Genomic DNA, 54,354 nt, shown 5'->3' with positions numbered 1-54,354 from the left:
CCCAGTTGATGGTCCTGCTGAAGTCGGTCATGAACCAGGCCGCGGGCGCCAGGAGGAGCCCCGTCACGGTCATGTAGAAGAAGATGCTCTCGGCGCGCATGGACTTGTTGCCGTGGGAGATGACGAAACCCTGGAAGCCCCAGGCCAGGAACACCAGCAGGGCCGGGCCCACCCACAGGAGGCCCGGGCCGGCCTTGGCTCCGGGAGGGGCGTAGGCCAGCAGGATGCCGGCTGCCAGGGCCAGGGCGATGCCGGCCCACCCCCGCGCCGAAGCCCGCTCCCGCGAGATGACCAGGGCCAGGATGATGGTGACCAGGGGCGAGAGGGCGATGAAGGGGAAGACGAGGTAGGCGGGCGCGATGCGCAGGACCTTGAAGAGCACCAGCTGCCCGCCGGCGCCCAGGAAGCCCGCGAGGCATCCGTAGACCACGGACCTGCGGTCCGTCTCCACCCGCCACCCCACCCGGGCCAGGGCCACCAGGCAGGGCGGGATCATGGTGACGGCCCACACGATGTAGCCGAGGGTCTCGGGGAAGCCCGCGGCCGCCGGCGTATCGATGAGCGCGCCCCACAGGCCCCAGGCGAGGACGGTGACGAGGGTGTACAGGAACCAGGTCTGCTTCAGCATGGGGATCCTTGGAGTTGGCAGGCGGCGGCATAGTGCCCCAGCACGCGGCGAACGGCATGGATGGCCACGGCCCTGCCGGTGGGCGGGAGGAGCCCTTCCCGCACGGCGTCGTATTCCAGGGGGCGGTACTGGCTGAGCAGTTCCAGCGGGAGCGGACCCTCGGTGAGCTCGAAGAGGCGCGCCACCTCGGCGACCACGTCCGGGTCGGCCCAGTAGTACCGGGAACGGTCGCTCAGGCTGAACCTGCGGGCGAAGGCCAGTTCGCCTTCCTTCCCATGGTAGTGGTTCTTCCAGTGGATGGGGTTGCCGAGCATGACGGCCTCCAGGACCTCGGCGAGGCGGGGCCGGGGGCGCGCGGGGTTGAAGGCGTGCAGCTCATGGGCGATGGCCTCCAGGGAGAAGAGGGCCTCCCGGTAGGCGTAGGTCAGCCAGGGGCCCACCTTCAGGATGGCGAAGCGGTCCTCCACCAGCTGGCGCAGGGCCTCGGGGGTCTGGTAGTCGGTGGAGTGGGCCTCGTACATCCAGGGCGCCCGGGAGGCGAGGGCGGCCGCCAGGGGTCGGGCGGCCTCGCGGCGGTAGGGGTGGATCTCGGCCTGGCCGAATTCGACGCCGGGCTGCACCACCAGGGCGATCACGCGCTCCCAGGCGCCGTCCAGGCCGAGCCGGAGGAAGGCGGCCCGGGTGATGTCGAGGGTGGCCGCCACGTCCCCGGGGGCGGTAGGGCGCAGGCCGGGGTCGCCGTCCTGGGTGCCGCCGGGGGGCGGCACCTCGGTGCCGATGACGTAGACCGGCGCGGGCCCCGGGTGGCGTTGGCGGGCCTCCTCGGCCCGGAGGCAGAGGGCCGCGGCGCGTTCTGCCACGACCGGCCCGGGGAGGACCGCGGGGTCGCCGGCGCAGGCCATGCTGGCGTCCAGGTGGATCTTCTGGAAACCGGCGGCCACGTAGGCTTCCACCAGGTCGCCCGCCTTGGCCATGGCGCTCCGGGCGTCCTCCCCGCGCCAGGGATTGGGGCCCAGGTGGTCGCCGCCCAGGATGATGCGCCGGGGGTCGAAGCCGGCCTCGGCGGCGAGGGCGTGGACGAAGGCGACGAAGGCGCCGGGGGTCATGCCGGTGTAGCCGCCGAACTGATCCACCTGGTTGCAGGTGGCCTCGATGAGCGTGGGGGTCCCGTCCGCCGCGGCCTGGTCCAGGGCGGCGCGCAGGACCAGAGGGTGGGCCGAGCACACCGCGTAGATCCCGCGCACCCGGCCTTCGCGGCGGTCCTTCTGGAGGGTGAGGAGGTCAGGCATGGCCGTCCTCGTCCATGAGCATCCTCAGCTTGGAGGCGATCAGGTCCTTCACGTCGCGGATGGCGGGGGGGAAGATGGCGCGGATGTCGATGCCGCTGGAGGCCAGGAGCTCGCGCTTGATGCCGCGCACGAAGGCGTCCTTGGTCTCGGTGGCCACGTTGACCTTGCAGATCCCCCGGGCCACCGCGGCGCGGATGGAGGCCTCCCCCACGCCGGAACCGCCGTGGAGCACCAGCGGGACGCCCGTGAGGCGGTGGATGCTGGCCAGGCGCTCCAGGTCCAGGCGGGGCTCGGCCTTGTAGAAGCCGTGGGCGGTGCCGATGGAGACGGCAAGGGCGTCCACGCCGGTGGCCTCCACGAACAGCGCGGCCTGGCCGGGGTCGGTGAGGCCGGCGGGGTCGGCCTCCTGGCCGAGCTTGGCCACGAACCCCAGCTCGGCCTCCACGTTCGCCCCGGTGGCCCGGGCCAGGGCCACGGCCTGGCGGGTCACGGCGATGTTGCGGTCCAGGTCCTGCTCGCTGGCGTCGATCATCACCGAGTCGAAACCGGCCTGGAGGCAGTCCGCGACCAGGTCCAGGCTGAGGGCGTGGTCCAGGTGGATCCACCCCTCGACGCCGTGCTGGCGCAGGCCGGCGCGGCCCATGGCCAGGGCCACGGCCAGGCCCAGGTAGTCGATCGAGCCGCGGGTCATCTGCAGGATGATGGGCTGGCCCAGATCCGCGGCGGCCTCCAGGACCCCGCGGAGGGTCTCGGCGTTGTAGTAGTTGGCGGCCAGGAGGGCCCCCTTGCGGTCCCTCATCTCCAGGAGCTTCTCGCGCAGGCTAGGCATGGAAGCGCTCCCGGGCAACGGCGAGGACCGCGGGCAGGTCCGTGAAGGCTCCGGTGCCCCCGGCGGCGGTGGTGTTGACGGCGCCCATGAGGCAGCCGTGGCGCAGGCAGGCCTCGCAGGTGTCCCCGGCGATGAAGCGGGAGACGTACCCGGCGTCGAAGCTGTCCCCGGCGCCGATGGCGTCCACCACCCGGCTGTTGAGGAAGGAGGGCTGGAAGCGGATGGCATGTCCCTGGGCGGCGGTGGCCCCGGCGGCGCCCTGCTTGGCCACCACCGTGTGCGCGTGGGGCCGGAGGGCCTCCAGGGCCTCGGGGATCGTGGCCTTCCGGGTGAGGTTGAGGAGTTCCTGCTCGTTGGGGAGGAAGACGTCCACATGGGGCAGGATGGCGGCCAGGTCCAGGTCCCAGCGCTCCGCGGGGTCCCACTGGGGATCGAAGGAGGTGGTGAGGCCGCAGGCCTTGGCCCGGCGGAACAGGGCCGGGATCTCCTGGAACAGTCCGGGCTGGAGGAAGGCCGAGGCGAAGTGCAGGTGCCGGGCCGAGCCCAGGCGCTCCTCGGTGACGTCGGCCAGGGTGAGCTGGGCCATGGCCCCCATGTAGGTGGCCATGGCGCGGTCCTCGCCGCGGTTGAGGACGACCGTGGCGCCCGTGGCGTGGGCCGGGGTGCGAAGGACCAGGGCGGTGTCCACGCCCCTGGCGCGCAGGCGCTCCACCACCAGGTCGCCGAACAGGTCCTCGCCCACCCGGCCCAGGAAGGCGACCTTGGTGCCCAGGGTGCTGAGGTTGCTGGCGAAGATGGCGGAGGAGCTGCCCAGGGTGAGGGTCATGGCCTCGGCCAGGACCTCCTTGCCGAGTTCCGGCAGGCCGGCGAGACCGTCGAGGATCAGGTCCACGTTCAGTTCGCCGACCACGAGTACGTCAGTGGTTCTCGTCATCCTCGCTGCCTTTCGCTGGCTGGGTAGATCGTAACGCCGCGTACCACGCGGGAGATGCTTCCGGTGGGGGAGGGGCTGTCGGGACGCAGGCCCAGGGCGATGGCCTTGTGGACCCCCAGGATCTGGGCCGTCAGGACCGCGCAGATGGCGCGCTCCTCGTCGTCCATGGAGCCGTCCAGGGGGATGGCGGCTTCCCGGTCCGAGGGGTCCCGGAGGCCGTCGCCTACGCCAAGGTGGAACAGCCCCTGCGCGCCGCCGTGGATCTCATCGACCAGGTCCGCCTCGTAGGCCCGGTGGCCGGGGCGTCCCGAGAACAGGAAGACGAGGAGGGTCTCTCCGTTGATGGCGGCCTTGGGGCCGTGGCGGAGTCCCAGGAAGGATTCGTAGGCGCAGATCACCGCGCCGTTGCTGAGCTCCTGGAGCTTGAGGTGGCACTCCCGCGCGGCGGCCTTCAGGGCGCCCGAACCCAGGAAGATGGCCCGGGTGAAGGGCAGGGCCCCCAGCCGGCGGAACAGGTCGCCCTGGGTGGCCAGGAGGTGCTCGGCCGCTTTCGCGAGGCACTCCACCCGCGCACCGGCGGCCTCCAGGCCCTCCAGGTCCGCCAGCAGCAGCCCGGCCAGGGCCATGCCGGTGAAGCTCCCGGTCATGGCCAGGCCCTGGTCGTCGGCCTCCGGCGGCAGGACGAACACCTCCCGGGGGCCGCGGGTGGCGTGGTTCGCCAGGGCGCCCTGGGGGTTGCAGGTGACGACGAGGTGCCGGACGTCCTCCAGGCGGGCTTCGGCGCAGTCCAGCGCGGCCACGCTTTCGGGGCTGCTGCCGGAACGGGCGAAGGAGATGAGCAGGGTGGGCACGTTCCGGGGGAAGGCCTCCTCGGGGTTGGTGACGATGTCGGTGGTGGGCACCGCCCGCACGGCGCGCCCGGTGCGCAGGGCGTAGCGGCCCTGGAGCAGCTCGCCGATGTAGGCGGAGGAGCCGGCCCCGGTGAGGACGATCTCCCGGTCCGGGCCCAGGGCCCCGGGGTCGAGGAAGGTGGAGAGGCGGTGCTTCTCCCCGCGGAGCCGGGTCCAGATCCTGCGCCAAAGCGCAGGCTGGCCGAGGATCTCGGGAAGGGTGTGGAGGCCGCCCAGGGTGGCCCGGGCCTCCTCGTCGAATTGGGAAAAGACTGCGCTCATGCAGTGAGGCTCCAAGGAAATCCGGATCAGAACCGGTAGGTGGCCATGAGGCTGACGTACGCCGGACGGCTGGGATTGGTGGTCGCGAGGTCGATGTCCGCATTGGACCGCCACTCGGTGAAGGTGTAGAGCACGGTGGCGGACCAGTTCCTCGTGAGGTCGTAGTCGAGGCCCAGGCGCCAGCCGGCCTTCAGGTGGTTGTCGGCGGGGTAGAGGGAGGGATCCCCGCCCCGCTGGGTGCCCTTCCACACGTGGACCGAGGGGCCGGTGCGGATCGCGAGGGGGACACCCTCCCAGGGGCGGTAGACCAGATCGACGCCCACCCGGGTGCCGCTCAGTTCGAAGGTGGGCCGGTCGGGCGTGCCGTCCCGGCTGGGCATGTGGGCGTAGCCGGCGTATACCAGGAGGTCCGGCCCGAAGGACGGGATGCCGAACTGGACGCCGGCCTCGGCGGTGTAGCCGCCGGTGGTCTTCCCCGTGAGGTCGACGGTGCTGCCCTGGTTGACGACGGGGCCGCCGGAAAGCAGGAACCGGGTGTCCGCGGCCCGGGCCGGAGCGCCGAGGGACAGGACGAGAGCGCAGGTGAGCAGTGCGTGGGTGGCAGTCATGGAATCTCCGCTCAGAACCGGATGCCGGTGTCGAAGGTGATGGACCTGCCGGCGACCCTGCCGGTGCCCACGTCCGAGACGTCGTCGGCCGCGCGCCACCCGTTGCTGGCGTACTGCGGGGGCTGGCCCGCGGTGTCCACCAGGCCGGTGCCCGCCAGGGTATAGGGGCCGCGGCGCTTGGCGTTGAAGACGTTCCCGATGGTCACGTCCACGAAGCCCTTCACGGTCCTCCACAGGCCGATCTCGAGGTTGTACTTCAGGCTGAGGGTGGTCAGGTCCGTGTTGGTCATGCGGCTGCCGTCGGACGTGAGGAGAATGGAATTGGGCAGTCCGCCGGTGTTCTGGACGTTGGCGTCGTTGTAGCCCGCCAGGGTCGGCGCGGGGATGTTGACGGTGGTCCAGCGGCCTTCGGGCCTGCCGCTGGTGTACGAGCCCTGCAGGGTGACGTTGGATTTCACCTTGCCCTGGCTGAGGTTGAAGGAAAGGTACAGGTTGAAGATGTGCTCCGGGGAACGGAGGGTCATGGGGTTGTACTGATCCCGTGCGTACATCGAACCGTAGTAGTCCCGGAAGTTCGCGATCTGGCTCGTGGTGCGGTCGGGATTGTCGATGTTGTAGCGGGTGTTGGCCATCATCCGGGCGAAGGTGTAGTTGCCGTAGATGGTGAGGCGGCCGGTGACGGGCGTCATCCATTCCAGTTCGAGGCTCTTGTAGGTGCGCCTGGAATCCGGATCATTGCGAAGGACCCGCTTGAAGTTGGCGGAGCCGGATTCGTCGGTGTAGACCTCGCCCGGGAACCAGTCGAAGAGATTGGACCAGGTCTTGTAGATGGCCGTGGCGCGCCAGTAGCCGCCGTTGGCGTAGGCCCGGCGGAAGCCCGCCGTGAGCTCGTGGGAGACCGGGTTCTTCCAGTTGGGGTCGATGGTGAAGGTGTCGCCGGCGTAGGTGCGGGTGAGGGCGGTGTAGTTGCCCGGATCCTGGAGCTGGGCCAGGTTCACGTAGTAGGGCGCGCTCGACCCCTGGCTCCAGTAGGAGACCGTCTGGTTCCCGTAGCGGCCGTGGGCCGCGGGCAGGAACAGCGAGCCCGGGGAACTGGCCTGGAACTCGCCGTACGAGACGTTGATCAGCCGCGCCTGGTCGCCGCCGAGGTCGAACTTGTACTCGAACCGGGGGTTGAGGCGCCCGTAGGAGACGAAGGTGCCCACCTCGTCGCTCGCCTTGAACCGGTCGTAGCGGAGGCCGGCCATGATGCTGTGGTGGCTGTTGATGGTCCAGAGGTCGTTGAGGTAGATGGACGTGGTCTGCTTGCGCATGTCCCCGCCCTCGGAGCCGGTGCGGCTCACCCGCAGCGGGATCAGGCCCAGGCCGCCGGGGAAGTGGGTGTCGGAGCCGGGGGCGCCCAGGCCGGGGTTGACCAGCCCGTCGTTGAGGACGGGGGTGGCGCCGTAGGTGGGATCCAGGTCGCGCAGGGTGGCGGTGGCGGCGTTGTAGACCAGGAACTGGCCGGTGGCAGGGTCCTGGCCCGGGACGATGTACTGGTCCTTGGCCGCGCCCACCTGGATGCCCCACTTGAACCGTTCGAGGTCCACGCCCACGTCCACCAGGTGCCTGGAGCCGCCACGGGAGAATTCCCGGGAGAAGTTCACCAGGAGGGAGTCGTTCAGGATCGTGTCGCCCCGGTCCGCATTGTAGCCGTTGATGTTGTAGGCGGTTCCCCCGGAGGCGTAGCCGTCCAGGAGGCTGGTGACGGGGTTGAGGCCGTCGGCGTCGTGGGCTCCGGGGATGAAGGTGGTCCAGATGGAGGCCTTGCCGGGGCTGTAGGGGTGGGGCCAGGTGCGGTAGGTGTGGCCCACCCGGGCCTCCAGCACGCCCGCCTCGCCCAGGACGCCCTTGTAGCCCAGGTTCCAGAGGTGATGGTGGTAGTCGTCGGTGGAGGCCCCCACCGTGTCGATGCGGCCGAAGCGGGGGATGCCCCAGTAGGCGTTGCTGTCGTTCTGGGTGTAGTTCCACTCCAGGCTGTGGTTCTCGGTGATCTGGGCGAAGACGACGAACTGGTGGAACTTCGAGACGTCCTGCATGGTGTCCAGGCCGCCCAGGCCGTACGTGTTGGCGGGCACCACCCCCTGGCCGGGCACGAAGGTGTAGGTGGCCTGGCTGGGCAGGCCGTTGAGGGAGGTGTTGCCCACGAGCCCGTTGTAGGAGTGGTTGGGGGTCTGCTGGGTGCCGTAGGCGAAGGTGATGTGGTCCTTCCAGATGGGGCCCCGCACGGAGATCTCGTAGGTGCGGTTGGAGAAGTCGTCGCTGGGCGGAACCGGATCGCCGGGGCTGCCGTTGCGCCGGGCGTAGGAAGGCCCGTTGTCCTGCCAGTAGTTCTTGTGGTACTTGGCCCGCAGGCTCCCGGTGAAGGTGTTGCTGCCCCGGGTCGTGACGATGGAGACCAGGCCGCCGTCGGTGTTGCCGTACCGTGCGTTGAGCGGGGACTGGATGACGGACATGCTCTCGATCATGTCCATGAGCGTGGTGAGCTCGTTGAGGTAGCCGCCGCCCTCCTCCGTGATGTTCAGGCCGTTCTGGATCACCTTGGTGCTGTGCTGGATGCCGCCGCGGATGGAGAGGGCGTCGTCGCCGTAGCCTCCCACGTTGGGGTCCAGGGTGCCGGTGATTCCGGGGGACAGCTGGATGACGGCGTCCATGTTGAAGCCGGCGAGTTCGTTCAGGCTGTCCATGGAGAAGGTGGAAGAGGTCACGGTGGTGGTCTTGTCCACCTGGGAGGCCTGGTCCACCACCTCCACCGTGGCGCCCTGGGTCACCATGGGGGTGAGGATGACGTCCTGGCGCGCGGTCTGGCCGGGCACCACCTGGAACTGGCCCTTGATGGTGATGTAGCCGGAGGCGGTGACGGTGATGGCGTACTTGCCGTTGGGCAGGAGGCCGACGCGGTACTGGCCGGTCTCGCTGGACGTGACGGTGCGGTCGCCCAGGAGGCTCGGGGAGCTCAGGCGCACCAGGGCGCCGGGGATGGGCTTGCCGGCCCGGGTCATGATCTGTCCGGACGCGATGCCGGTGGTCTCCTGGCCGAACAGCTGGCTCGCGGCCAGGATCATGGCGATCGGCGTGAACAATCTTCGCTGCAGCATGGATGGATCTCCTATTCGCGGGCGTCAGATCCTGAAGGCGAGGGACAGTTCGAAGACGAACCCGCGGCGGGTGCTCTCTTCGAGGACGGGGGCCTTGCCGGTATAGGTGAAAGGCTTGTAGTCGAAGTGGTTCATGCCGATGTTCCGGATGGCCAGTTCGAGCCGGGCATCCCGGGTCAGGGCCGCGCCGACGCCCGCGTGCAGGCCCAGGGCCGCCCGGGTCTTCTCCCGGACCATGGCCCAGCCCTCGTAGTAGTCCCTCACCGGGCCCGCGGGGTCGGCGGGATCCACCGGCACGTTTCCGGGCACGGAAGCGCCCTGGGCGTCCACGGGGATGAGGGTGCCGGTCAGTTCGGCGGAGACCTTGTAGAAGTCCAGGCTGGCGCCGGCGAACCAGTACATGGAGCCCGCCCCGAGCTGGTCGGTGTACGAGGCGCGAAGGCTGAACCCCTGTGCGCGCTCCTTGCGGAAATCGATGGAATTGCCCGCGCTCAGCGCCAGCGGGCTGCCGTTGTACGAGGTGGTGGGGTTCTGGGGGTCGTAGTAGACGGGGCCGCTGCCGGGCATGGCGTCCCTGGGCTGGCCGGGCAGGACGTCGAACCCGAGTTCCACGGTGAGGGCCCGGGTGGCCCCCAGGGGAAAGCGCCCGGCAACGGCGAACCCGATGGCCTTGTTGTCGGCGTGGTCCCGCCGGAAGTCCCCGGCCGTGAGGCCGGCGCGCACCTTGAAGTCGAAGGCCGGGGCGGGATCCGCGGCCAGCAGGGGCAGGAGAGTCCCGCAGGCCAAAGCGGCGAATGCCCTGGGGACGAGATGGTTGGACAGCATGGTGGGCCCTCCGGGGTGGTGCGGCAGATGGTGGCTGGTCACGTGGTTTCGTGTCTCAATGCTGCATTGAATTTGATTGGTCTTGATTGAATTTAAGCAAAAACGATCAAAATGCAACAACAAAGTTTTTCGTTTCATGCTATTTTGAAGGATGCGACAGGAAGAACGCCTCGGCCTGATTCTGGACCGGCTTGCCAAGCACGGCACCCTGGGGGTCACGGACCTGGCCCAGGAACTGGGCGTGTCCACCGCCTCGGTGCGCCGGGATCTGGAAATGCTGGAAGAGCAGCATCTGCTTTCCCGGACCCACGGTGGCGCGGTGGCCAACAGCCTGGTCTACGAACTGCCCCTGCGGTACCGGGGCGGCCGGCAGAAGGAGGAGAAGCGCCGCATCGCCGCCGCGACCCTGGGCATGCTCGGGGAAGGCACCCTCTCCATCGGGCTCACCGGCGGCACCACCACCACGGAGGTGGCCCGGGTCCTGGCCACCCGCACGGGCCTGACCATCGTCACCAACGCCCTCAACATCGCTTCCGACCTGGCCCTGCGCCCCAACATCAAGCTCATCGTCACGGGGGGCACGGCCCGGAGCGAGTCCTACGAACTGGTGGGACCCCTGGCCGAAGCCAGCCTGGAGGGCATCCATCTCGACCTGGCCATCGTGGGCGTCGACGGCATCAGCGTCCGGGGCGGGCTCACCACCCACCACGACGTGGAGGCCCACACCAACCGCGCCCTCATCGAACATGCCCGGCGCACCCTGGTGGTGGCGGACGGTTCGAAGGTGGGACGCATGGCCTTCGCGCGGATCTGCCCGGTGGCCCAGGTCAGCGAGCTGATCACCGATGCCAGCGCCGATCCGGCCGAACTCCAGAACCTGCGGGAAGCCGGCGTGAAGGTGTCGATCGCCTAGAAAGGGAAGGCGCCCCCGTCATTCACCGATGATCTTGATCAACACCCGCTTGTCCCTGCGGCCGTCGAACTCCCCGTAGAAGATCTGCTCCCACGGCCCGAAATCCAGGCGGCCCTTCGTTATGGCGACGACCACCTCGCGGCCCATGATCTGGCGCTTGTGGTGGGCGTCGCCGTTGTCCTCGCCCGAGCGGTTGTGCAGGTAGCCGCCCCGGGCGGGGTCGCTGCCTTCGTTGAAGGGGGCGAGCTTCTCCAGCCAGCGCTTGTAGTCCTCGTGCAGGCCCGGCTCGTCGTCGTTGATGAAGACGCTGGCGGTGATGTGCATGGCGTTGACCAGGCAGAAGCCCTCCTGGACGCCGCTGTCGTCCACGGCCTCCTCCACGTCGGGGGTGATGTTCACGAAGCCCATGCGCTCGGGCTGGTGGAGGGTCAGGGTCACGCGATGGGATTTCATGGGGTGCCTCCTCCCTACAGTAGACTGGTACCTTCCTTTTTTGGAGTCGCCCCATGCTCACCATCGCCGGCCGCACCTTCCAGAACCGCCTCATCCTGGGGACCGGCAAGTACAAGGATTTCGCCACCATGAAGGCCTGCTACGAGGCCGGAGCGGTGGAGATGGTGACCCTGGCGGTGCGGCGCTTCGACCTGTCCGCCAAGGGGGACGACAACATCCTGAACTGGATCCCCAAGGGCATGGCCCTCCTGCCCAACACCGCGGGCTGCTACACCCGGGAGGACGCCCTGCGGGTGTGCCGCCTGGCCCGGGAGGCCCTGGAGACGGACTGGGTGAAGCTCGAGGTCATCGGGGACCCCCTCAGCCTCTACCCCGACGGGGAGGAGACGCTGCGCGCCGCCGAGATCCTCGTGAAGGAGGGGTTCGTGGTGCTGCCCTACATCAACGCGGACCCCATCCTGGCGAAAAAGCTCTGCGAGGCCGGCTGCGCGGCGGTGATGCCCCTGGGATCGGCCATCGGCTCGGGGCTTGGGGTGCAGAATCCCTACGTGCTCCAGATCCTCCGGGACGTGGTGGGGGGGTTCGGCCTGCCGCTCGTCGTGGACGCGGGGGTGGGCACGGCCAGCGACGCGGCGGTGGCCATGGAGCTGGGGGCGGACGCGGTGCTCATGAACACCGCCGTGGCCGAGGCCGCGGACCCCGTGAAGATGGCCCGGGCCATGGACTACGCCGTGAAGGCGGGGCGCCTGGCCTTCGAGGCCGGCCGCATGCCTCGTCGCTTGTACGCCAGCGCCTCCAGCCCGGTGGGAGGGGTGGTGGGGAAAAGCTGAGGCGCCGGGTTATCCTGGGAGGGCAAGGGAGCCCGTACATGCCTCGATTCTCAAGACGATCCGGCCGCGAAGTCCTGGAGGGCCACCCGCGCCTCCCGGACTGGATCGTCCAGGAGAAGGTCAAGCTCTCGGATCTCCACGCCATGAAGGCCGGGATGCGGGAATACGCCCTGCACACGGTGTGCGAGGAGGCCCGCTGCCCCAACCGGAACCACTGCTTCACGCACGGCACCGCCACCTTCCTGCTCATGGGCGACACCTGCACCCGGGCCTGCGGGTTCTGCTCCATCCAGAGCGGCAAGCCCCTGCCCCTGGACCCGCGGGAGCCGGAGGAGACGGCCCTCCGCGTGGCCTCCCTGGGCCTGAAGTTCGCCGTGCTCACGTCGGTGAACCGGGATGACCTTCCCGACGGGGGCGCCGCCCACTTCGCGAGCACCATCCGCGCCATCCGGCGCCTGAACCCGGGCGTGGGGGTGGAGGTGCTCACCCCGGACTTCCTGGGGGATCTGGACGCCGTGGCCGAGGTGGTGGCCGCGGGCCCGGCCGTGTTCAACCACAACACGGAGACGGTGCCCAGCCTCTATGCCGAGGTCCGGCCCGCGGGGCGCTTCCAGCGCTCCCTGGACGTCCTGGCCCATGCCAAGCGCCTGGGCACGGCGCTCTTCGGGGACGAGTTCCGCACCAAGTCGGGGCTGATGCTGGGGCTGGGGGAGACCGAGGAAGAGCTGCTGGAGGTCTTCGGAAAGCTCGTGGAGGCGGGCGTGGACATCCTCACCCTCGGGCAGTACCTGCGGCCCACGCGCCACCAGCTGCCGGTGAGGAGCTACGTGCATCCGGACGCTTTCGCCGAGCTGGGACGCAAGGCCAAGGCGCTGGGGTTCCGCACGGTCTACGCGGGGCCGCTGGTGCGGTCCAGCTTCAACGCCCACGAGGTGAGCGGCCTGGAAGGGATCTCCATCGCATGACCACGGACGCCGCCCATCCCTGGGACGCCCCGGCCCCCGAGGCCGCGGGACGGCCCTCCGCCTTCGGGCTGCTGCCGGAGGACCTGGAAGGGGCCCCCGGGCGCGCCGAGCACGTCTTCAACCGGCTGCAGCGGCCCTGGACCTACCGGCCCGAGGGCCTCTTCCTCAACCGGGAGGCGCGGGAGTGGATCGCGGCCTCGTTTGACACGTCGCTGCCCGAGATCGTGGAACGCCACCCGAGCGAGGACGGCGCCACCAAGGTCGTCCTCCGCCTGAGGGACGGGGAGCGCATCGAGGCGGTCCACATGCCCCGGGACGTGCGCAACCCCCGGGTGACGCTCTGCATCAGCAGCCAGGTGGGGTGCGCCATGGGCTGCACCTTCTGCGCCACCGGCGCCATGGGGATCCGGCGCAACCTCTCCGCGGGCGAGATCGTGGGGCAGGTGCTGAGCCTCATCCGCACCCTGGGCCCCGCCCAGCCCCACGCCATCACCCTGGTGTTCATGGGCATGGGCGAGCCCCTGCACAACCTGGACAACGTCCACCGGGCCATCCGGATCCTCAACCATCCCTGGGGCCTGAACATCTCCACCCGGCGCATCACGGTGTCCACGTCCGGGCTCGTGCCCGCCATCGAGCGGCTTTCCGGCCTGCGCCCCCGCCCGTGGCTGGCCCTGAGCCTCAACGCCACCACGGACGAGGCGCGGAGCCGGGTCATGCCCGTCAACCGCGTGTGGGGCCTGGAGCGCCTGCGGGAGGCCCTGGGCGCCTGGGGGCTGGCCCCCGGCGAGAAGTTCCTCCTGGAATACGTCCTGCTGGCCGGGGAGAACGACACCGTGGAGGACGCGGACCGGCTCGCGGACTGGCTGGGTGAGCTGCGTCATGGGCACAACATCAACCTGATCCGCATGAACGAGCATGCGGCTTCCACGTTCCAGCAGCCGGAGGAGGAACGCCTCCAGGCCTTTCTGGACCGGTTGAAGGCCCGGGGATGCTTCGTGACGGTGCGGAAGAGCCGGGGCAGGGACGTGCAGGGTGCCTGCGGCCAGCTCCTCAAATAAGGTTTTGCCCCCAGGTTCGAAATAATTAAATATTAATAACAGAGTGTGACCGCTGTCCATTGGAGAACTGAATCAATCGTGATAGCGTTCATCTCGTTCTCCCTTGAGGTCCCGAATGAATCAGCCGGATGATGTTTCACAAAACTGGGTTCCCCCTGCGGAAACCTGGGCGCCGCAGGGGCAGCCACCCACGGTGGATCCGTATTATGAAGACCCTTATAATCCCGACCCCTATACCAAGATGTAGATGAAGATCCTCCTCGCCTCCCGCAATGCGGGAAAGCTCCGCGAATTCGGGGAACTCCTCCAGGGCGTCGAGTTCCTGGCGTGGCCCGCGGATGCGCCGGACATTCCCGAGGAAGGGGCGTTCTTCCAGGACAACGCCCTGCAGAAGGCCACCTTCGCCAGGGACTGGTGGCGGCGCCACGGCACAAGCCCGGTCGATGGCGTGCTTTCGGACGATTCGGGCCTCTGCGTGGACGCCCTGTGGGGTGGCCCCGGCGTGCTGAGCGCCCGGTTCGCCCCCGGGCTGGCGCAGGACGCCAAGAACCGGCGCCTCCTGGCGCTCATGCCCCCCGGCGCGGCGCGGTCGGCCCGGTTCGTCTGCGTGCTGGCTTGGGCGCCCATGGACGGCGACCCCGTCACATTCGGCGGTTCCGTGGAAGGGCATCTCGCCCCCGAACCCCGGGGTATCCAGGGCTTCGGCTACGATCCGCTCTTCGTTCCGGAGGGGTACGGCCAGACCTTCGGGGAGCTCAGCTCCGCCGTCAAGCAGACGCTCAGCCACCGTTCCCGGGCGAGCCGGGCCTTCCTTGAGGCCGTGCGTTAGGCTTCCTCGTCGCCCCAGATCTTCTTTTCCCGCAGGTTCACGGCGGCCTGATAGGCGGCCAGGATGGCGTTGCGCACGCGCTGGTAGCCCTGCTCGGTGACCTTGGAATTGAAGGTCATGGTGGAGATGACGTAGTAGCCCTCGCCGTTGGGCAGGGGCTGGGGGGCCGAGATCTGGATCTGGGGGGGGAGCACCGCCGAGGAGCTGTCCTCCCGGAGCCGGACGGCCAACCGATCGGACCAGGCCTGGAGGCGCGGGGTGATGGCCAGGCCCTCCTCCACGCCCGCCACCAGGACGCGGCCATAGAGGGTGAAGGAGAGGCGCAGCTGCGGCAGGTCGATGGCGCTGTTGAGGTAGCCCGCCATGGAAGCCAGCTGCTGGAGGTCCTTCTGGATCGCCAGGAGCTTGGGACTCGCCTGGGGGAGGGGTTTGGTGGCCATGCACCCATTATGCACCTTGAATTCGTCCCGGCCTCCTGCGAACCTTGTCCCCTACAGCGTGTGCTGGATGTTCGGGAAGCAGGTTTGAATCCTGCGCTGCCCCGCAACGGTATGCACCCCGGGCCGAGCGCCATGGACCGGGAGACCCTGCTGGAGCCACTGGGGCGTATCCCCGGGAAGGATCCAGGGGCATCGCAAGATGCCTGTCGCGTGCGAGCCCGGAGACCGGTCCTGCATTAACCCAACCGTCGTGGGGACGGGGAGGGACTTTGCCCATCCGGCGAGGCCTTCATCGTTCCCCGGCCTCATGCGCGGAGCATGCAATGGGCAATTCAAGAATCCTTTTCCCGCTGGTCGTGGGGGCCAGCCTGTGGGCCGGAGGCCCGGTGGTGGAACCGCCGCCGCCCCGGTCCGAGGCCTCGGCCACGGTCACGGTCACCGCGGAGGCCACGCCGGTGGAGCTGGTGCGGACCCCCAACCCCGTCCTGGTGGTCGACAGGGCCGCCATCGAGGCGAGGGGCGCGGACAATCTGGGCGACCTGCTGAGGCTGCTCCTGCCGGGCCAGGTGTTCTCCTCGGGCGGGGTGGGCACCGCGGCCACCCTGAACCTGGGCGGGGGCCGGGCCCAGGACACGGTGGTGATGCTGGACGGCATCCGCCTTTCGGACGCCACGGGCTTCGGGGGGGTGAACCTCTCGATGGTCTCCCTGGCGGGCATCGAGCGCATCGAAGTGCAGCAGGGGCCCTGCTCCACCCGCTTCGGCTCGGACGCCCAGGCCGGGGTGGTGGCGCTGTACTCGGCGGGCCACGCGCGGGAGGGCTTCAGCGGCCAGCTGCGGGCCGGGGCCGGGAGCCAGGCCATCCGCCAGGGCCTCTTCGCGCCAGCCTACGGGTGGACCTCGGGCTGGGTGCGGGCCTCGGTCAGCGCGCAGCAGGAGGACGGGGCCACCCCGGCGGACAACCCCTTCCGCTCCTCGGGCGTATTTTTCGGCGGGGGCCAGCAGCTGGGGGCCGACACCCTGCTCACCGCGAGCTACCGGAACGCCTTCGCGGGCGTGCCCATTCCCATCTCCTACGCGGACTATGGTTCCGGCAACCGGGACGCGTCCCAATACGTCCCCTCCCGGCAGGACTTCAGCCGCACCGAGGTGCTCAGCGCGACGCTGCGCTCCACCCTGTCCCCGGCGATCCTGGGGGAGCTGACCCTGGGGCAGGCGCTGCAGACCCGGCTGGAGCCCAACTACACGGACGGCGCGGCCACGGAGCGGTACACGAGCCGGCGCGACCAGGCCAACGGGGCCCTCACCTGGCGCGTGGCCCGGACCTCCACCCTCCAGGCGGGCTTCGACGCCTACCAGGAGACGGCCCGGTTCGCGGGCACCCTGGACCCGGCCACGGGCAGGCATCTGGCGGTCTTCCTCGAGGACCAGACGGAGTTCGCCGACGCCCTGCGGGTGGTGGCCACGGTCCGCGGCCAGAGCGACCGGCTGACCTTCCCCGGCGCGGCGGAAACCCGGGTTTCCCGGGCCACCTGGAAGCTCGGGGTCAACTGGCTCCTGGGCGGCGGACTGCGGGCCTACGCCTCGGCGGGCACCGCCTTCGCCAATCCCCTGCTCTTCCAGGCCATCTACAACGCCCAGTACCAGGGCCAGGCCCTGGACAACGAGCGCAGCTTCACCTCCCAGGCCGGCCTCACGTACGAGAAGGGCCCCTGGACGGCGGGGCTGGAGCTCTCCCGCACCCTCTACGGGAACCTGGTCTATTTCGACGCCAACGGGGGGCAGTTCATTCCCGCGTCCTGGGGCGGCTACTACTCGGGCATCTACCGCAACGGTTCCGACCTGCGGCTCCAGTCGGCCCAGGCCACGGCGGGCTACCGCACCGCGTCGTGGAGCCTCCAGGGCTTCTACCGGAACCAGGAGTTCCGGGACGAGCGCGCCGACCCCGCCATGCGCTTCTCCTCGGGCGCGGTGATCCGGAAGCCGTTCCAGTCCCTGGGACTCAACGGCCACCGCACCTTCGGGGACCTGAGGCTGGAGGGATGGTGGTCCTGGATCGGTCCCCGCTACGACTACGGCCTGCCCACGGCCTTCAAGGAGCACTTCAACGACCTGGGCCTCAAGGCGGCCCTGCCCCTGGGGCCGGGGGTGGTCCTCTCCCTGCGGGCCGACCACCTCCTGCAGCCCCGCACCACCGTGGCGCAGTGGCTGGCCCGGGAGCGGGACTTCCAGAACGACGCCTCGCAGATCTTCGGATTCCCGGCCCAGCCCCCGACGGTGACCCTCGAGATGCGCTACCGTTTCTAGAAACCTTCCCCTTTACTGGACACACTCCTGCACATGCGCCGCTTCCTGTCCGCCCTCCTCCTCCCCGCCCTCCTCTGGGCGGGGGGGCCCGTGCGGGTCGTGAGCCAGACCGTGGGCACCGACGAACTCCTGGTGGCCCTGGCGGCGCCGGGCCAGATCGCGGCCCTGAGCCACCTGGCCCGGGACCCGGACTTCACCCCGGATGTGCGCGCCAACGCGAAGTACCCCTGCCTGCGCACCGGCACCGCCGAGGACGTGCTCCACTTCCGCCCCGGCCTGGTGCTGGCGGCCGCGTGGACGGCGCCCGAGACCCTGACCATCCTGCGCCGGGCCAAGGTGGACCTGGTGGTCGTGGACCGCTTCGAGACGCTGGAGGATCTCTACGACTCCGCGCGGAAGATCGGGGCCGCCCTGGACCGGCGCGAACGCGCCGAGGAGCTCATCGGGCAGTGGAAGGCCCGGGTGGCGGACCTGGACCGCAGGCTGAAGGGCGTCAAGCCGGTGCGGGTCCTGTCCGTGGGCCTCTATCCGTTCACGGCCGGCGCGGGCACCACCTTTCAGGACCTGTGCGACCACGCGGGGGCCCTGAACGTCGCGGCGGAACAGGGCCTCCGTGGCCACCAGCCCACCCCGGGCGAGAAGGTGCTGAGGTGGAAGGTGGACGTCCTGGTCACCGACAAGGGCGAGCGCATGGCCGAGCGTCTCAAGGCGACGGCCCCCTACAAATACCTTGATGCGCTGCGCCGCGGGAACCTGGTCGAGGTGCCGGGGCCCCTCATGTCGGCCACCAGCCAGGCCCGCATCGACGCCTACGAGTTCCTGGCGCGGGCCCTGCACCCGGAGCGTTTCCGGTGAGGCGCCGTGCCGGCACCATCCTCGCGCTGGTCCTGCTGCTGGCGGTGGTGGCGTCGCTCGGACTGGGCGACTCCAATCTCGGGCCCATGGCGCTCCTGCGTGCCCTGGTGGGCCGGGGGGACGCCCTCGACCGGACCATCCTCTGGGACCTGCGGCTCCCGCGGACCCTCGTGGGCGTCGCCGTGGGGGCCGGGCTCGCGGCCTCGGGCGTGACCATGCAGGCCTTCTTCCGGAACCCCCTGGCCTCTCCGGGCCTCCTGGGCGTGAGCGCGGGCGGTGCCCTGGGGGCCGTGGCGGTGCTGGCCCTGGGCTGGCAGGCCAGCTTCCTCACCGTGCCCCTGGCGGCCATCGCCGGGGCCTTCCTGGCCACCGGCGCGGTCCTGGTGCTGGCCCGCCGCGGCGCGAGCCCCGAGCACCTGCTGCTTTCGGGCGTGGCCCTCAACGCCTTCTTCGGGGCGGGCACCAGCTTCCTCCTGGCGCTGTCGGCCGGCAAGTTCGAGGTGAGCGGGCAGATCCTCTTCTGGCTCATGGGCGGCATCGAGAACCGCACCTGGGAGCACGTGGCCATCGGGCTGCCGGGAGTCCTGCTGTGCTGCGCCCTTCTGCTGCCGCTGGGCCGGCCCATGAATCTCCTGAGCCTGGGCGAGCCCTCGGCCCAGAGCCTGGGCGTGGACGTGCGGCGCCTGCGCTGGCAGCTCATCGCGCTTTCCACCGTCCTCACGGCCCTGGCCACCGCCGTGGGGGGCGTGGTGGGCTTCGTGGGCCTGCTGGTTCCCCACCTCCTGCGCCTGGCCTTCGGGCCCGACCACCGGAGGCTCCTGCCCCTGTCCATGCTGGGTGGCGCCGCCCTGGTGCTCCTGTGCGACCTGCCCACCCGCTTCGTGCCGGGGGGCCTGCGCCTGGGCGCCATGACGGCCCTCATCGGCGGGCCCTTCCTCCTCTGGATGCTCCGGAGGAACCCGTGCTGAAGCCCGTGCTGGAGGCCGAAGGCCTCACCCTGGGGACGCGGCTGAGGGACCTGTCCGTGGGCCTGGCTCCGGGCCGCATGGTGGCTGTTGTGGGGCCCAACGGCGCGGGCAAGTCCACCCTGCTCCAGGTGCTGGCGGGCCTCCTCCAGGCCCGCGGGCGGATCCGGTGGCAGGGGCGGGACCTGGCCCGCATCCCCTTCCTGGAACGGGGGCGGACGCTGAGCTGGCTGGGCCAGGAGAGCCACGCGGACTTCGCGTTCCCCGTGCGGGAGGTGGTGGCCCAGGGGCGCCACGCGTGGGGTGACGACGGCCACGGGGTGGAGGCGGCCCTGGACGCCCTGGACATCCGGCACCTGGAGACGCGCCCCATCACCGAGCTGAGCGGGGGGGAGAGGCGGCGGGTCTTCCTGGCCCGCGCCATGGCCACGGGCGCACCTCTGCAGCTGTGGGACGAACCCGCGGCGAACCTGGACGTGCGCCACGCGCTGGAGGTGCTCCGGCTCGGCCGGGACCTGGCCACCGCCGGCTCGACCCTCCTGGTGAGCCTCCACGACCTGCGCACCGCCTTCCGCTTCGACGACGTGATGGTGCTGGACCAGGGCCGGATGGTGGGCTTCGGGCCCCCCGAGGCCATCCTCACCCCGGAACTCATCGGCTCCGTCTTCCGCGTGAAGGCGTCGCCCGCCCAGGGGCTGGCCCTGGAACTGCCCTGACAAGGATCCCCATGCGCCTCCCGACCCTGCCCGCCCTCGACCCGGCCTTTCGCGAGGCCGTCGGGCGCCACGTGGACGACCTCACCAAGCCCCTCGGGGCCCTGGGCCGCCTCGAGGGGCTGGGCACGCAGCTGGCGTGGATCGCGGGGACGCTGCGCCCGGCCGATCCCGAGGCCTACATCCTCACCTTCGGCGGCGACCACGGCATCGCGCGCCACCAGGTCTCGGCCTATCCGCAGGAAGTGACGGTCCAGATGATGGCCAACATCGCCGGAGGGGGCGCGGCCATCTCGGCGCTCTGCCGGGCCAACCGCATCCACCACCGGGTCATCGACGCGGGGGTTGCCTCCCCCTGCCCTTTTCCCGGCGTGGCCCAGCGGAACATCCTGAGGGGCACCCGGGACCCCCTGGCGGGGCCGGCCATGACGCGGGCCGAGGCGGAGGCCGCGCTCCGGGCCGGCCTGGACGAGGTGGCGCTCCTGCCTGACCACCCCTTCGCCCTCCTGGGCGTGGGCGAGATGGGCATCGCCAACAGCTCGGTGGCCGCGCTCCTGGTGTGCGCCTTCACGGGCCTGGATCCGGCCGAGGCGGTGGGGCCCGGCACCGGGGTCGCCGGCGCGGCCCTGGGGAGGAAGCTGGAGGTGATCCGCGGCGTCCTGGCGCGGCACCGCCCGGACCCCTCGGACCCGCTGGGCGTGCTCGCGGACGTGGGCGGCGCCGAGTTCGGCGCCATGGCGGGGGCGATGCTCGGCGCGGCCGCGCGGGGCTGGGCGGTGATCGTGGACGGCTACATCGCCGGCGCCGCGGCCCTGGTGGCGCTCGCCCTGGAACCGCGCCTGGGGAACTTCCTGGTGTGGAGCCACCGCAGCGCCGAACCCGGGTCCCGGCACCTGCTGGAGCACCTGGGCAAGGAGCCCGTGCTGGACCTGGACCTGCGCCTGGGCGAAGGCACCGGAGCCGCGCTGGCCGTGCCCATCCTGCGCTCGGCCTGCGCGGTGCTGCGCGAGATGGCCACCTTCGGCAGCGCGGGCGTGAGCCGCGCATGACCGCTAGCCTGGTGGCGGCGATCCGCTTCCTGACCCGGGTCCCGGTGCCGGGCCGGGCCACCCGGGTCGAGGACATCGCGCGCGGCGTAGGCTGGTTTCCCCTCGTGGGGGCGCTGGTGGGGGCCGCGACGGCCGGCGTGTTCGTGCTGGGACTGCGGGTCTGGCCGGCTCCGCTCGCGGCTGCCGTGGCGGTGGGCTTCGGGCTGATGCTCACCGGGGGGTTCCACGAGGACGGGGCGACGGACGCCATGGACGGCCTGGGCGGAGGGTGGACCCGGGAGCGCGTGCTGGAGATCATGAAGGACAGCCGCATCGGGGCCTACGGCGCGATGGCCCTGTGGGTGCTGCTGGCGGTGCGCTGGAGCGCGCTGGTGGCCCTGGACCGGCGGGCCCTCTGGGCCCTTCCCCTCGCCATGGCGTGGGGGCGGTGGTCGATCAGCGTGCTCATGGGGCTCCTGCCGCCGGTGGCGCCAGGGCTCGCGAAGGAGGTGGGGGGCGAAGGGAGGTGGGGGCCCTTCCTGGGCGCCACGGCGCTCCTGCTCCTGGCCAACGGCCTCTGCCGGAACTGCCCGGGCCTGGGCAGGGCGGCCCTGGCCGCCCTGGGCGCCCTGGGGCTCTGGGCCCTCTACCTCAAGCGCCGTCTGGGGGGCCAGAGCGGGGACCTGCTGGGCGCCGGCAACCAGCTGGTGGAGGGGGCGGTGCTGCTGGCGCTGGTGGCGAGATGATGCCCCTCTACCTGCTCCGCCATGGGCCCACGGAGGCCGCGGCGAAGGGGGCGCCCCTGGGGCGCCTGGACCTGCCCGTGACCCCGGAGGGGCGGGCCCAGTGGCCCCGGGTGAAGGAGGAACTGCTCGGCCTGGGCATCCAGCGCGTCCTCACCTCGGACCTGGGCCGGGCCCGGGACCACGCCCTGGACCTGGGCCTGCCCAGCCTCGTGCTGCCGGGCCTCTCGGAGCAGTCCTTCGGAGCCTGGGAGGGCCTTCCGTGGGACCAGGTACCCGAAGCGGAGGCCTTCTTCCAGGACCCGGTGCGGGGCGTGCCCCCGGGCGGCGAGAGTTTCCTGGCCTGCTCGGGCCGGGCCCTCCTGGCGCTCCAGGGGGCCCTGGACGGGGACGGGGCGACCCTGGTGCTGGCCCACGGGGGCCCCTTGCGGGCCATCCTGGCCCACTACATCGGCCTGCCCGCGACCCGCGCCCTGGACCTGTCGTGGCAGCCCTACGGCCTCACGCGGGTGGACGCGTATGCCGCCGGCCGCGGGGTGCTGCGCTTCCACAACCGGCCCGCGGGCTGACCATGGGACGGATCCTCTTCCTCACCGGGCCCGTGCGCAGCGGGAAGAGTTCCTGGGCGGTGGAGCGGGCCGCGGCCTGGGGCGGGGACACCGTCTTCGTGGCCACCTACCGCCCCGAACCCGGCGACGGGGAGATGGCTGCGCGGGTGGCGCGCCACCGCGCTGAGCGCCCCGGCTGGCGCACCCTGGAGGCGCCTCGGAACGTCGCCGCCGCCCTGGAGAGCCTCGATCCTCCGCCTTCGGGCGTGGTGCTGGACTGCCTCACGCTCTGGCTGGGGGACCGCATGGAGGCCTCCGACGAGGCGATCCTCCAGGCCTGGAACGGGGAGCTGGAGGCCTTCGCGCGCCTGCCCTGGCCCGTCATCGTCGTGGGCAACGAGGTGGGGTGGTGTCCCGTACCCGCCGATCCCGCGCTGCGGCGCTTCCGGGACCTGGCCGGTTGGCTGGGGCAGGCCACGGCGAAGGCGGCGGACGAGGCCTGGCTCTTCGTGGCGGGGTGCCCGGTGCGGCTCAAATGAACGGGGCCTACCGCTGCAGAAGGTGCTTCGCCAGCGGGTTGCGGTGGTCCCATCCGGCGATCTCCAGCACGGGGATCTCGGGCTCCTCGAGGGGCCAGCCGATGCAGAGGTAGCCGACCCAGCCCCAGGTGGCGGGCAGGTCCATGACCGTCCGCAGGCGGTCCGGTTCCAGGATGCTCACCCAGCCCACGCCCACGCCCTTGGCCCGGGCGGTGAGCCAGAGGTTCTGGATGGCGCAGACGGCGGAGTCCCGCAGGGTCTCGGGCTGGGTCTGGCGGCCCAGGCCGTGGCCGGAGTCGGGGTCCGTCTCCACGCACACCAGGAGGTGGATGGGGGCCTCCTTGAGGCCGGCCAGCTTGAGGCTGCGGTAGAGGCGGGCCCGTTCGGAGTCGTAGAGGGCCGAGGCCGCGTCGTTGGCGCGCTGGAACTCGGCGATGACGGCCTCGCGCCGGGCGGGGTCGTCCACGCGCACGAAGCGCCAGGGCTGGGAGAGGCCTACGGAAGGCGCGTGGTGGGCGGCCTCCAGCAGCTCGGTGAAGAGGTCCTCGGGCACGGGGTCCGGGCGGAAGCGGCGCACGTCCCGCCGCAGGCGGAACAGCTCCTGGAGCTGGAACTGGAAGTGGGGGGGGAATGCCGGCATGGTCGGGCTGTCCTCAGCAGCTCAGGCCAGTGTAGATCAATCCAGGGTGATGTCCCCGTTCACGGTCTTGAGCTGGAGGACCTGGGCCCCGTCTCCGAAGGAGGCTTCGAAGCTGCGCCGGGACACGTGCACGTCCTTGGCGCCCTCGCTCCTGATCCGCAGGTCGCCGTTGACGGTGGTGGCCTTGAGGCGGCCCGTGAGGCCCTGGGCGGAAAGCCTGATGCCGCCGTTGACGGTCTTGGCGCTGACCGGGCCGGAAAGGCCCCGGCCCCGGATGCCGCCGTTGACGGTCTCCGCCTTGAGGGAGCCCTTGAGGCCCTCGAGGCTGATCTCGCCGTTCACGGTCCGGCACTCGGCCGCGCCGGTGACGTCCTTGAGTTCCACCAGGCCGTTGACCGTCTCCAGGGAGGCGAGGGCGGAACGGGGCACCTTGAGGTCCATGTCGCAGACCGGGCCGTTGCGGGACTCCTTCGGGTGCTCGCCCCGGATCTCCAGGCCGCCGCCCTTGGGCTCAAGGACGACCTTGACCTGCTCCTTCCCGCTGGCCGGGGTGAACGCGCCGGTGAATTCCACCTCGGCGCGGTCCCAGACGGCGACCCGGATGTGGCCGTTGACGTTGCGGACCTTCAGGGGCGCGCCCGGGGCCAGGGGGACGGTGCGCGTCTCCGTGGCCTTGACGCCGGGGGCGGGCTGGACGATCACGGTCTGGGCCGCCAGCGGGGCGATGAGGATGAAGGCTGCGACAGGGGCAAGGCGAAGCATGGTTCCCTCCGTTCGGTGAGGATACGGAGGGAACCGGGCCGGGTTTAACCCACGGGGCGGATGACCGTCAGCCAGGGGATGCCCAGGCCGAGGGTGACCGCGATGAAGAGCAGGCCGAAGAACAGTCCCAGGCCCCAGAATGCCTTGGTGGAGATGTAGCCGCTGGCGTAGTACACGGGGCCGGGGCCCGTGGCGTAGGGGGTGATCACGCCCATGATGCCCAGGGAGAAGCAGAGCAGGAGCGCGAAGGCCTTGGCGTGCATGCCGGGGATGGCCAGGCCGGAGGCCAGGACCACGGGCAGCACCGCGGCGGTGTGGGCCGTGAGGCTGGCGAAGAGGTAGTGCACGAAGAAGAAGAAGGCCACCAGGGCGCCCATCACCAGGATCGGGGAGAAGCCCGCCAGGTGCGCGGCGACGGCCTTGGCCACCCAGGTGACGAAGCCCACCTTGTTCAGGCCGTCGGCCATGGTCACGAGGGTCGCGAACCACACCAGGACGTTCCAGGCGGCCTTGTTGGCCAGGATGTCGTCCCAGGAAACGATCGCCAGCACGATCATGGCCGAGATGACGAAGAACACGACCGCGGTGGCGTCGATGAAATTGGAGCCCAGCAGCGGCAGGCGGATGTCCTTGTTGGAGCCGACGATCCACAGGAAGACCGCGAGGACCACCAGGAAGGCCATGGCGCCCTCGGAGAACTTGAACGCGCCCATCTTCTTGAGCTCACCGGCGGCCCACGCCGGGGTCTCCTCGGACACCTTCACTTCGGGGGGGTAGATGAAATAGGTGAGCACGGGAACCAGGATCAGGAGCAGGACGCCCATGGGGAGGAAGCCCATGAACCAGTTCATCCAGGTGACGTCGATCTTGCCCACGGAACGCAGAATGGAAAGGGCGGCCACGTTGGGCGCCAGGGACGTGAGGAACAGGGAACTGGTCACGCAGGTGGAGGCGAAAGCGGTCCACATGATGTAGGAGCCGATCTTGCGGGCCGTGGGGCCGGGCTCGGAGCCGTACAGGGCGGGGATGTTGCTGATGACGGGGAAGATGGTTCCGCCGCTGCGGGCGGTGTTGGAGGGGGTTCCGGGTGCGAGCGCCAGGTCCGCCAGCATGATGGCGTAGCCCAGGCCCAGGGTCCGGCGCCCGAGGAGCTTGACCAGGAGGAGCGCGATGCGTCGTCCCAGGCCGCTCTTGGCATACCCGATGGAGAAGATGAAGGCGCCGAAGATGAGCCAGACCGTCTTGTCGGAGAAGCCCGCCAGGGCCCACGCCACCGAGCCCGCGGGGGTCGGCGAGACGTAGCACATGATGGCGGCGAAGGAGACGCCGATGAACCCGACGGCCGCGGGCGGCAGGGGCTCGAGGATCAGGCCCAGGATCGTCGCGGCGAAGACGGCGAAGAAGTGCCACGCGGCCGGAGTCAGGCCCGCCGGTACGGGCAGAAGTCGCAGCACGAGCCAGAGAATGATCGGGCCGAGGGCCTTCACAAATTTCGAGTTCATATGTCCTCCTGGTGATGGGACCAGGATACTCCCTGCCAAGTTGTCCTAGGCGAACAACTTGAGCGTTTCGTCCAGCTTGCGGAGAACGGACAGGATCCTGAAGGGCTCGACCGGCAGGAAATCCACGGCGCCCGCGGCCAGTGCTCGGTTCCGCTTGAGATCCTCGTCCTCGTCGGTCCCGGCGAGGATGATGGGGAGGGTGCATTTTTCCTGTTCGACCACCTGCCTGGAAAGTTCCAGGGGACTGGCAAGCCGGAGATGGTTGTGGATGAGAATCAGCTTCACCCGGCCCCAGTCGGCCTCGTCCCCGCCGAAGGGCTTGAGGAAGGGGCGCACCGGCCCCGTGATGTAGTCGAGGCTGATCACGCCGAACTTGCGGCCCAGGGCCTCGGCCATGTGCCGGGCGAACTCCTCCCGCTCGGTGAGGATGAGGATCGTGGGCTGGCGGTCCACCCATAGCCGCGCCTGGGGGAGGTTGCTGCCCTTGGCCGGGGCCCGGCCCGACTCGAAGCTCTCCCGGTCCCGCTGGGCCTGGATCCGCTGCTGGGTGTCCAGCCAGGTGCGGTACTGGCCCAGGAGGGTCTTGTCCACGCGCTCGGTGAACTTCATGCCCACGAAGTTCGCCCCGAAGTAGGCGACCCGGGCGGAGGCGGTGAGCAGGAGGCCGTCCTCCAGGGCCAGGTCCAGGGTGGACTCCTCGCCCATCCTCAGGACGTCCTCGATCTTCTGGGAGGAGTCCTTAAGCGCGAGTTCGAAACCGTCGTTGCCGAAGCCGCGGATCTCGCCGTCGAGGACCGCGTTCTTGCTGTTGCTGAAGGTGACCAGGGGGGCCACGTCCGGGGCGAAGTGGGCCAGCCGGTTGTCGTCGGCCCGGCGCAGGGTCCGGGGCAGGGTGAAGGCGGCGCAGGGGACGCCCTCGAGCTCGGACGGGCCGACGAACGCGAGCACGGTCTCGTACCGGAACCCGCGGTCGTCGAAGGTCATGGAGACGCTCTCCTCGGGCGCCAGGGCCCATTCCTCGAGTTCCTTGGGGCCCAGCCGGATGCCGATGCGGCCGGGTTCCTGGAACAGGATCTGGAACAGTCCCCGCTTGTCGCGGCAGCCCAGGGAGACCTTCATGCTGGCCACGCAGAGGCGCTGCAGCATCATGCGGATGGCGTAGGCGTTGTCGATGGTGCGGTCGGAATTGGTCATGGGTCAGGCCGGAGGAAGCCATCGGTGGAGCGCGCTCTTGAGGTCCACGATGGTGATGGGCTTGGGGATGTAGTCGTCCATGCCGGCTTCCAGGCACCGTTCGCGGTCCCCCTGCATGGCGTTCGCGGTCATGGCGAGGATGGGGGTGCGCCGCTCCCCCCCCTCCCTTGCCCGGATGGCTCGGGTGGCCTGGAAGCCGTCCATCTCCGGCATCTGGCAGTCCATGAAGACCAGGTCGTACTCCCGGGCCAGGACCATCTCCACGGCCTCCAGCCCGTTGTTGGCCAGGTCCGCCGAATAGCCCAGCTTGCGGAGGATGGCCATGGCCACCTTCTGGTTCACGGCGTTGTCCTCGGTCACCAGGAGGCGGGCCTGGGATTGGATCCCCTCCCGGGGCGCGGCCTCGGCGACCGCCGGCAGGGGCACGGCGTCCTTGCTGCGCTCCAGGAGGGCCTTGAGGTGGGACTTGCGCATGGGCAGGGGCAGGAATTCGGTGATGGGCAGCGAGGTGGGCTTGCGGGCCTCGTCCTGCTCGTAGAGCGAATGGGCCATGATGAGCCGGAGCCCGCCCAGGCCCGGGGCCGAATGCACCGCCTGCAGGAACTCCATCATGCCGGCCTGGATCCCGCCCTGGGACCCGAAGACCAGGAGCGTCTTGTCGTCCAGGGCCGCGCAGCGCTCCCGCAGGACGGCCAGGCCGTCAAGGCTGGGCTCCACCACGGTGGCCTCGTAGCCCCACGCCTTCAGCTGGGCGTCCAGGACGCCTGCCGTGGCGGGAGGGAGCCCGGCCAGGAAGAACCGGAAGGGGGCGTCGGGCAGGCCCGTCTCCTGGGGGGCGTCCTGGGGCTGGAACCGCGCGGTGAACCAGAATACGCTTCCCTCGCCCGGGACGCTGTCGACGCCGATGGCGCCCTCCATGAGCTCGGCGATGCGCTTGCAGATGGCCAGCCCCAGCCCGGTGCCGCCGTACTTGCGCGTGGTGCTGGAATCGCCCTGGTAGAAGGACTGGAAAAGCTTGCCCGCGACCTCGGGCGACATGCCGATGCCGGTGTCCCGGACCTCGAACCGCAGGAGCACGGAGGACGCGGTGCGCTCGGCGACGAGGACGTGGATGGTGACCGAGCCGTCCGCGGTGAACTTGAGCGCGTTGTCGGTGAGGTTGGAGAGCACCTGCCGGAGCCGCGTGGGGTCGCCCAGGAGCTTGGTGGGCGCCGCCCCCTGGATCCAGGTGGCCAGCTCGACGCCCTTGCCGTGGGCCTTGAAGCCCAGGATGGCAAGGAGGTCGTCCAGCAGGCCCTGGAGATCGAAGCCGATGCGCTCGAGCTCCATCTTCCCGGCCTCGATCTTGGAGAAGTCGAGGATGTCGTTGATCAGGCGCAGGAGGGTCGCGGCACTGGTGCGTATGGTGGTCGCGTAGTCCATCTGCTCGACGGAGAGCGCGGTGTTGAGGATGAGTTCCGTCATCCCGATGATGCCGTTCATCGGCGTCCGGATCTCGTGGCTCATGTTGGCCAGGAATTCCGACTTGAGCCCGGCCAGCTGCACCGCCTCGTCACGGGCCTGGCTCAGCTCCCAGTTCTTCATCTCCATGTCCAGCGCGGCCTGGGCCAGCTGGGCCTCGGAGCGCTTGCGGCCCGTGATGTCGTGGAAGAGCCAGAAGTGGCCGAAGAGGTCCTCTCCCGCGTCGATGGGCACGAAGTCCATGGAAAGCACCCGGCCGTCCGCGAGGGGGACCTCGAGGCCGCTGGTCACCTTGCGTTCGGCCAGGAGCGAGGACTGCAGCTCCAGGAAGTCCTCAGGGTAGAGGAAGGCCCCCAGGGCCAGATCCATGAGTTCGGTGGCCTCGCTGCCGGCAAGGAGGTGCGGCGGGACCGGGATGTCGAACATCCGGCAGAAGGGCTCGTTGATGAGCGCGATGCCCCGGTGCTCGGTCTCCACGAGGATGGCTCCCTGCATGTTCTCGATGAGGGCGCGCAGGCGGGACGTGAGCGTGTTGAGGGCGGCCTGGGCCAGCTTGCGCTCCGTGATGTCGTTCATGGTGCCGGAGACGCCGATGACGACGCCTTCGGCGTCGGTGGTGATGCGGGTGTACATCTCCACCCAGAAGTAGGCTCCCTCCCGCTTTCGGAACTGGAACTCGCCCCGCACCGTGTCCTCGCCGGTCTCCAGGGCGTAGGTGAGCATGTTCAGGTACCGGCCCTTGTCCAGGGGGTGCATGTTGCCCAGGAACGGCTGCCCGAGGCTCTCGTCCACGGAGAAGCCCGTGATGGCGCGCCAGGCCGGGTTGAGGAAGGACCAGTTGCCGTCCCGGTCGATCTGGAAGAGCACCTCCCGGAGGTGGTCCACCAGGGACCGGTACCGCGCCAGTTCGGCGGCGGCGGGACCCGCCGTGAGCCCCACGTTCACCGATTCCAGGAACGCCGTCCACGCCGGGCCCTCCGGGAGCGGGGCGCCCGAGGCTACCAGATTCGCCATGTGCTGGGCGAGCAGGGGGTGCATTTCCATGGCGGGGATCGATTCCGGCGGGTGGAAGGGAATCCATCCATACTATCGGTTGGGCCGCTGAAAACCAGGACGGGCGTGCCGGCCCGGAAAAAAATTCTTGTTTTTTTCGCTTTTCGCCCCCATTCTTGGGTAGCCGGTCCCGGACCGTCCCCCTTCGTGAATCCCCCCTTCCGTTCCCCGGAGCTTCCATGGCCACTGCCAATGATCAGGACGACCGCCTCAAGGTCTTGAACCGCACCCTCGCGGACATCGAGCGGGCCTTCGGCAAGGGCTCGATCATGAAGCTCGGCGAGCAGCTCAACATCGACGGGATCGACGTGATCTCCACCGGGTCCATCTCCCTGGATTCCGCGCTGGGCGTGGGCGGCGTGCCCAAGGGGCGCGTGGTGGAGGTGTACGGCCCTGAAGCCAGCGGCAAGACGACCCTGGCCCTGCACATGGTGGCGCAGGCCCAGAAGAAGGGCGGCCTGGCCGCCTACATCGACGCCGAGCACGCCCTGGACCCGGACTACGCCCGCAAGCTCGGCGTGGACATCGACAACCTGTTCATCAGCCAGCCCGACAGCGGCGAGCAGGCCCTGGAGATCTGCGATCAGCTGGTGCGCAGCGGCGCCCTGGACATCATCGTCATCGACTCGGTGGCGGCCCTGGTGCCCAAGGCCGAGATCGACGGGGAGATGGGCGAGATGCAGGTGGGCCTCCAGGCCCGGCTCATGAGCCAGGCCCTGCGGAAGATGACCGCCTCCATCAGCCGAACCAATACCTGCGTCGTCTTCATCAACCAGATCCGCATGAAGATCGGTGTGATGTTCGGCAACCCCGAGACCACCAGCGGCGGCAACGCCCTGAAGTTCTACGCCTCGGTCCGGCTGGACGTGCGCAGCATCCAGAGCATCAAGGGCAACACCGGGGATCCCCTGGTGGCGGCCAAGGACGAGGATTCCTCGGTGGTGGGCAAGAAGACCAAGGTCAAGGTCGTGAAGAACAAGGTCGCCCCGCCCCTGAAGATCGCGACGTTCGACATCATGTATGGCGAAGGCATCAGCCGCATGTCCGAACTGGTGGAACTGGGGACCCAGCTGGAGATCATCCAGAAGAGCGGCTCCTGGTACAGCTACAAGGACTCGCGCCTGGGCCAGGGCGCCGACAACGTCAAGAAGCTGCTCGCGGACAACCCCGAGCTGGCCGATGAAATCGAGGCTCTGATCCGGGCGAAGATCGGATTGAGGCCCAGCTAGCAGCCAGCCGGGATTCCGGCGGGCGGGTTCCTATCCGGTGCGGGGGGCATCGGGTGGGGAACCTCCGCCTGTCGGAATCTGGTTGGCTGCCTTTGGGGGAGGCGGCACCTTCAGGGATTCAGGTCCTGCTCCATTTCCGGCGCCAGGTCCCTGATGCGGGCCAGGGCCCTCTCGGCCTCCTCAGGCTGCCTCGCGCGGATGGCGACCCTGTAGAGCTCGCCCCACCACTCCGCGCGGAACGGCTCGTAACGGAGGGCCAGACGGTAGTGGGTCATGGCCGCGGGCAGCCGGCCCAGGCTCAGCTCGCAGTAGCCCAGCCGCGCCCAGGCGATGGCCTGGTCACCCTCCAGCTGGAGGCCGCGCTCGAGCGCCTGTGCGGCCTCTTCATAGGCGCGGGTGTTGACCAGGCTGGACCCCAGGTTGAGCCAGGCGAGGCCATAGCCGGGGTCGGCCTCCACGGCCCTGCGGAAGGCGGCATGGGCTTCCGGAAAGCGGTTGAGGGTGTCCAGTTCGGCGCCGAGGTTGTTCCAGGCCCTGGCGTGGCCGGGGGCCAGGGTCACGGCGCGGCGGTAGGCGGCCAGGGCGGACTCGCGCAGGGCCGCGTCCTCCGGTTCCCGGCGCAGGCTCTGGTCCAGGGCCGTGCCCCGGCCGAACCACGCATCGGGGCTGTCCGGGGATTCCCGCACCCACCACCGGGTGAGGTTGCTCCAGTTGGCCTCATTGCCCGGGTCCTGCTGCATCAAGTCCCCGAAATCCACCAGCAGCCGGTCCACCACCACCAGGGGGCAGGCCAGGCCCGGCGCCCCGGAGCGGTCCTGGATGAGGGCGAGCACCCAGTCCACGGGCACCGCGAAGTCGACGCCTGCGTCCCGGAACAGGGAGAAGGTGGTGATCCCGGCGAGCCGGCCATCCTCCGTGAACAATCCGCCCCCACTGGAACCGGGTCGGTTGTGGGTGTCGGTCTGGATGAGGCGGTCACCGCGGAAGGTCCAGAGGGCGGTGATCCGGCCCGGTTCCGTGCGAACGCCCAGGCCGCCAGGATAGCCCAACGCCTGGACGGAAAGGCCGGTGCGCAGGGCGCCCGGGGCGATGGGAACCGCTGGGGGGAGCGGCAGGCCCGGAAGGCTGAGGAGGACGAGGTCCCGGTCGGCTGCGAGGCACAAAGCCTCCGCCTGCCAGGAATGCTCGCCTTTCAGGACCCGGATCCGGTAGGCGTTCTTCACGACGTGGGCGTTGGTGGCCACGAAGCCCTGGTCGAGGACGACCCCGCTGCCCTGCTGGAACTGGCCGGGGGCCGTCTCGGCCTGGACGAGGACGACGCTCTTGGCCGCCTGGTCCAGGGCCGGACTTCCCGTCTGGGCGCCCAGGCGGATGGCCAGGACGAGGAATGCCAGCGCCGTGCGGAGCATCAGTCGTCGTTCTGGACGCCCAGACTGAGGCCCCGGAGGTGGGCGGGCACGGGACTGGACGCCTGGGCCGAAAGGGCGCCGGGGTTGGCCTGGCTGGCAAGGGCGGCGGTGCTCTGCCGGGCGGCGGGGGCCGGATTGGCGCCCTTGATGAGGGAGGCCATCTGCTCTCCGGTGGCGAAACACTCCAGGCGCTCGAGCTCAAGGGCCGTGGGGAAGCCTTCGTACCGCAGGCGGCGCGGTCCCCAGATGTCCACGGCGGTGCCATGGAGGGAACTGATGCGCGGCAGGGTCTGCCGGAAGTAGATGCCAAGGGGCTTTCCGTTGGCTGCGATGAAGGCGATGAGGTCGGTCTCGGGCAGCAGGGCGGGGGCGCCCTCCTGCCAGGTGGCCAGGCTCACGGAGCGGCCCTGCTGGGTGCGCAGGAGGCCCATGGGCGCGGGCACGCCCAGGCTGGCCGGTAGGTGGGGCTCCTGGGCGCGGTAGGCCTCCGCGAGGTCGCCCTGGCGGAGCTCCCGCTGGGGCTGGGCGATGGGGTGGGGGTCCTGCAGGTTGGCGGGGAGGAGGTGGTGCTCGACCTGCTGGTAGATGGTGCCGGCGATGCGGCGGCCGGGACCTGCCAGGCCGGCCGCGATGCCTTCCAGCAGCTTGGGCAGGATCACCTGGGGCGCCAGGAGGAGGCAGTCCTCGTTGGGCACGGCCACGAACGTGTTCTGCCCCGTGAAGAGGCCCGCCCACAGCTCGGGCAGGAGGATGCGGGCGGCTGCCTGGCCGTCGTCGAACTCACCCTTGTAGATGCCGGAGGGGAGGCGCTTGAACGGCTTGCCCTTGGATTTCTCGCGAAGCTGGTCCATGGCGCGCTCGGTCACATCCTCGGCGCTCATGCCCCAAATGACGAGCCAGGGGGCGGGCATGACCTGACCGCACACCCGGATGCGCAAGGCCAGACCTTCGATGTGCGGTCGGTAGTAGAAGCCATCCCGTTCCGCCATCCAGAGGGGCACGATCTCCGGTTGAAGGTCGTACTGGGCGTCCAGCCAATCCGGCGGAAGCGGCCACCCGCCGGCGAGGTTGGCCGCCAGGGCGTCTGCCCAGTGGCTGCGTTCCTCGCCTTTCAGGTGCAGGAACTCGCCCTTGAAGGGCTCAAGGCCGGGCGTATCCGCAGGAATGCCACGTGAGGCAAGCACTTCGTCGAGAGAGGGAAGGGGCGTGCGATCAGGGGAGGAGAAGAACCGTGAAAAAAATGCCATGTGTTTCCCGGGGTTGAAGTTCCATTTTGACCAAGTTGGCATGCCGCTTTGCCGTAATCTGGATCCATGAAGGCCTTGGACTCCCTGGACCGGCCGATGAGGGCCCTGCGTATATCGGTGACAGACCGGTGCAACTTCCGGTGCCCGTATTGCATGCCAAGGGACAAGTTCGGCTCGGACTTCCAGTTCCTGGAACGGAGGGAAATCCTCACCTTTGAGGAAATTATACGCCTGGCGCGGCTCTTTGTCTCTGCGGGGGTCGAGAAGGTCCGGCTCACGGGGGGGGAGCCCCTGCTCCGGCAGGACCTGCCGCTCCTGGTCGAAGGGCTGACCGCGATCGAGGGTCTCCGGGAAGTCACTCTTACGACGAATGGTTCATTGCTTTCGGCCCAGTCCGAGCCGCTGCGCAAGGCGGGCCTCCACCGCATCACGATGAGCCTGGATACGCTGGATGCGGACAAGTTCCACAGGCTGTCCGACGCGACCGTGCCTCTGGGGCAGGTGCTGGAGGGTCTCCGCAGCGCACGCGACGCGGGCTTCGGGAACATCAAGCTCAACTGCGTGCTCAAGCGGGGCGTGAACGAGGAGGACATCCTGCCCCTGGCGGACTTCGCGCGGGAGCAGGGGCACAATTTGAGGTTTATCGAATTTATGGATGTCGGAACCGGGAACGGCTGGCAAATGGACAGCGTAGTCCCCTCCGCCGAGGTCGCCGCCCTCATCGGCGCGCGCTGGCCCATGGAGCGGGTGCACGCCCTGGACGCCGGTTGCGTGGCCCGGCACTACCGCTATCTGGACGGGAAGGGCTGGCTGGGCCTCGTCTCCTCCGTGACGGAGCCGTTCTGCGCGGGCTGCGACCGGGCCCGGCTCTCTGCCGAGGGGTCGCTCTACACCTGCCTCTTTGCGTCCAAGGGCCTGGACCTGAAGACGGCCCTGCGGGCCGGCGCGGACGACTCGCAGCTGCTGGGCCTGATCCTGGAGCGGTGGCGGGTGCGGGACGACCGCTATTCCGAGCTGAGGACCCAGGGCACCGTTCCGCGGACCCGGGTGGAAATGTTCCATATCGGCGGGTGAAAAATTTTTTCCGCCTGATAGTCTAGGTGCATGATCACCCCCAAGAACTCCCTGGTAGCGAGGATCCACGGTGCGAGGGGGCTGTCTTCGAGCCAACGCCGGATCGCGGACTGCGTGCTGGGGCGCATGGGCGAGGCGGCCTTCTGGGGTGTGGAGGAGATGGCCGAACGCAGCCAGTCGAGCGTGGCCACGGTGGTTCGCTTCGCCCAGAAGCTGGGATACTCCGGCTTCATGGAACTGCGCCAGGCCCTGGTCGCCCAGGCCAAGAAGCGCTCCTATGGGGGGGAGCGGCTCCTCCAGGCGCCGGAGGAGGCCGCGGCCACCCTCCTGGAGGTGGCGCGGCGGGACGTGCAGAATATCGAGCAGATGGTCCACGGCGTGAACGAGCAGCTGCTGCAGGACGTGGTGCGCAGCCTGCGGGAGGCCCGCCACCGGGTCGTGATCGGCCGCGGCGTGTCCCAGCTCATGGCCAGCCAGCTGGCCTACCTCCTCACCCAGGCGGGCCTGCCCACCGTGGAGGGCAGCCCGGCCGACTTCGCGGCCCAGGCCTCCAACCTGGGACCCGAGGACCTCCTGGTGGCCTTCAGTTTCCACCCCTACTCCACCGAGACCCTGGACGCGGCCGGCTATGCCCGCAAGCGGGGCCTGCGGATCCTGGCCTTCACCGACAAGCTGGGGTCACCGGTCACCCGGCTGGCGGACAACACCATCCCGGTCGCGGGGGAGAACCTGCTCTATTCGCACAGCATGGCTGCCTTCTCGGTGCTCGCCCACGGCATCGCCACGGCCCTGGCGGCCAGCGACCGGGACCAGGCCATCAAGCGCGTGCGCGAGGCGGACCGGGTGGCCCGCCCCCAGTTCGTCAAAGACGAGTGAGCGCCTCCTGCAGGCAGGCCTCCCACACCTCGTCCGAAGCCTCTTCCAGGTAGAACTCCACGGCATTGCCTGCCGGGCGGGCCTCCGCGTGGGCCGACCAGTCGTCGAACAGGGCATCCAGGCCGCTGCGGTCGAGGGCCTTGTCGCGGTCTCGGTGGGATTTCCGGATCCGGTCCGGGTCCGGGCCCTTCAGGGAAAGCCCGTGGCGGGGCGAGGCGTGGAAGGTGAAGACGGAGGACCAGGTGGCGCCGATGAGCTGGTTGAAGTGGAGGAAGGCGCCGTGATTGGAATTGGTGGTGGTCAGGCTCCGCCGGGGCCCGGTCCACAGCGCCGTCCAGCGCAGGAGGATGGCTTCGGCGCGCTTGCGTTCGGAGGGGTGCTTGAGGGCACCCTGGGCCTTGCTGAAAAAGAAATTGATGTCTTCCAAGATCTACGCTCCCCTGCGGCACCGATGCTGTCGTAAATTATGCTGGAAAGAATCCACCCTGGAAGGGGAATCGACCCGAGGCGGGCATTCCCCACCCATTTCTGCCGGAGGGCGTAGGACCTTGAGGGAATTTGGGCATGCTCGCTCCTGAGCCGCTGCTGGGCATTCGGCCCTGGGGGATCGCGTCCGCCGGGCTCCTAGCGGGGGCGGCGCTCTGCGCGGCGGGCTGGGCCATGCTCCTCCGGGCGCGCCTCCACGAGCGGGAAAACGCCCGCCAGGCACGGGTCGCCGAGGAGGAGCTCGAGGCCTACGTGGACCTGCTGCCCATCGGCGTGCTCACCATCGACACCCGGGGCGTCCTGGTGCTCTGCAACCTCACGGCGCCGAACCTGCTGGGGATCAGCAGGGAGGCTCTCCAGGCCGTGGCCTGGCGCAACCCGGAGTTCGCCATCATCGACGCGAGCGGGGACGGCCTGGAAGCGGAGGAACTCCCCTGGAACAAGGCCCTGGCCGACGGGCGCCGGGTGCCGGGCGAGGTGGTGGGCATCGAGCGGGCGGATACCGGCGACTGGGCCTGGCTCTCCGTGACGGCCCAGCCGCGCTGCAACGCCGACGGGGTCCTGGTGGAGGTGATCTGCACCCTGGAGGACGTGACCCAGCAGAAGACCACCGAGGTCGAACTGACCCTGCAGCACCTGCGGGACAGCCTCACCAGCCTGCCCAACCGGGCCCTGTTCATGGAGCGGCTGTCCCGGGCCATCATCCGCTCGGACCGCAGGAAGTTCTTCTCGGCGGTTCTCTTCCTGGACCTGGACCGCTTCAAGGTGGTCAACGACAGCCTGAGCCACGAGGCCGGCGACAAGCTCCTCATCCAGGTGGCCAGCCGGCTCCGCGGCTGCCTCAGGCCCGAAGACACCGTGGCCCGCCTGGGCGGCGACGAGTTCGTGGTGTTGTTCGAGGACATCACCAGCATCAACGACGGCCTCACGGTGGCCGACCGCATCAGCCACGGCCTGAACGCCCCGTTCAACATCTTCGGCCAGGAGGTGTTCACCACCTGCAGCATGGGCATCGCCATCAGCTCCAGCTCCGAGACGCTCCCTGCCGAGCTGCTCCGGGACGCTGAAGTGGCCATGTACCGCGCCAAGGCCAAGGGCGAGGGCTCCATCGAGATCTTCGACCCCAGCATGAACGCGAAGGCCCTGGCCCGCTTCCAGATGGAGGGCGAGTTGCGGCGCGCCCTGGAACGCGGGGAGTTCATCCTCCACTACCAGCCGGTGGTGGGGCTGGGCACCGGCCGGATCGAGGGCTTCGAGGCCCTGGTGCGGTGGATCCATCCGGAACGGGGCCTGGTCCCGCCGCTGGAATTCATATCGCTGGCCGAGGAGACCGGGCTCATCGTCCCCCTGGGCAAATGGGTGCTGGAGGAGGCCTGCCGCCAGGCCGGGGCGTGGAGCCGGGCCTTCCCGGCGGATCCGCCCCGCCTCATGAACGTCAATATCTCCGCCCGCCAGTTCCAGCACAAGGACCTCATCCCGACGGTGCTGGAGGCCCTCCGGGCCGCGGACATGGCGCCCGGAACCCTCAAGCTGGAAATCACCGAAAGCATCATGATGCGGGATCCCCTGGCGTCCCTGGAGGCGATGAAGACCTTCAAGAGCCTGGACATCCACCTGGTCATCGACGATTTCGGCACGGGGTACTCGTCCCTCAGCTATCTGAAACGGTTTCCGGTGGACACCCTGAAGGTGGACAAGTCCTTCGTGGACGGGCTGGGCAAGGACCCCGAAAGCACGGCGATCGTGGCCGCCATCATCTCCCTGGCCCGGTCCCTGGGCATGCGGGTGACGGCGGAAGGCATCGAGACGGTTGAGCAAATGATGCATTTGCAGCAATTGTCATGCGACCAGGGCCAGGGCTACCACTTCTCGAGGCCCCTGGCCCAGGACAAGGCAGAGGAACTGCTGGCGCGGGACCCCCGCTGGTGACGCATCTTTTTTGGAATGAACCTTCCCTTGGTATCTGTCACCTGATATTAATGTTGCACTCCCCGTGCTCTACAGGTCTAAGCTATCTTCATTCCTTCCAAAGACTGAGGCGTTCATGATCAAAATCGACATCGCCGGAACCTTGATGCAGACACTTCCCGTGTCGAAAGCCACCGCGCTGCAGGTGGTGGACCTCCTCACCGACCGGATGAAGAAGGCCCTCCTCGACGGACACCGGATCGAGATCCGCGGCTTCGGCGTGTTCGAGCCCCGGCCGCGCAAGCGCGGGATGGGCCGCAACATCAAGACCGGCGCCAGCGTCGACATCCCCAAGGGCAGGAGCATCCGCTTCAAGCCGGGCAAGGATCTGCGCGACATCGAAGTGGGCTGAGGCGCACCGGGATGGCCGGCGGGTCGAGGGCCGGGCGGAGCCTCATCCCTATTCCTTCGGATACACCCTCACGCTCTTCCACTGCTTGAGCAGCACCTTGCCGGGGGGGAACCCGCGGGGCTTGGAAACGTCCGCGGCCCTGCAGTAGTGGACCTCCACCTTCCCGCCGTCCCGCGCCTTGCTGAAGAAGGCGGCCAGTTCGGCGGCGCGCTCCACCACGGCCCTGGGAAACTCCGAGATGCGGTCGGGGTTGCGCACCACCACGTGGCTGCCGGGCGTACTGGCCACGTGGAGCCAGAGGTCCAGGGGCGCGGCCACCTTGAAGGTGAGCTGGTCGTTGTCGGCATCGCCTTTGCCGATGAGCACCTCGAAACCGTCCACCATGACGGAGCGGAAGGCCCGGCCCTTGCCGTCGTTCCTGGCCGTCTCTTTCTTCTCCATGGGCTTCCTCGCGCGCTGGGGGGGCTTTTCCGCCGGGGGCGGGGCGGCCTCCTTCTGTTCAAGTTCCAGGAACTGCCTTCGCACTTCCCGCTCCAGTTCCTCCACCCGGGCGACGCCGCGCTCGGCGCGCTTGACGGCCGCGAACCAGATCTGCACGGCGTCCTCGGCGCGCCGCCCCTCCGGAAGGGGCACCTCGGTGCCGTCCAGGAGCGTCGCCTTGAGGGTGGTGCCCTTCAGGCGGTAGAGTTCGGCCGAGAGGGCGGTGGCCTTGGCCCGGTGCTCCAGGCCGGCGCGGTGCTTCTCCCTGTCCGAGGCCAGCGCGGCGCGATACCGCTCCAGCCGCTTGCGTTCGGCGACGAGCTTGCGGTCCGTGCGGGCCTGGCGGGGGGCCAGGACGATGCGGGCGGCGCGCTCCCGGGACCAGGCCAGGTGCCTTGCCAGGAGCGTGCCCTCGCCGGGGAGGATTCCGGGGACCGTGCCGTCCAGGGCGGCCTGGAGGCCGTCGCCGTACAGCTCCTTCCAGCGCAGGAAGGCGGGGGGCTCCAGGCGCGGCTCCGGAGCCGTCGGCGCGATGGCCTGGCCCAGCCCCATGCGGGCCGGGTTGAGGTCGAGGCCGTCCAGGCGCAGCCCGGCCCGGCCCGGGAACGCCTGGAAGGCCATTCGCGCGGCCTCGATTCGGCCGGTGACGGCCCTCCGGCGGAAGATGAGGCCCACCCAGCGCTCCCGGGGGTCGCCTTCCACCTCGGTGAGGCGGGCGCCCTTGAGCTCCTGGCTCCAGCGCCGGGAGAGGTCCCCCTTGGCCTCGGCCTTGAGGTGGGCGTAGGCCTCGTCCTTGTCGTGGAGGAGCCAGAGCTCGGGCGAGGGGTTGAGGAGGAAGATCCAGGCCAGGCCCGGCTCCAGCCCGGCCCGGCGGTCCGGAGCCCACTGCAGGGCCAGGGCCCGGGGGGAGCACCAGGCGTTCTGAACGGCGCTTTCACCGGCCTGGAGGCGCGCGCAGGCCAGGGCGAGGAGGAGGGGGGCGTCCATCAGAGCAGCTGCAGGATGGCCTCGGTGGGCAGGACCATGGCGAACTCGCCGTGGAGTTCCGTGAGGCCGGTATCGTGCAGCACCTGGGCGGGAATGGTGTTCCCGTCCATGTCCTCGAGGTCGAAGGTGGCGCAGGCGTCCCGCACCACGACGGTCTTGAAGCCCAGGTCGCAGCTGAGGCGGGCGGTGGTGGATACGCAGTGGTTGGTGGTGAACCCTGCGATGACGAGGCGGTCGATGCCGCGCTCGCGCAGGTGCGCCTCGAGGTCCGTGCCCACGAAGGCGCAATGGGCGTTCTTGCGGAACTCCGCCTCTCCGGGCAGCGGGGCGGTGCCGGGCTTGAACCCGTTGCCGGGCTCGCCGGGGAAGAGCGGGGAATTGGGGTCCCGGCTGTCGTGGCGGACGTGCACCACCGGCATCCCCTGGGCCCGGAAGGCGGTCGCGAGCGCCACCTGGTTGGCTTCGGCCTGGGGGTTGTTGCGCTGGCCCCAGTAGGGGTCATCGAAGGCCAGCTGGACGTCGATGAGGAGGAGGGCGGTGCTCTTGGGCAACATGGGCCTATCCTACTCCCATTTCACGCGTTTTCCGCGGGCACGGGGCGGGCCTGGAACTGCACGATCGCGACGCTGGCGAGGATGACGGCCATGCCCGCCACCAGGCGCGGGCCGAAGGGCTCGCCCAGGAAGGCCGAGCCCAGGAGCACCGCCACCAGGGGGTTCAGGTAGGCGTAGGTGCCCATGCGGGTGGGGGGCCACACCTTGGCCAGGTAGGCGAAGGCGCTGAAGGCCACCACCGACCCGAAGACCGTGAGGTAGCCGACCGCAAGGGCCGCCTTGAGGGTGACGGGCGCGTGGAGGAAGCCCCCGGTGAAGGGGACCAGGAGCAGGGCCAGGAGCCCGCCCGCGCCCATCTGCACCGCCACCTGGCCCAAGAGGCCGCGCCCCTTCACGTGGCGCTTGCCGTGCAGGGTGCCGTAGGCCCAGGTCACCGTGGCCAGGAGGATGGCGGCGATGCCCCCGGCGTGGAAGGACGCCTGCCCCGGCCGGGACAGGATGACCACCCCCAGGAGGCCCAGGCCCAGGCCGCACCACCGCCGCAGGCCCAGGGCCTCACGGCCCATGAGGCCGTAGAGCAGGGGGGTCATGGAGCAGAGGATCGCCGTCACGCCGCTGGCCACGAAGCCCTCCGCCCAGGTGACCAGGGCGTTGGAGCAGCCCAGGAGGAGCACGCCCACGAAGGCCAGGTGGGGCAGGTCCCGGAGCAGGGGCAGGTCCTCGCCCAGGAGCCGGGAGAGGCCGAAGGCCACGGCGCCGCCCAGCAGGTAGCGGGTGGCCACCATGCCGAAGGGCGTGAAGGACGTTATCCCCAGGGCGATGGCGAAGTAGGTGGAACCCCACACCACCGCGCAGACCGCATAGGCGATCCAGGCCTTCACACGATCTCCGAGGTGAAGGGGGAGGGGCCGATCTTCTCGAAGTAGGTCTTGAGGACCATGGTGGTGCGGGTGGTCACCTGGGGGCCCAGGGTCTTGATGCGCCGCAGGCGCCCGTGGAGGTCCAGGGGGGTCTCGGCCACCACCTTGAGCAGGAGCCAGTCGGCGCCCGCGGTGCTGTAGGCGGCCAGCACGTCGGGCTCGGCCTCCAGGGCGTGCAGGAAGCGGTCCTCGGCGCCCTCGTCGCCGCCGGAGTGGAAGCGCACCGCCACGAAGGCCACGCAGGGCTTGTTCACGGCCTCGGGGGTGACGTTGGCGCTGTAGCCGGCGATGACGCCCTCGGCCTCCAGGCGCTTGATGCGGTCGATGACCGTGGGCCGGCTGACCCCGAGGCGCTCGGCCAGTTCGGCGTGGCTGATGCGGCCCTCCTTCTGGAGGGCTGCCACCAGGCGGCGATTCAGATCATCCGTGATCAAACTCTTGGACATGGCCCCGCTCCTGAGACAATAGGTTCTCATACCTGGGGTCCGAAGGGTCCCAGCCAGCGGGATCGAGGCGACCATGGATTTCAACCACCCCCACACCGACCGCAGCTTCTTCCTCATCGCGGGGCCCTGCGTCATCGAATCCCGGGACCACGCCCACTTCCTGGCCTCCCGGCTGCAGGACCTGGCCGATTCCCGGGGCATCCCCTTCCTGTTCAAGGCCAGCTTCGACAAGGCCAACCGCACGTCCCAGGACAGCTACCGGGGCACCTCCATGGAGGAGGGCCTGGACATCCTCTCGGAGATCCGCACCCGCCACGGCGTGCCCGTGCTCACGGACGTGCACGAGTCCGCCCAGTGCCCCCTGGTGGCCTCCGCCGTGGACGTGCTCCAGATCCCGGCCTTCCTGTGCCGGCAGACGGACCTCCTCCTGGCCGCCGGCGCCACGGGCCGCGCCGTGAACATCAAGAAGGGCCAGTTCCTGGCGCCCTGGGACCTGTCCCACGCCGTGGAGAAGGTGCGCGGCGTGGCCGGCCACGGCCCGGTGTGGGCCACCGAGCGGGGTTCCAGCTTCGGGTACGGCAACCTGGTGGTGGACTTCCAGGGCTTCCCCCACCTGCGCCGCACGGGCTGCCCGGTCATCTTCGACGCCACCCACAGCGTCCAGAAGCCCGGCGCCCTGGGCAAGACCACCGGCGGCGCCAGGGAGATGATCCCCACCCTCGCCCGGGCCGCGGCCACCGCCGTGGACGGCTTCTTCTTCGAGGTCCACGAGGACCCGGCCAAGGCCCTCAGCGACGGCCCCAACGCCATCCGGCTGGACGATTTCGGGGCGCTATTGGACCAGGTGCTGGAGGTGTGGCGCGCGTCCAGGGCCTCGCTGCTGGCGGATCCGGCAGGAAGGAGCTAGACTCCGGCGGCGTACGTGAGGTTCAGCAGGGCCATGGCCCGGGTGACCTTGCCCACGCTGTTGCGCCTGGTGTTGGTGTACTGGATGCCCTTGGCGTCCAGGGCGTCGTAGTCGAAGTTGCCCTGGTGGCTGAGGTCCACGCAGAGGGCCTCGGGCTTGATCCAGGCGGTGGGGATGGAGTAGCCGTCGGCGGGCACGGCGCTCACGATGACGTCGGCCATCTTGATGAAACCCTCGAGGTGGGCCGGGTTGGTGTGGTGGTGGCAGAGGATGGGGGTGGCCTTGAGGTTGGCCACCATGGCGGTGATGGGGCGGCCGATGCGCAGGCTGTCGTTGATGCAGAGCACGGTCTTGCCGTCGAAGTAGTCGCCGCCGAAGCCGCGCTTGATGACCTTGATGACGGCGCGGCCGGTGCAGGGCACCATGCACACCCGGTCGATGCCCTCGGACATGCGCTTGCGGAACTTGTTGAGGTAGCCGATGTTGATGGAGTGCAGCCCCTCGATGTCCTTGCCGGGGGCCACCAGGTCCATGATCTCGTCGTCCCGGAGCTCGTCGTAGCGCAGGGGGTAGAAGATGAAGATGCCGTTGGTGCCGGGGTCCTGGTTGAGGTGGGCGATGAGCTTGACCACCTGGATGCCGCTGCCCACCTCGTGGATGGAGGGGCGGATCCCCAGCTCCTCGCAGTCCCTTACCAGCAGGTCCCGGTAGAGGACGCTGCCGGGGTCGTTGCTCCCCAGGATCACGCCCAGTCCGGGCGCGGAGCCGAGCTTGTGGATGTTGGATTTCACCCGGTCCCGGTAGTGCTGGGCGGTCTCCACGCAATCGAGCTTGCCAGTGGGCTGGAAGGTCATTCGGCACCTCGCCCTGATTCTAACGGGTTAAGCTGGTGGCATGGCAAGGAAGGCCCCCTCCAACTCCCCCCTTTCGGACCGGCTGAAGGCGGCCTACCCCGACGCCCGCTGCGCCCTGGACCACCTGGACCCCTTCCAGCTGGTGGTGGCCACCGTGCTCAGCGCCCAGTGCACGGACGCCCGGGTGAACATCACCACCCCGGCGCTCTTCCTGCGGTTCCCGGACGCCGCGGCCATGGCCGCGGCGGACCTGGAGGAGCTGGAGGGGCTCATCCGCTCCACCGGGTTCTTCCACAACAAGGCCCGGAACCTCAAGGCCATGGCCATGGCGCTGCTGGAACGGCACGGCGGCGTGGTGCCCGACACCCTGGAGGCGCTCTCGGCGCTGCCCGGCGTGGGGCAGAAGACCGCCAACGTGGTGCTGTCGAACGCCTTCGGCATCCCGGCCCTGCCCGTGGACACCCACATCTTCCGGGTGGCGCGCCGCCTGGGCCTCTCCGAGGGCAGCACCCCCGAGAAGGTGGAGGCCGACCTGTGCCGCCGGTTCCCCCGGGAGGAGTGGATCGACGTGCACCACCAGTTCATCCTCCACGGCCGGCGGGTGTGCGACGCGCGCAAGCCGGACTGCGCCGGCTGCGTTGTGCGGGACCTCTGCCCCACCGGCATGGGGCGCATGGCCGACCCCCACACGGGGCGGACGCTGGGTTCGGCCGCCTCCACCGGCAAGGCCGCGCCCGCCGACGCGCCAGCGGCCCTGAGCGCGGGCCCCATGCGCATCATCTCCCTGGTTCCCAGCGTCACGGAGCTGCTGACCCAGTGGGGCCTGGCATCGCGCCTGGCCGGGCGCACCACCTTCTGCGTGGAGCCGCCCTGGATCCGCAACACCGTTCCCCCCATGGGCGGCACCAAGAACCCCGACCTCCCCCGCATCCTGTCCCAGCGCCCGGACCTGGTGATCCTGGAGCGGGACGAGAACACGCTGGAGGCCGCCCGGGCCCTGGAGGCGGCCGGCGTGCCCCTCCTGGTGCTGGAGATCCGGTCCCTGAAGGACTGCCTCCGGGCCTTCCGCCTCCTGGGCGATGCCGTGGGCGCGCCCGAGGCCGGCCGGGCCCGGGAGGCCTCCCTGAAGGCCCTGCTGCGCCCCGTGCGGAAGAAGGGGCGCCGGACCCTCACCCTCATCTGGAAGGACCCCTGGATGAGCGCCGGCCCCGACACCTACGTATCGGACCTGGCACGCCAGGCGGGGCTCCTCCCCGTGGGCCCGGACCGCTACCCCGTGCTGGCCGACGCCGACCTGGAGGCCCTGGCGCCGCAGGTGGTGCTGCTGCCCAGCGAACCCTACCGCTTCACCCGCCGCCACCGCGACGAGCTGGCCCGGCGCCTGGGCGGCGCCGAGGTGCGCCTGGTGGACGGCAGGGCCTTCACCTGGTACCTCAGCCGGACGGAAGACGCACTCAGGCAGCTTCACGATCTCCTGGAGGCCACGCCATGAAGAACTTCTTCGAGCACAGTGTCCAGGCCGGCCTGCTGAACCGGCTCCAGGCCCTGCAGCCCTCCGCCCCCGCCCTGTGGGGCCGCATGGACGCCGCGCAGATGCTGGCCCACTGCACCGGGGCCATGCGCATGGCCACCGGGGAACTGCCCGTGAAATCCGGCCTTCCCGCCCTCTTCGGCTGGATCTTCAAGCGCCTGGCCTACAACGACACGCCCTTCAGGCCCGGCGCCCCCACCGCCACGGAGTTCCGGATCGTGGAACCGAAGGAATTCCAGGTGGAGAAGGCGCGCTTCCTAACGCAGTTCCACACCTTCTCCGCGGGGCCTTCCGCCATCGGGGACGTCAAGCACCCCTTCTTCGGGACCCTCAGCCAGGACCAATGGGGAAGGCTGCTGTTCAAGCACCTGGACCACCACTTCCGGCAGTTCGGCATCTAGCCTGTTTCCAATTGCGTGGAGCTCCTAGCCCTTGAGGAACTTCAGCATCTCGCCTGGCTTCTGGAAGCCCATGGAGCGCCGGAGCTCGCGCCCTTCGGCATCGAGCAGGATCACGGTCGGGTAGCTGCGGATCTGCAGTTTGCCGGCCAGGTCCTTGCGGACCCGGTCCGTGTCGATGCGGATGGCCACGGCGTTCTCCCGGATCCAGGAGGCCACGGCGGGATCGGGCCAGGTGTTCTCGTCCAGTTCCTTGCACTGGGCGCACCAGTCGGCGTAGATGTCCACCAGGACCACCTTGTTGCCTGCCCTGGCCTTGGCCAGGGCGCCTTCCAGGTCCTGTTCGAGCCAGGTCTGGGTGGCCCCGGCGGCCGGCGCGGCCGCGGCGGGGAGCTTCAGGTCCAAGCCCGCGGCCGTGGCGAGCACGCCCAGGAGGACGCCGATGGCCAGGGCCAGGATGCCCAGGCCCTTGCGCACCCCGGCGGCGAGGGTCGCGGCGGGCTGGAACGCCCCCAGGAAGGAGGCGGCGATGAGCAGCACGAGGCTCCAGAGGGCGAAGTCGATCCACAGCGGCAGGATCAGGCGCACCACCCACACCGCGAAGCCCAGGACCAGGAGGCCCATGAACTGCTTGAGCTTCTCCAGCCAGTCGCCGGACCGGGGCAGGGCGGCGGTGAAGGTGCCCGTGATCACGAACAGCACGCCCATGCCCAGCGAGAACGTGAACAGCTCGGCGGCGCCCAGCAGGACATCCCCCTTGAGGGCGATGGCCAGGAGCACGGTGCCGATGACCGGGCCCACGCAGGGCGCCGACAGGGGCCCCAGCACCAGTCCGACCAGGAACGCGCCCAGGAAGCCCTTGCGGGAGCCGCTGCCCTGGAGCCTCTGCTGGAGGGCGTCGGGGAGGCGGATCTCGAAGGCGCCGAAGAGGCTCAGGGCGAACAGGCCGAAGATGACGGCCACCGGGACGAGGAAGGCCGGCCTCTGGGCGAAGGCGCCGAAGGCCGCGCCGGTGCGGGCCGCCACCACGCCCAGGGTCGTGTAGGTGACCGCCATGCCCAGGACGAGGGAGATGGACAGGGCGAAGCCCCTGGCCTTGCCGCCCCCCTTGGCCCCGATGACGGCCATGGTGATGGGGATCATGGGGAACACGCAGGGGGTGAGGGAGGCCAGGAGCCCCGCGGCGAACACGCCGAGGAAGATCAGGAAGAGGTTCTCCCGGGAGGCGGGGGCGGGGGAGGCGGCGGGGGCCGGAGCCGGAGCGGGCGGGGCCGGGGCCTTCGCTTCGGCCGGCGGGACCGGAGCGGGATCGGCGGCCGCGGGGGCCTTGCCCGCCAGGGCCGGGATCTCCGTGGCCTTCACCTTCAGCACCTTGTCGGTGGGCGGGAAGCATACCCCGCCCTGGCCCTCGGTGCAGGGCTGGTACTCCACCACCAGCTCCACGTCGCCCTTGAGGCCCTCGCCGGCCACGGGGATGACGACCCGGTCGTGCCAGATGCCGTCGCCCAGTTCGTCCTTTTCCCTCGTCGGAGGCATGGGGCCGGCCTTGAGGGTGCCCTTGGCGCCCTCCTTGAGGGCCACGGACATGAAGGAGGCCTTGAGGTGCGCGCCCTGGGGCACGGTGACCACCACGGCGCCCTTGCGCAGGACCACCTGGACGTCCCGCTCGGGATCGAACCCCTTCAGGGACTGTGCCTGGACTGCGCTGCAGGCCATGAGCAGCAGTGCGGTCAGGAATGCTGGCAACCCGCGCATCCATCCTCCAACGGGCCGGCAGGCCCACCCTCCATGATGCCAGCGGCGGGCGGGCCCGGCCATCGCGAGGATTTCAAGGGGCGGGAACCTGGATAGAATGGGACATGGGGACCTTCCTCCAATCCGTCCGCCGGCCCTTCGTGGCCGACCACTTCCACGACCTCCCCGGGTTCGTGGAGGCCCGCCACGGCCACAACTGGGAGGCGGAGGTGGCCTGCGCCGCCGGCGAGGACCCGGGCCCGGCCCTGGACGCCTGGGTGGCCCGCATGGACTATTCGCTCCTGAACCAGCAGGAGACCCTGGCCGGCCGGAATCCCACCGCCGAGCTCCTGGCGCAGGACCTCTTCCGCTGCCTGGAGGCCGCGGGCCTCGGCGTGGCGCGGGTCAAGGTGCGGGAAAAGGCCAACTACTGGGCCTCCTGCTCCCGGGAAGCCCGGTGAGGGGCGGGCCGGCCTCCGGCTGCCTGCGCCTCGCGCCGGTCCTTGCGGGGCTGGCCCTGCTCCATTGCCGCCGGGAGCCGCCTCCGCCGCCGCCCCCTCCGGCCCCGTCCATGGCCCTGGTGCTGGACCCCTGGAGCTGGCACTTCGTGGGTGGCCTGGTGGTGATCACCGGCGAGGTGGAGGATCCCGTGGAGGTGACCCTCAAGGGCACCACCCTGAACGAGACCCGGTCCCTGCCCTTCGGCCCCGTGCGCTGGGAGCTGCTCCGGCCGCCCCCGGGCGAGGTCGCCGAGCTGCGGGCAGGCGGCAAGCTGCTGATGAAATTCGAGTTCGACAAGACGCCTCCGCCCCGGACCCGGGCGGCCGCGCCGGTGCCCATCCCCGAGGCCGCGCCCCAGCGGTCCGGCCCGCCCCCGGCTCCGGGCCGCCCCGCCGCGGCCCCCGTGGCTCCGCCCCCCGAGGCCCTTCCAACCCCTGCCCGGCCCGCGGCCCGGCAGGAACCTGCCCGTCCGGTTCCCACCCCGGCGCAGCCGCCCGCGTCCACGCCCGGTGCGGCCTCGGCCAGGCCGCCTGTACGCCCGGAACCCGCCCGTCCGGCCCCCTTCCCCGTCCAGCCTCCCCTTTCCGTGTCCGGAGGCGGCGCCCAACGTTCCCAGGTCCCGCCGCCGCCCCGCCCCCAGGCCGTGCCGGTGGCTCCGCCCCAGGAGAAGCCCTCCCCCGTCCGCTCCACGGGAACCCTTCCTGCCCGGCCCATGCCGACCCAGCAGGCGCCCCCGGCTCCCGCGCCCGCACCCAGGCCCGCCGCGCCCACCCAGGCCCCGCCCGCGCAGCCCCCGCCGCCCAGGCCCCGCCTGGAGCCGCCGCCGAACCCCAAGGTGCCGCCCCGCGTGGCCCCGGCCCCGGTGATCGTCGCCCGTTCCACCTCCAACGTGCCCGCCACGCCCTCCCCCTCGGCCAAGCCCGCGGTGCCTCCCCCGGTGAAGCTCCCTGAAGCCTCCGCCTGGCCCGGGGCGGGCGAAGGCGCCAACGTCCTCCGAGGTCCCAAGGGGGACCGCCGCATCTGCATGACCTTCGACGGGGGCTCCACCTCCGAAGTGGCGCTGGACGTGCTGGACGCCCTCAAGGCCCGCAACATCCGCACGACGATCTTCCTCACGGGCGACTTCATCCGCAAATACCCGGACCTGGTGCGGCGCATCGACCGGGACGGCCACGAGATCGGCAACCACACCCTCACCCACCCGCACATGGCCCCCGGCATGCGCCGCGATCCAAGGTGGACTCGCGAGCGCGTCCAGCAGGAGCTGCTGGACGCGGACCGGGCCCTGTTCCGCCTGCTGGGGCGGCCCATGGACCCCGTCTGGCGCGCGCCCTACGGGGAGCACACGGCCGAGATCCGGAAGTGGGCCGAGGAGCTGGGCTACCGCCACGTGGGCTGGAGCGAGGGCGCCGACACGCTGGACTGGGCCACGGTCAAGGAACGCAGGCTCTACCGCACCGGCAACGCCATCCTGGACAAGCTGCGGGCGCGCATGGAGAAGCAGGACGGGGACGGGCTCATCGTGCTCATGCACCTGGGTTCCGGCAGGCCCAGCGGCGACCGCCCGGGCCAGGTGCTGGGGCCCTTCCTGGACCGGGCCCTCCAGGACGGCTGGCACTTCGTCCCCATCGGCGACTACGTGAAGGGCCTCGGCAAACCCAGGTGGGAACCCGTCCGGCGCGTGGCCCTCCTGCGCTAGACTCAGTATCCATGACCGGAGGAAGCGTGAAAGGTATGGGCAGGATCCTGCTCAGAGTTCTGGCAGGGGCCTTCGCCCTGGTGATGGGTCTGTCCCTCCTGAGCTACCATCCGCTGGATCCCCACCCCTTCTCCCAGGGCGGCGTCGGCATGCCCATCAACAACCTGTGCGGCACCTTCGGGGCCCTTCTCGCCGGGACGCTGCAGACCCTGGTGGGCGCGGGCTCCTGGCTCGTGCCGGCGTACATCCTCTGGGAATGCTTCCCCTCGGGCGCCACGCTCTGGCCCCGGCGCATCGCCTGGGCCGCCCTGGCGCTCTCCGTGTGGACGCTCCTCGGGGGTCTGGGGCCCCGCCTCTGGCACGGGGACGCCTCGCAGGTCATCGCGCTGCGCTGGGGAGGCTGGCTGGGGCAGACCCTTTGGCCCCCCTGCCGCAGGCTGCTGGGGCCCGTGGGGCTCCCGCTGGTGCTGGCGCTGCTCATCGCGCTGGCCGTGATGCTCCTGGCGCCGGTGCTGGCGCGGAGCGCCGGGAACGTGGTCGCGGGCTGGCTCGGGAAGAGCGCCCTGCCCTGGTTCAAGCCGCTGCCCGCGAAGGGCGCGCGCAAGTTCATCGAGATGATCAGGCGCCCCTTCCTGCGCGTGTCGGCCCAGCGCGACGTGCCGGACCTGGACGCCCAGGACGCGCTCGACATGGCCCGGGAATCGGAACGCCACCGGCAGGAGCAGGAGGGCATCGACGCCATGGCCCGCGCCGTGGAGGCTTCGGCCTCCTACCGCAAGAACAACCGCGGCGGGGACCTGGACCTCCCCGTCATCCATTCGCTGCACCTGGACGTGGGCCCCGAGGACATCCCCGAGGATCCGGCGATCCTCATCGCCGAGCGGTACGGAACCCCGGCCGAACCCCTTCCGCCCCCCCTGCTCCTGCGCAACCTGCCCCCCCCGCCCCCGCCCAAGGCCCCCCTGGTGGCCCCCAAGGTGGAGAAGGACGCCTACGGCCGCGTGATGGAGCAGCAGCCCCTGGGCCTCACCGAGCCCACCCCGGTGCACCCCCTGCCGTCCCTGCCCGCGCCCAGGCCCAAGCCCAAGCCCGCCCCGTCCAAGCCGGCCGCGCAAAAGCCCGCGCCCGAGGAGGATGCGGGGCCCGGCATCGTGGACCGCCTGGAACTCCCGCCCAGGCGCCTCTTCGACCCGCCCCAGGCCGAGCACCGCCAGGACATGGCCCTGCTGGAGGCGACGCGGGCCCTGGTGCAGGCCAAGTTCACCGAGTTCAAGGTCAAGGGCACGGTCACCGGCCTCCAGCCGGGTCCGGTGGTGACGGTCTACGAGTTCCAGCCGGATCCCGGCGTTCCCGTGGCCAAGGTGCTGAGCATGGAGGAGGACCTGGCCCTGGGCCTCCAGGCCGAGAAGGTCCGCATCGACCGCATCCCGGGCCGCAACCTGGTGGGCATCGAAGTGCCCAACCGCCACCGGGAGGTCATCAGCTTCCGGGAGGTGGTGGACAGCCCGGCCTTCCGCGACCCCTCCCAGAAGGACGCCCGCAGCCTGCTGACGCTGGCCCTGGGCAAGGACATGGCGGGCCACCCCGTGGTGGCCGACCTCGCCAAGATGCCCCACCTGCTCATCGGCGGCTCCACCGGCAGCGGCAAGAGCGTGGGCGTCAACGCCATGATCTGCTCCCTCCTGCTCCGGGCCATGCCCAGCGAGGTCAAGCTCATCCTGGTGGACCCCAAGATGGTGGAGCTGGGCATCTACGAGGACATCCCGCACCTGTGGGCCCCGGTGGTCACCGACATGAAGGAGGCCGGCCGCGTCCTGAAGTGGGTGGTGTCCCAGATGGAGGACCGCTACAAGCGCCTGGCCCTGCTGTCGGTGCGCAATCTCGAGGGCTTCAACGCCAAGGTCGTGGAGGCCGGAGGCCAGATCGACATCAGCGACCGCACCCCGAACCCGCGCTGGCCCGAGCGGCCCCCGGTGCTGGAGCACCTGCCGTACGTGGTGGTGGTCATCGACGAGCTGGCCGACCTCATGATGGTCTGCCGCGCCGAAGTGGAGGAGAGCATCGCCCGCATCGCCCAGAAGGCCCGGGCCGTGGGCATCCACCTCATCCTCGCCACCCAGCGCCCCTCCGTGGACATCGTCACCGGCGTGATCAAGGCCAACCTCCCCAGCCGCCTGAGCTACCGCGTGAACACGAAGATCGACAGCCGCACCATCCTGGATTCGGGCGGCGGCGAGCAGCTGCTGGGCAAGGGCGACGCCCTCTTCCTGGCCCCCGGCAACGCGCGCCCCAAGCGCATCCACGCGCCGCTGCTCACCGAGGAGGAGACGCTGCGCCTGGTGGAGTGGCTCAAGGAGCGGGGGCGCCCCGACTACAACCGGGCCCTGCTCTGCGCCATGGAGACCGAGGACGAACTGGCCCTGGGCGGCACGGAGGAGGTGGCGTCCGCCGGCGACGACATCTACGACCGGGCGGTGGCGGTGGTCAAGCGCGAGCGCAAGGCCTCCACGAGCCTGCTCCAGCGCAAGCTGAACATCGGCTACGGCCGCGCGGCCCGCATCATCGACCGCATGGAGGACGAGGGCATCATCGGCGGTGACCGCGGCGCCGGCAAGCCCAGGGAAGTGCTCGCAGGGGAGGAATGAGAATGCGCATGCTGCTGGCTTTCGCCTGCGTCCCGCTCCTGGCGGCGCCGCTCACCGACGCCCAGAAGGCGCTCTGCGCCAAGGGGAGCCGCTTCGAGCGGGCCGGCTGGATCTACCTGCACCTGGAGGGCGGGCCCCGGGCCCGGGGCTTCCAGCACGGGTACCTGCTGGCGCGCGAGATCGAGGGGGGCATCAACTCCATCCGGAAGGGCTGGGAGCGCCAGACCGCCACCCCCTGGGCGGGCCTGGTGGAGAAGGCCAGGGCGTTCTTCGTGCCCGGCATCGACCCCGAGAACCTCGAGGAACTCGCCGGAATGGCCGAGGGGCTCGGGGCGGCGGGCGTCGCCACCACCCGGGACGAGCTCGCCGTCTACAACGGCTCCACGGAACTCTCCGGCTACTGGTGGCCCCAGGAGCTGGCCCGCATCCGCGACGCGAAGCCCGAGCCGCACGTTAAGGAATCCTGCAGCGCCTTCATCGCCATCGGTTCCTACACCGCCGGCGGCGGGCTCGTCATGGGCCACAACAACATGAGCGGGTACCAGGACCCCCAGACCAACCTGGTGCTGGACATCGTGCCCGACAAGGGCCACCGCATCCTCATGCAGGGCGTCCCGGGCTGGATCCACAGCGGCACCGACTTCTTCGTCACGGACGCGGGGCTCGTGGGCACCGAGACCACCATCGGCGACTTCCAGCCCTACGAGGCCGGCGGGATCCCGGAATTCGCCCGCATGCGCCGCGCCACGCAGTACGCCGACGGCATCGACAGCTGGTGCGCGGTCATGAAGACCGGCAACAACGGCGGCTACGCCAACGCGTGGCTGCTGGGCGACATCAACCGCAAGGAGATCGCGCGCCTGGAGCTGGGCCTGCGCTACGTGGGCTTCGAGCGGAAGACGGACGGCTTCTTCACCGGCTCCAACATCGCCGAGGATCCGCGGATCCTGCGCTTCGAGACCACCACCCGGGAGACCGACATCAACGCGTCCAAGGTGGCCCGGCGCCTTCGGTGGCGCCAGCTCATGGCCCAGCACCGGGGGAAGATCGACGTTACCCTCGCCAAGGCCTTCGAGGCGGACCACTGGGACGTCTCGCGCCGGGAGGAGCACCCCGGGGGCCGCACCCTCTGCGGCCACTTCGAGCTGGAAGCCGAGTCCCCGGGGGATGCGCCCTTCGATCCCTCGGGCACCACCGACGGCAAGGTCCTGGACGCGGCCATGGCCCGGCGGATGGCCTTCGCCGGGCGCTTCGGCAGCGCCTGCGGCATGCCCTTCGACGCGCCGAAATTCCTGGCGGACCACCCGCAGTTCGAATGGCTGACGGGTATCATGCCCAGCCGCCCCACCCAGCCCTGGGTGGAGTTCAAGGCCGGCGAGACGCGCTAGGAGCCTGTCTACGTAATAGGAGGCCCCGCGACGGCGCCCAGAAGCGTGATTATCGAGCGCAAGGCCCGCAGGAGGATTAGGTCAATCCTTCAAGGGACTTGCACACGATAAGCGCGCTTCTGGGCGCCGCCCTTCGGGTGATGGCAGCGGGGCCAGCAACTCTGCGTCAGGCTCGTCAACCGCAGTCCCGCTGCGGCTTTCCTCGCCTTCCTTGATTTGCTAGCCCCGGTGCCATCATCGCGGGGCCTCCTATTACGTAGACAGGCTCCTAGTGTAGGCCGCCAGAAATACCTGTAACGCCAATACAGCTCGTCGCATCCAAGCGGCAGGTGAGAACTTTGGCGCAAGTGGGGCGAGTTGATCTAACTGTGGAGCAATTCAGACGCCTTGAGGAAATGGCGCGGAGCCGGACCTTGCCTGCGCGCAGCGTCCTGCGGGCCAAGATTGTTCTTCATCGAGCTTCTGGCGAGTCCTTTCGTGACATCGGCCAGGCTTTGGGCTGTGATCATCGGACTGCTTGGCAATGCCTCAAGCGATGGGAGGAAGCGGGCTTCGATGGCCTCGAGAGGGAACGCCCAGGTCGAGGCCGGAAGTCTTGGGTGATTGCTTTGAAGGGGCAAGAGGTGCTCCATAAGACGACGCAGGAACAGCCCGTCAATGCCACGCACTGGAGCCGGGCCTCCATGGCGCAGGCCACCGGGGTGAGCGAGAGCACGGTGGGACGCATTTGGCGTCAGAATGGCCTCAAGCCGCACCGCACCGTTGGTTTCAAGTTAAGCAACGATCCTCATTTCGAAGAGAAGTTGGTGGACATCGTGGCCCTGTATCTGGACCCTCCGGAGCATGCCATCGTGCTGAGCGTAGATGAGAAGAGCCAGATTCAGGCCCTGGACCGGACTCAGCCTGGCCTACCGATGAAGAAGGGTCGCTGCGGCACCATGACGCACGACTACAAGCGCAATGGAACGACCACCCTCTTTGCGGCCATGAACACGCTGGATGGTACGGTGATCTCGGCCACGATGCCACGTCATCGCCATGAGGAGTGGCTGAAGTTCCTCAAGCGGCTTGAGCGGGGTACGTCGAAGCGACTCGCTCTGCACATCATTTGCGACAACTACGCCACCCACAAACATCCGGCGGTCAAAAGCTGGTTGAAAGGCCATTCGAGGGTCCACGTTCACTTCACCCCCAGCAGTTCATCGTGGTTGAACATGGTGGAGCGATTTTTCCGGGACATCACGGAGAACCGCATCCGAAGGGGTATTTTCAGATCCGTCCCGGAACTCGAAGCAGCGATCCACACCTATATCGCGAGACACAATGCCGCTCCGAAACCATTTGTTTGGACCGCGTCCGCGAACGATATCCTCGCCAAGGTGACACGAGCACGGCAGGCCCTCGCGGCCATTCGGACGGCCTCTGCCAAGGGTTGACGGCGAACCTG

At 69.9% G+C, this 54,354-nt stretch carries 50 protein-coding genes and 1 riboswitch (1 of these 51 only partly in view); of the genes, 26 read left to right on the top strand and 24 right to left on the bottom strand.

Annotation, left to right across the window (positions count from 1 at the left end; all coding sequences use genetic code 11):
* The 8 genes in view from ACZ5MC_RS00250 to ACZ5MC_RS00215 are tightly spaced (at most 26 nt apart) and all read right to left on the bottom strand, a layout consistent with a single transcriptional unit that may run on beyond the window.
* Positions 1-628: the 5' portion of an EamA family transporter gene (locus ACZ5MC_RS00250; protein ID WP_306598245.1), read on the bottom strand. 260 nt of this gene lie to the left of the window's left edge; 628 of the gene's 888 nt are visible here — the first part of the coding sequence; its start codon is at positions 626-628; its stop codon lies beyond the left edge, outside the window.
* Positions 622-1,917 carry a class II D-tagatose-bisphosphate aldolase non-catalytic subunit gene (locus ACZ5MC_RS00245; protein WP_464516810.1) on the bottom strand — a complete coding sequence of 432 codons (1,296 nt, stop codon included), beginning with the start codon at positions 1,915-1,917 and terminating at the stop codon, positions 622-624. The genes ACZ5MC_RS00250 and ACZ5MC_RS00245 overlap by 7 nt, the downstream gene beginning before the upstream one ends.
* Positions 1,910-2,746 carry a class II fructose-bisphosphate aldolase gene (locus tag ACZ5MC_RS00240; RefSeq protein WP_464516809.1) on the bottom strand — a complete coding sequence of 279 codons (837 nt, stop codon included), beginning with the start codon at positions 2,744-2,746 and terminating at the stop codon, positions 1,910-1,912. Before ACZ5MC_RS00240 ends, ACZ5MC_RS00245 begins: the two co-directional genes overlap by 8 nt.
* Positions 2,739-3,680, bottom strand: a complete 942-nt coding sequence (locus ACZ5MC_RS00235; RefSeq protein ID WP_464516808.1) for a carbohydrate kinase family protein — start codon at positions 3,678-3,680, stop codon at positions 2,739-2,741. The genes ACZ5MC_RS00240 and ACZ5MC_RS00235 overlap by 8 nt, the downstream gene beginning before the upstream one ends.
* Complete coding sequence (locus tag ACZ5MC_RS00230) at positions 3,677-4,852, bottom strand: SIS domain-containing protein (protein ID WP_464516807.1); 1,176 nt, start codon at positions 4,850-4,852, stop codon at positions 3,677-3,679. Before ACZ5MC_RS00230 ends, ACZ5MC_RS00235 begins: the two co-directional genes overlap by 4 nt.
* Before the next feature lie 26 nt (positions 4,853-4,878).
* A complete protein-coding gene (locus tag ACZ5MC_RS00225; RefSeq protein WP_306598240.1) occupies positions 4,879-5,460 on the bottom strand; it encodes an outer membrane beta-barrel protein in 582 nt (193 codons plus the stop codon).
* A gap of 11 nt (positions 5,461-5,471) precedes the next feature.
* Entirely contained in the window at positions 5,472-8,597 is a 3,126-nt protein-coding gene (locus ACZ5MC_RS00220; RefSeq protein WP_464516806.1) for a carboxypeptidase regulatory-like domain-containing protein, read from the bottom strand.
* 24 nt (positions 8,598-8,621) lie between these two features.
* Positions 8,622-9,422, bottom strand: coding sequence for a hypothetical protein (locus ACZ5MC_RS00215; protein ID WP_306598238.1), 801 nt, complete (start codon positions 9,420-9,422; stop codon positions 8,622-8,624).
* Positions 9,423-9,573: 151 nt separating this feature from the next.
* Between ACZ5MC_RS00215 and ACZ5MC_RS00210 the strand changes: the two genes are divergently transcribed.
* The gene (locus ACZ5MC_RS00210; protein ID WP_306598237.1) at positions 9,574-10,335 is read left to right on the top strand and encodes a DeoR/GlpR family DNA-binding transcription regulator; all 762 of its coding nucleotides are present in this window, start codon (positions 9,574-9,576) and stop codon (positions 10,333-10,335) included.
* A gap of 18 nt (positions 10,336-10,353) precedes the next feature.
* Here the strand turns inward: ACZ5MC_RS00210 and ACZ5MC_RS00205 are convergent, their stop codons facing one another.
* Positions 10,354-10,788: a secondary thiamine-phosphate synthase enzyme YjbQ gene (locus ACZ5MC_RS00205; protein WP_306598236.1), complete on the bottom strand. Its 435-nt coding sequence runs from the start codon at positions 10,786-10,788 to the stop codon at positions 10,354-10,356.
* A 53-nt stretch (positions 10,789-10,841) separates the two neighbouring features.
* Here ACZ5MC_RS00205 and ACZ5MC_RS00200 point away from each other — a divergent pair, with 53 nt between their 5' ends.
* From ACZ5MC_RS00200 to ACZ5MC_RS00185, 4 genes are all read left to right on the top strand, one after another.
* Positions 10,842-11,618, top strand: coding sequence for a thiazole synthase (locus ACZ5MC_RS00200; protein ID WP_306598235.1), 777 nt, complete (start codon positions 10,842-10,844; stop codon positions 11,616-11,618).
* Between the two features lie 38 nt (positions 11,619-11,656).
* On the top strand, positions 11,657-12,583 hold the full coding sequence (gene lipA, locus ACZ5MC_RS00195; RefSeq protein WP_464516805.1) for a lipoyl synthase: 927 nt from the start codon (positions 11,657-11,659) through the stop codon (positions 12,581-12,583).
* Positions 12,580-13,644 (top strand): 23S rRNA (adenine(2503)-C(2))-methyltransferase RlmN, encoded by a 1,065-nt coding sequence (gene rlmN, locus ACZ5MC_RS00190; protein ID WP_464516804.1) that lies wholly within the window; start codon positions 12,580-12,582, stop codon positions 13,642-13,644. The genes lipA and rlmN overlap by 4 nt, the downstream gene beginning before the upstream one ends.
* 247 nt (positions 13,645-13,891) lie before the next feature.
* Complete coding sequence (locus ACZ5MC_RS00185; protein WP_464516803.1) at positions 13,892-14,473, top strand: non-canonical purine NTP pyrophosphatase; 582 nt, start codon at positions 13,892-13,894, stop codon at positions 14,471-14,473.
* On the opposite strand, the gene ACZ5MC_RS00180 is transcribed toward ACZ5MC_RS00185, so the two are convergent.
* Positions 14,470-14,913 (bottom strand): hypothetical protein, encoded by a 444-nt coding sequence (locus tag ACZ5MC_RS00180; RefSeq protein WP_306598231.1) that lies wholly within the window; start codon positions 14,911-14,913, stop codon positions 14,470-14,472. The genes ACZ5MC_RS00185 and ACZ5MC_RS00180 overlap by 4 nt on opposite strands.
* Positions 14,914-14,961: 48 nt before the next feature.
* Positions 14,962-15,161: riboswitch (cobalamin riboswitch) on the top strand.
* A gap of 75 nt (positions 15,162-15,236) precedes the next feature.
* Here ACZ5MC_RS00180 and ACZ5MC_RS00175 point away from each other — a divergent pair.
* Genes ACZ5MC_RS00175 through ACZ5MC_RS00140 form a run of 8 tightly spaced genes read left to right on the top strand, consistent with a single transcriptional unit; the run spans position 15,237 to position 22,610 of the window.
* On the top strand, positions 15,237-17,219 hold the full coding sequence (locus tag ACZ5MC_RS00175) for a TonB-dependent receptor plug domain-containing protein (protein WP_464516802.1): 1,983 nt from the start codon (positions 15,237-15,239) through the stop codon (positions 17,217-17,219).
* 33 nt (positions 17,220-17,252) lie between these two features.
* Complete coding sequence (locus ACZ5MC_RS00170) at positions 17,253-18,074, top strand: ABC transporter substrate-binding protein (protein ID WP_464516801.1); 822 nt, start codon at positions 17,253-17,255, stop codon at positions 18,072-18,074.
* Positions 18,071-19,042, top strand: a complete 972-nt coding sequence (locus tag ACZ5MC_RS00165; RefSeq protein ID WP_464516800.1) for a FecCD family ABC transporter permease — start codon at positions 18,071-18,073, stop codon at positions 19,040-19,042. The genes ACZ5MC_RS00170 and ACZ5MC_RS00165 overlap by 4 nt, the downstream gene beginning before the upstream one ends.
* Positions 19,036-19,755 (top strand): ABC transporter ATP-binding protein, encoded by a 720-nt coding sequence (locus ACZ5MC_RS00160; protein WP_464516799.1) that lies wholly within the window; start codon positions 19,036-19,038, stop codon positions 19,753-19,755. The genes ACZ5MC_RS00165 and ACZ5MC_RS00160 overlap by 7 nt, the downstream gene beginning before the upstream one ends.
* 11 nt (positions 19,756-19,766) lie before the next feature.
* A complete protein-coding gene (gene cobT / locus ACZ5MC_RS00155) occupies positions 19,767-20,801 on the top strand; it encodes a nicotinate-nucleotide--dimethylbenzimidazole phosphoribosyltransferase (RefSeq protein ID WP_306598226.1) in 1,035 nt (344 codons plus the stop codon).
* A complete protein-coding gene (gene cobS, locus ACZ5MC_RS00150; protein ID WP_464516798.1) occupies positions 20,798-21,526 on the top strand; it encodes an adenosylcobinamide-GDP ribazoletransferase in 729 nt (242 codons plus the stop codon). The genes cobT and cobS overlap by 4 nt, the downstream gene beginning before the upstream one ends.
* Positions 21,523-22,092, top strand: coding sequence for a histidine phosphatase family protein (locus ACZ5MC_RS00145; protein WP_306598223.1), 570 nt, complete (start codon positions 21,523-21,525; stop codon positions 22,090-22,092). Before cobS ends, ACZ5MC_RS00145 begins: the two co-directional genes overlap by 4 nt.
* 2 nt (positions 22,093-22,094) lie before the next feature.
* Positions 22,095-22,610, top strand: a complete 516-nt coding sequence (locus ACZ5MC_RS00140; protein WP_306598222.1) for a bifunctional adenosylcobinamide kinase/adenosylcobinamide-phosphate guanylyltransferase — start codon at positions 22,095-22,097, stop codon at positions 22,608-22,610.
* 7 nt (positions 22,611-22,617) lie between these two features.
* Here ACZ5MC_RS00140 and bluB read toward each other — a convergent pair whose 3' ends face one another.
* From bluB to ACZ5MC_RS00115, 5 genes are read right to left on the bottom strand one after another with little or no spacing between them, the layout of a single operon-like run.
* On the bottom strand, positions 22,618-23,250 hold the full coding sequence (bluB, locus tag ACZ5MC_RS00135) for a 5,6-dimethylbenzimidazole synthase (RefSeq protein ID WP_306598221.1): 633 nt from the start codon (positions 23,248-23,250) through the stop codon (positions 22,618-22,620).
* Between the two features lie 36 nt (positions 23,251-23,286).
* On the bottom strand, positions 23,287-24,012 hold the full coding sequence (locus ACZ5MC_RS00130) for a DUF4097 family beta strand repeat-containing protein (RefSeq protein ID WP_306598220.1): 726 nt from the start codon (positions 24,010-24,012) through the stop codon (positions 23,287-23,289).
* A 44-nt stretch (positions 24,013-24,056) separates the two neighbouring features.
* The gene (locus ACZ5MC_RS00125; protein WP_306598219.1) at positions 24,057-25,514 is read right to left on the bottom strand and encodes a DASS family sodium-coupled anion symporter; all 1,458 of its coding nucleotides are present in this window, start codon (positions 25,512-25,514) and stop codon (positions 24,057-24,059) included.
* Positions 25,515-25,559: 45 nt separating this feature from the next.
* Positions 25,560-26,708 (bottom strand): PleD family two-component system response regulator, encoded by a 1,149-nt coding sequence (locus ACZ5MC_RS00120; protein WP_306598218.1) that lies wholly within the window; start codon positions 26,706-26,708, stop codon positions 25,560-25,562.
* Positions 26,709-26,711: 3 nt separating this feature from the next.
* The gene (locus tag ACZ5MC_RS00115) at positions 26,712-29,213 is read right to left on the bottom strand and encodes an ATP-binding protein (RefSeq protein WP_464516797.1); all 2,502 of its coding nucleotides are present in this window, start codon (positions 29,211-29,213) and stop codon (positions 26,712-26,714) included.
* A 188-nt stretch (positions 29,214-29,401) separates the two neighbouring features.
* On the opposite strand from ACZ5MC_RS00115, the gene recA reads away from it, so the two are divergent.
* Complete coding sequence (gene recA, locus ACZ5MC_RS00110; RefSeq protein WP_306598216.1) at positions 29,402-30,451, top strand: recombinase RecA; 1,050 nt, start codon at positions 29,402-29,404, stop codon at positions 30,449-30,451.
* A 110-nt stretch (positions 30,452-30,561) separates the two neighbouring features.
* Here the strand turns inward: recA and ACZ5MC_RS00105 are convergent, their stop codons facing one another.
* Together ACZ5MC_RS00105 and ACZ5MC_RS00100 are read right to left on the bottom strand one after the other, a co-directional pair.
* Positions 30,562-31,860, bottom strand: coding sequence for a trypsin-like peptidase domain-containing protein (locus ACZ5MC_RS00105; protein WP_464516796.1), 1,299 nt, complete (start codon positions 31,858-31,860; stop codon positions 30,562-30,564).
* Positions 31,860-33,044: a DUF1444 domain-containing protein gene (locus ACZ5MC_RS00100; RefSeq protein WP_464516795.1), complete on the bottom strand. Its 1,185-nt coding sequence runs from the start codon at positions 33,042-33,044 to the stop codon at positions 31,860-31,862. The genes ACZ5MC_RS00105 and ACZ5MC_RS00100 overlap by 1 nt, the downstream gene beginning before the upstream one ends.
* A gap of 129 nt (positions 33,045-33,173) precedes the next feature.
* Between ACZ5MC_RS00100 and moaA the strand changes: the two genes are divergently transcribed.
* Both moaA and ACZ5MC_RS00090 read left to right on the top strand, forming a co-directional pair.
* Complete coding sequence (gene moaA / locus ACZ5MC_RS00095) at positions 33,174-34,181, top strand: GTP 3',8-cyclase MoaA (protein ID WP_306598213.1); 1,008 nt, start codon at positions 33,174-33,176, stop codon at positions 34,179-34,181.
* A 30-nt stretch (positions 34,182-34,211) separates the two neighbouring features.
* On the top strand, positions 34,212-35,057 hold the full coding sequence (locus tag ACZ5MC_RS00090) for a MurR/RpiR family transcriptional regulator (RefSeq protein ID WP_306598212.1): 846 nt from the start codon (positions 34,212-34,214) through the stop codon (positions 35,055-35,057).
* Here ACZ5MC_RS00090 and ACZ5MC_RS00085 read toward each other — a convergent pair.
* The gene (locus tag ACZ5MC_RS00085; protein ID WP_306598211.1) at positions 35,044-35,484 is read right to left on the bottom strand and encodes a hypothetical protein; all 441 of its coding nucleotides are present in this window, start codon (positions 35,482-35,484) and stop codon (positions 35,044-35,046) included. The genes ACZ5MC_RS00090 and ACZ5MC_RS00085 overlap by 14 nt on opposite strands.
* 137 nt (positions 35,485-35,621) lie before the next feature.
* Here ACZ5MC_RS00085 and ACZ5MC_RS00080 point away from each other — a divergent pair, with 137 nt between their 5' ends.
* Positions 35,622-37,472, top strand: coding sequence for a putative bifunctional diguanylate cyclase/phosphodiesterase (locus tag ACZ5MC_RS00080; protein WP_464516794.1), 1,851 nt, complete (start codon positions 35,622-35,624; stop codon positions 37,470-37,472).
* A 115-nt stretch (positions 37,473-37,587) separates the two neighbouring features.
* The gene (locus ACZ5MC_RS00075; protein WP_306598209.1) at positions 37,588-37,863 is read left to right on the top strand and encodes an HU family DNA-binding protein; all 276 of its coding nucleotides are present in this window, start codon (positions 37,588-37,590) and stop codon (positions 37,861-37,863) included.
* Positions 37,864-37,911: 48 nt separating this feature from the next.
* Here ACZ5MC_RS00075 and ACZ5MC_RS00070 read toward each other — a convergent pair whose 3' ends face one another.
* From ACZ5MC_RS00070 to ACZ5MC_RS00055, 4 genes are read right to left on the bottom strand one after another with little or no spacing between them, the layout of a single operon-like run.
* Positions 37,912-39,330, bottom strand: a complete 1,419-nt coding sequence (locus ACZ5MC_RS00070; RefSeq protein ID WP_306598208.1) for an NFACT RNA binding domain-containing protein — start codon at positions 39,328-39,330, stop codon at positions 37,912-37,914.
* Positions 39,330-39,884 (bottom strand): cysteine hydrolase family protein, encoded by a 555-nt coding sequence (locus tag ACZ5MC_RS00065; RefSeq protein WP_306598207.1) that lies wholly within the window; start codon positions 39,882-39,884, stop codon positions 39,330-39,332. Before ACZ5MC_RS00065 ends, ACZ5MC_RS00070 begins: the two co-directional genes overlap by 1 nt.
* A 20-nt stretch (positions 39,885-39,904) precedes the next feature.
* Complete coding sequence (locus ACZ5MC_RS00060; protein WP_464516793.1) at positions 39,905-40,765, bottom strand: EamA family transporter; 861 nt, start codon at positions 40,763-40,765, stop codon at positions 39,905-39,907.
* A complete protein-coding gene (locus ACZ5MC_RS00055) occupies positions 40,762-41,250 on the bottom strand; it encodes an Lrp/AsnC family transcriptional regulator (RefSeq protein WP_306598205.1) in 489 nt (162 codons plus the stop codon). Before ACZ5MC_RS00055 ends, ACZ5MC_RS00060 begins: the two co-directional genes overlap by 4 nt.
* A 73-nt stretch (positions 41,251-41,323) precedes the next feature.
* On the opposite strand from ACZ5MC_RS00055, the gene kdsA reads away from it, so the two are divergent.
* Complete coding sequence (kdsA, locus tag ACZ5MC_RS00050) at positions 41,324-42,157, top strand: 3-deoxy-8-phosphooctulonate synthase (RefSeq protein WP_306598204.1); 834 nt, start codon at positions 41,324-41,326, stop codon at positions 42,155-42,157.
* Here the strand turns inward: kdsA and ACZ5MC_RS00045 are convergent.
* Positions 42,154-43,011 (bottom strand): bifunctional 5,10-methylenetetrahydrofolate dehydrogenase/5,10-methenyltetrahydrofolate cyclohydrolase, encoded by an 858-nt coding sequence (locus tag ACZ5MC_RS00045; protein WP_306598203.1) that lies wholly within the window; start codon positions 43,009-43,011, stop codon positions 42,154-42,156. The genes kdsA and ACZ5MC_RS00045 overlap by 4 nt on opposite strands.
* A gap of 40 nt (positions 43,012-43,051) precedes the next feature.
* Between ACZ5MC_RS00045 and nth the strand changes: the two genes are divergently transcribed.
* Together nth and ACZ5MC_RS00035 are read left to right on the top strand one after the other, a co-directional pair.
* Positions 43,052-44,503: an endonuclease III gene (nth, locus tag ACZ5MC_RS00040; RefSeq protein ID WP_464516792.1), complete on the top strand. Its 1,452-nt coding sequence runs from the start codon at positions 43,052-43,054 to the stop codon at positions 44,501-44,503.
* Positions 44,500-44,943 (top strand): DUF1569 domain-containing protein, encoded by a 444-nt coding sequence (locus tag ACZ5MC_RS00035; RefSeq protein WP_306598201.1) that lies wholly within the window; start codon positions 44,500-44,502, stop codon positions 44,941-44,943. Before nth ends, ACZ5MC_RS00035 begins: the two co-directional genes overlap by 4 nt.
* A gap of 24 nt (positions 44,944-44,967) precedes the next feature.
* Here the strand turns inward: ACZ5MC_RS00035 and ACZ5MC_RS00030 are convergent, their stop codons facing one another.
* Positions 44,968-46,695, bottom strand: a complete 1,728-nt coding sequence (locus tag ACZ5MC_RS00030) for a protein-disulfide reductase DsbD family protein (RefSeq protein ID WP_464516791.1) — start codon at positions 46,693-46,695, stop codon at positions 44,968-44,970.
* Positions 46,696-46,799: 104 nt separating this feature from the next.
* Here ACZ5MC_RS00030 and ACZ5MC_RS00025 point away from each other — a divergent pair, with 104 nt between their 5' ends.
* The 5 genes from ACZ5MC_RS00025 (at position 46,800) to ACZ5MC_RS00005 (ending at position 54,343) form a co-directional block, all read left to right on the top strand.
* Positions 46,800-47,135, top strand: coding sequence for a 6-pyruvoyl trahydropterin synthase family protein (locus ACZ5MC_RS00025; RefSeq protein WP_306598199.1), 336 nt, complete (start codon positions 46,800-46,802; stop codon positions 47,133-47,135).
* Complete coding sequence (locus tag ACZ5MC_RS00020) at positions 47,132-48,874, top strand: polysaccharide deacetylase family protein (RefSeq protein WP_464516790.1); 1,743 nt, start codon at positions 47,132-47,134, stop codon at positions 48,872-48,874. The genes ACZ5MC_RS00025 and ACZ5MC_RS00020 overlap by 4 nt, the downstream gene beginning before the upstream one ends.
* 35 nt (positions 48,875-48,909) lie before the next feature.
* Positions 48,910-51,519 (top strand): FtsK/SpoIIIE family DNA translocase, encoded by a 2,610-nt coding sequence (locus tag ACZ5MC_RS00015; RefSeq protein ID WP_306602302.1) that lies wholly within the window; start codon positions 48,910-48,912, stop codon positions 51,517-51,519.
* Positions 51,516-52,907, top strand: coding sequence for a C45 family autoproteolytic acyltransferase/hydolase (locus tag ACZ5MC_RS00010; RefSeq protein ID WP_306598197.1), 1,392 nt, complete (start codon positions 51,516-51,518; stop codon positions 52,905-52,907). The genes ACZ5MC_RS00015 and ACZ5MC_RS00010 overlap by 4 nt, the downstream gene beginning before the upstream one ends.
* Before the next feature lie 395 nt (positions 52,908-53,302).
* On the top strand, positions 53,303-54,343 hold the full coding sequence (locus ACZ5MC_RS00005) for an IS630 family transposase (RefSeq protein ID WP_306602277.1): 1,041 nt from the start codon (positions 53,303-53,305) through the stop codon (positions 54,341-54,343).
* Positions 54,344-54,354 lie beyond the last annotated feature (11 nt).

This window comes from Mesoterricola sp. JemC181, assembly GCF_055384585.1.
The sequence above is the reverse complement of the archived record's forward strand: the minus strand, read 5'-3'. Positions and strand labels throughout refer to the sequence as shown.

Excerpts from the sequence above, each read along its gene's own strand:
- ACZ5MC_RS00115 (WP_464516797.1), bottom strand. The coding sequence starts at position 29,213 with ATGGAAATGCACCCCCTGCTCGCCCAGCACATGGCGAATCTGGTAGCC.
- ACZ5MC_RS00120 (WP_306598218.1), bottom strand. The coding sequence starts at position 26,708 with ATGACCAATTCCGACCGCACCATCGACAACGCCTACGCCATCCGCATG.
- ACZ5MC_RS00225 (WP_306598240.1), bottom strand. The coding sequence starts at position 5,460 with ATGACTGCCACCCACGCACTGCTCACCTGCGCTCTCGTCCTGTCCCTC.
- ACZ5MC_RS00125 (WP_306598219.1), bottom strand. The coding sequence starts at position 25,514 with ATGAACTCGAAATTTGTGAAGGCCCTCGGCCCGATCATTCTCTGGCTC.
- ACZ5MC_RS00220 (WP_464516806.1), bottom strand. The coding sequence starts at position 8,597 with ATGCTGCAGCGAAGATTGTTCACGCCGATCGCCATGATCCTGGCCGCG.
- cobS (WP_464516798.1), top strand. The coding sequence starts at position 20,798 with ATGACCGCTAGCCTGGTGGCGGCGATCCGCTTCCTGACCCGGGTCCCG.
- ACZ5MC_RS00175 (WP_464516802.1), top strand. The coding sequence starts at position 15,237 with ATGGGCAATTCAAGAATCCTTTTCCCGCTGGTCGTGGGGGCCAGCCTG.
- ACZ5MC_RS00215 (WP_306598238.1), bottom strand. The coding sequence starts at position 9,422 with ATGCTGTCCAACCATCTCGTCCCCAGGGCATTCGCCGCTTTGGCCTGC.
- ACZ5MC_RS00205 (WP_306598236.1), bottom strand. The coding sequence starts at position 10,788 with ATGAAATCCCATCGCGTGACCCTGACCCTCCACCAGCCCGAGCGCATG.
- rlmN (WP_464516804.1), top strand. The coding sequence starts at position 12,580 with ATGACCACGGACGCCGCCCATCCCTGGGACGCCCCGGCCCCCGAGGCC.
- ACZ5MC_RS00090 (WP_306598212.1), top strand. The coding sequence starts at position 34,212 with ATGATCACCCCCAAGAACTCCCTGGTAGCGAGGATCCACGGTGCGAGG.
- ACZ5MC_RS00185 (WP_464516803.1), top strand. The coding sequence starts at position 13,892 with ATGAAGATCCTCCTCGCCTCCCGCAATGCGGGAAAGCTCCGCGAATTC.
- ACZ5MC_RS00005 (WP_306602277.1), top strand. The coding sequence starts at position 53,303 with ATGGCGCGGAGCCGGACCTTGCCTGCGCGCAGCGTCCTGCGGGCCAAG.
- ACZ5MC_RS00170 (WP_464516801.1), top strand. The coding sequence starts at position 17,253 with ATGCGCCGCTTCCTGTCCGCCCTCCTCCTCCCCGCCCTCCTCTGGGCG.
- ACZ5MC_RS00010 (WP_306598197.1), top strand. The coding sequence starts at position 51,516 with ATGAGAATGCGCATGCTGCTGGCTTTCGCCTGCGTCCCGCTCCTGGCG.
- recA (WP_306598216.1), top strand. The coding sequence starts at position 29,402 with ATGGCCACTGCCAATGATCAGGACGACCGCCTCAAGGTCTTGAACCGC.
- ACZ5MC_RS00130 (WP_306598220.1), bottom strand. The coding sequence starts at position 24,012 with ATGCTTCGCCTTGCCCCTGTCGCAGCCTTCATCCTCATCGCCCCGCTG.
- ACZ5MC_RS00075 (WP_306598209.1), top strand. The coding sequence starts at position 37,588 with ATGATCAAAATCGACATCGCCGGAACCTTGATGCAGACACTTCCCGTG.
- ACZ5MC_RS00080 (WP_464516794.1), top strand. The coding sequence starts at position 35,622 with ATGCTCGCTCCTGAGCCGCTGCTGGGCATTCGGCCCTGGGGGATCGCG.
- ACZ5MC_RS00055 (WP_306598205.1), bottom strand. The coding sequence starts at position 41,250 with ATGTCCAAGAGTTTGATCACGGATGATCTGAATCGCCGCCTGGTGGCA.
- cobT (WP_306598226.1), top strand. The coding sequence starts at position 19,767 with ATGCGCCTCCCGACCCTGCCCGCCCTCGACCCGGCCTTTCGCGAGGCC.
- ACZ5MC_RS00065 (WP_306598207.1), bottom strand. The coding sequence starts at position 39,884 with ATGTTGCCCAAGAGCACCGCCCTCCTCCTCATCGACGTCCAGCTGGCC.
- ACZ5MC_RS00035 (WP_306598201.1), top strand. The coding sequence starts at position 44,500 with ATGAAGAACTTCTTCGAGCACAGTGTCCAGGCCGGCCTGCTGAACCGG.
- ACZ5MC_RS00015 (WP_306602302.1), top strand. The coding sequence starts at position 48,910 with ATGGGCAGGATCCTGCTCAGAGTTCTGGCAGGGGCCTTCGCCCTGGTG.
- ACZ5MC_RS00210 (WP_306598237.1), top strand. The coding sequence starts at position 9,574 with ATGCGACAGGAAGAACGCCTCGGCCTGATTCTGGACCGGCTTGCCAAG.
- nth (WP_464516792.1), top strand. The coding sequence starts at position 43,052 with ATGGCAAGGAAGGCCCCCTCCAACTCCCCCCTTTCGGACCGGCTGAAG.
- ACZ5MC_RS00045 (WP_306598203.1), bottom strand. The coding sequence starts at position 43,011 with ATGACCTTCCAGCCCACTGGCAAGCTCGATTGCGTGGAGACCGCCCAG.
- kdsA (WP_306598204.1), top strand. The coding sequence starts at position 41,324 with ATGGATTTCAACCACCCCCACACCGACCGCAGCTTCTTCCTCATCGCG.
- ACZ5MC_RS00070 (WP_306598208.1), bottom strand. The coding sequence starts at position 39,330 with ATGGACGCCCCCCTCCTCCTCGCCCTGGCCTGCGCGCGCCTCCAGGCC.
- ACZ5MC_RS00240 (WP_464516809.1), bottom strand. The coding sequence starts at position 2,746 with ATGCCTAGCCTGCGCGAGAAGCTCCTGGAGATGAGGGACCGCAAGGGG.
- ACZ5MC_RS00230 (WP_464516807.1), bottom strand. The coding sequence starts at position 4,852 with ATGAGCGCAGTCTTTTCCCAATTCGACGAGGAGGCCCGGGCCACCCTG.
- ACZ5MC_RS00200 (WP_306598235.1), top strand. The coding sequence starts at position 10,842 with ATGCTCACCATCGCCGGCCGCACCTTCCAGAACCGCCTCATCCTGGGG.
- bluB (WP_306598221.1), bottom strand. The coding sequence starts at position 23,250 with ATGCCGGCATTCCCCCCCCACTTCCAGTTCCAGCTCCAGGAGCTGTTC.
- ACZ5MC_RS00235 (WP_464516808.1), bottom strand. The coding sequence starts at position 3,680 with ATGACGAGAACCACTGACGTACTCGTGGTCGGCGAACTGAACGTGGAC.
- lipA (WP_464516805.1), top strand. The coding sequence starts at position 11,657 with ATGCCTCGATTCTCAAGACGATCCGGCCGCGAAGTCCTGGAGGGCCAC.
- ACZ5MC_RS00145 (WP_306598223.1), top strand. The coding sequence starts at position 21,523 with ATGATGCCCCTCTACCTGCTCCGCCATGGGCCCACGGAGGCCGCGGCG.
- ACZ5MC_RS00105 (WP_464516796.1), bottom strand. The coding sequence starts at position 31,860 with ATGCTCCGCACGGCGCTGGCATTCCTCGTCCTGGCCATCCGCCTGGGC.
- ACZ5MC_RS00025 (WP_306598199.1), top strand. The coding sequence starts at position 46,800 with ATGGGGACCTTCCTCCAATCCGTCCGCCGGCCCTTCGTGGCCGACCAC.
- moaA (WP_306598213.1), top strand. The coding sequence starts at position 33,174 with ATGAAGGCCTTGGACTCCCTGGACCGGCCGATGAGGGCCCTGCGTATA.
- ACZ5MC_RS00245 (WP_464516810.1), bottom strand. The coding sequence starts at position 1,917 with ATGCCTGACCTCCTCACCCTCCAGAAGGACCGCCGCGAAGGCCGGGTG.
- ACZ5MC_RS00140 (WP_306598222.1), top strand. The coding sequence starts at position 22,095 with ATGGGACGGATCCTCTTCCTCACCGGGCCCGTGCGCAGCGGGAAGAGT.
- ACZ5MC_RS00180 (WP_306598231.1), bottom strand. The coding sequence starts at position 14,913 with ATGGCCACCAAACCCCTCCCCCAGGCGAGTCCCAAGCTCCTGGCGATC.
- ACZ5MC_RS00030 (WP_464516791.1), bottom strand. The coding sequence starts at position 46,695 with ATGCGCGGGTTGCCAGCATTCCTGACCGCACTGCTGCTCATGGCCTGC.